Below are 57,671 nucleotides of genomic sequence, written 5' to 3' on the forward strand. Positions count from 1 at the left end.
TCGTGCTGCGCGGCGATGCGGGCGAGCGCGCCGGGCACGGCGATCCGGGCGACACCCTGGTGTCTCCGCAGGGCGGCGGATCGCCCGTGCCGCTGGCTTCGGTAGCCACCGTCGTGAGCGGCACCGAGCCGTCCGCCATCGTGCGCCGCAACCTGAGCCGTGCCATCACCGTGACCGGCCAGAACCCCGGCCTGACGGCCACCGAGATCGTCAGCCGCCTTGCCGGCCCCGTGGCGGCGATCCGGTTGCCGCCCGGCTACCGCATCGAGCTGGGGGGCGAGATCGAGGACTCGCGGGAAGCCAACGGCGCCTTGCTGCAGTATTTTCCGCACGCGCTGGGTGCCATCCTGCTGTTGTTCGTCTGGCAGTTCAACTCGTTTCGCAAGCTGTTCATCGTGATGGCGAGCGTGCCGTTCGTGTTGATCGGCGCAGCGCTGGCGCTGCTCGTCACGGGGTATCCCTTCGGCTTCATGGCGACGTTCGGGCTGCTGGCGCTGGCGGGCATCATCGTCAACAACGCGGTGCTGCTGCTCGAGCGCATCGAGGAAGAGCTGAGCGAGGGCCTGGAGCGCCGCGAAGCGGTGGTGGCCGCGGCCATCAAGCGGCTGCGGCCGATCGTGATGACCAAGCTCACCTGCATCGTCGGGCTGGTTCCGCTGATGCTGTTCGCCGGCCCTTTGTGGACGGGCATGGCCATCACCATGATCGGCGGCCTGGCGCTGGGCACGCTGGTGACGCTGGGGCTGATTCCCGTTCTCTACGATCTGCTCTTTTCCTTGCGCATCGGCCGCGATGGTGGCGGTTCATCGCGTGGGCCGGGAGCCGCTTCGTGAGGGCCGAGCGTGCGGGTGTGCCCGGCCGTCCTGCCGGTCAGCCGCGTGCGGAAAGAATGGCCTGCCACGCGTCCACCGCGGCCAGCACGGCGGCTTTTTGCACGCCGTGCGCGAAGCGGAAGGCATCGCCCGACACCGTCTCGTCCGGGAACTCGGTGATGAGCGTGACCGGCGCACCGCGCGGGTTCTCGGACTGCGTGCAGGCCGTGCCATGGATCACCTCGAACGGCAACGCGCCCGCGTGGCGTTCGTACAGCGCCATCTGGCGGGCGTTGTACTCGGGCAGGCCGGGGACGCCCTGCAGCGCGGCGGCCACCCGCTCCAGCAGCGCGCGGCCTTCGGCCTGCCAGCCCGGGTGGTGGCGCAGGATCAGAAAGAACCCCTTGGGCACCGTCCACAGGCCGAAGCCGCGCGGCACATAGCCGGAAAGGGGCCGGGTCCACTCGTGCGCGGGGTAGCCGTGCAGGTTGATGTGCAATTGCGCGCCGGAAAGGGCCAGGGCCTGTTCGCGGGCCTCCCGCTCGTACAGCGGCGCGGTCTCGCGGTATTCGATGTCGTCGCCCAGCGCGCTGTAGCGCGCGGCATGCTGCATGTGGTGGGCGTGGTGCGCACCCAGTTCGCGGTGCAGCGCGTAGCCGTCGGGGTTCTCCAGCGCGATGAGGGCGAAGTGCGCGCCGGGCCGCTCATGCAGCGCCTCGGCCGCGCGCAGGGCCCCCACGACGCCGGAGGTCTCGTTGGCGTGCTGGCCGCCGCTCAGCAGGATCGGGGCCTCGGTGCCGGTGCGGTACACGCCCAGCACCTCGCGCCCCTGGCGGCTGCGGGCGGAAAAGCGCTGGCCGCCCAGTTGCTCCATGGCTTGCGCGATGCGCTCGGGCGGCGGGGCCTGGCCCATGTCGTCCAGGGCCTACCCGGCCGTGGTGTCCGCCCAGGCGCCGGCGTCCTGTGCGGCCACGTCGAAAGCGCGCAGCGCGATGCGCAGGCGCGGCGGGCCGTCGTGTTGGCGGATGTCGGGCACGATCTGCCCGGGCTGCAGCCGGCGGTCGCCCGCCGGGCGGCCGGAGTGCTGCTGAAAGAACTCGAGCAGCGAAAAATACAGGTCTTCGTGCAGGGCCTCGTGCAGGCTCATGCATTCGTGCGGCGTGGACAGCGGCTGCTCGAAGCCCGGCAGGTCGACGCGGATGTCCAGCCGTTCGAAGTAGGGCTCCTGCGCGGGCCAGGGGTGCTTCCGCAGCGTGTGCATGGCGTGCGCGAAAAGGTCTTCGAAATCGGTGGATTCGGCCGCCTCCTGGTTGCCGCCTGGCGCGCCGGACGCGTCCACGCGCAGCCAGCCCGTGGGCGACAGCAGCGGGTCCGGGCCGGTGGGGTCTTCGTGCACCCGGTTCGGCGCGAAGACCCGATCGACCGTTTCGCGGCCATCGCGAAAGCGCAGCGCCACGCTGTAGTGCAGGTCGTCGGCCCCGGGTTCGAACCGCAGGTCGCACCCGGCCAGCAGGTCGGCCAGCGGATAGGCCTCCAGCAGAAAACGCCCGGGCGAGCCCGTGGCCGGCACCGGGTAGCGCACCGTGACGGCGGCCAGCTGGGCGGCATCGACCTCTTCCAGAAAGTAGTGCACCAGCGGCTTGTAGGCACTGCGAAAGCGCGCCACCACGCCCACCGCCGCCAAGCGCTGCTCGGCCGCGCGCCGCGCGGCCACGCCCTCGAACAGCCAGCCTTCGATGCGGGCGCCGCGAAACACGGGTTGGCCGAAACGCTCCACCCAGGCGGACAGGGTGCGTGGAAAGGTCTGGTCCAGCAAGGGACGGTGGGGGGCGAAAGAGGCCATGCGATTCGGTACCTGCGGCGCCCCGGCGATGGGGCTAAAGGAAAAGACCGCCCATTGTCATCGGGGTGCAGCCGCCGCGGTGTACAGGCCGGACGCCGCACGGGGCGGATGCACGACGATGTTGCTGTACCCGCGGTAGGTGCCGTTCTTGAGCTCGTCCGTCACCCAGACGATCCATTCGGGCTGGCGGCCCTTGCCGTGATCGATGGTGCCCACGACCTCCAGGCGGAAGAACTGCTCCGGGGTTTCCACCTGGACGGCGGTGCCTTCGGACTGTGGCGTGCCGGGCAGCAGCGCTTGGAGCGTGTGCTTCTTGCCATCGGCGCGATTGCGCAGCGACGAGGGGAACGACCGCAGGTCCAGTTTTTCGTACAGGGTTTTGCCCTGCTTGCCGGAGGCGGCGGCCTTCTGCGCGACGAAAGGCTTGCCGGCGATCACGCGGATGCTGTCGCACAGCCGGTATTCGCTGCGGATCTCGAAGTTGCGGGTCGACTCGACCGGTTGGCTCTTTGACAGCAGGTCTGAATATTCGAGGCAGTTCTTGGCCGACGCGCCGTTGTCGAACGCGAGCGGCGTGCGCTCCGCCGTGAGCGAGGCCTTGAGGTTCTGCAGCGCCGAGAGCAGTTCCGGGTTGGTGACATGCACCACGCCGGTCGTGTTGTCGGCGGCAGGCGTGGCATTGGCGGCATGCAGGGCACCGGAAACCATCACGGCGGTGGCCAGGGCGATCCATTGTTTCATTTGACTTTCTCCAGCAGGGCGGCTTCCTTGCCGCGGCGGGTGGGGTACACGTCCCCGAAGTTCTTGAGAAGTTTGACCGCTTCGGTCCAGTCCTGTTCGGTGACGGCCTTCCAGAACTTCGGCGTGGCCGCATCCAGGTTGACGCCGTACTGGAACGACACCGACGCGATGACGGTCTGCGCTTCCGCAGGCAAGTCGATGAAGTTCTTCTTGGCGGCCGTGGCCGAGTCGTACTTCAGCTTCACGCTGGCGATGTGGCTGGCCTTGGTGGCCTTGTCGATGGATTCGGCCTCGGCGGCGGTGATCGTCAGCGGGGTCTTCTCGATCAGCGTCTTGGCGTCGGCGCCCTTGGTGCCGAGGTAGGGTTTGAGCTTGGTGACCAGGCCGCTGGCCAGGCCCAGGTTCTTCAGATCGCTCTCGGAGCGTTGGCCCAGGTCGAACCCGGTTGCGATGGTCACGCCGCTCTTGCTCACGTTGGCCGCCGGCACGTAGCCGGTGGTCAGCGAGCCGCCCTCCAGGGCGCTCAGGAAGGCATAGTCGATTTGTTCTGGCATGTCTGGTGGATGAAGGGGATCGGTGGCTGCCGCACTCGTTGGAATGGGCCGGGGGCGGGGCGCCGAAAATCGCCCACGCAATGAATGCAAGCGGGCCGCAGCGTCGTGCCGCGGGCCGAAGATATCATCGAAAAAGGTCGGCAAATCGTGGATGTTCTCCTGGCTCGCAGGTGATGCCTGCGTCAATGTTGTCCAAACATTTCATTCGTAACAGGCTGAGGAAAACATCGACATGGCAACACAACTGTGGCAGTTCTGGGTGGACCGTGGCGGCACCTTCACCGACGTGGTGGGCCGCAGGCCCGACGGCACCCTGGTCACGCACAAGCTGCTGTCCGAAAACCCCGGGCACTATCGCGATGCCGCGGTGGCTGGCATCCGCCACCTGCTGGGCCTGGCGCCCGGCGCGCCCGTGTCGCCCAAGCAGGTGGAGTGCGTGAAGATGGGCACCACCGTGGCCACCAACGCGCTGCTGGAGCGCAAGGGCGAGCCCACGCTGCTGGTGACCACGAGGGGCTTTCGCGATGCGCTGCGCATCGCCTACCAGAACCGCCCCCGCCTGTTCGACCGCCGCATCGTGCTGCCCGAGCTGCTGTACAGCCGCGTGATCGAGGCGCAGGAGCGCGTGGGTGCCCATGGCGAGGTCGAGCAGGCGCTGGACGAGGCCCACCTGCGCGAGCGCCTGTGGGCCGCCCACGACGCGGGCCTGCGCAGCGTGGCCATCGTGTTCATGCATGGCTACCGCTACACCGCGCACGAGCAGGCGGCGGCCCGCCTTGCGTGCGAGGCGGGCTTCACGCAGGTGAGCACCTCGCACGGCACCAGCCCGCTGATGAAGTTCGTGAGCCGGGGCGACACCACGGTGGTCGATGCCTACCTGTCGCCCATCCTGCGCCGCTACGTGGAGCAGGTGGCGGCCGAGATGCCGGGCGTGCCGCTGTACTTCATGCAGTCGTCGGGCGGGCTCACCGATGCGCACCGTTTCCAGGGCAAGGACGCGATCCTCTCCGGCCCGGCCGGCGGGATCGTGGGGATGGCGCGCACGGCGGAGCTGGCCTTCGCGGGCCAGGCGCACGGTGCCGGCGGGGCCGCGGGCCCAGGCGATTCGGTGCGCGTGATCGGCTTCGACATGGGCGGCACCTCCACCGACGTGAGCCACTACGCGGGCGAGTTCGAGCGCGAGTTCGAAACCCAGGTGGCGGGCGTGCGCATGCGCGCGCCGATGATGAGCATCCACACCGTGGCCGCAGGCGGCGGCTCGCTGCTGGAATACGACGGTGCGCGCTTTCGCGTGGGCCCGCAGAGCGCGGGCGCCAACCCGGGGCCGGCCAGCTACCGCCGGGGCGGGCCGCTGGCCGTGACCGATGCGAACGTGATGGTGGGCAAGATCCAGCCCGCGCACTTTCCGCACGTGTTCGGCCATGGTGGCGACGAGCCGCTCGATGCGGCCGTGGTGCAGGCCCGCTTCGACGACCTTGGGGCGCAGGCCGGCCGTCCCGCGCACGACGTGGCGCACGGCTTCATCCAAATCGCGGTGCAGCAGATGGCCAATGCCATCAAGAAGATCTCGGTCGCACGGGGTTACGACGTGACGCGCTACACCCTGCAGTGTTTCGGCGGCGCGGGCGGGCAGCATGCCTGCCTGGTGGCCGATGCGCTGGGCATGCAGCGCGTGTTCGTGCACCCGCTGGCCGGCGTGCTGTCGGCCTACGGCATGGGCCTGGCCGACCAGAACCTGATCCGCGAGCAGGCAGTGGAGGCGCGCCTGTCGCCCGAGGCCCTGGGCGGCATCGCCCACACGCTGGATGCGCTGGCCGAGGCGGCCCGGGCCGAGATGGCACAGCAGCAGCAAGGCGGTGCGCCGGTGTCGGTGCGCCGCCGGGTGCATGTGCGGTACGAGGGCTCGGATGCGGCGCTGGTCGTGCCCGTCGGCGACGTGCCGGAGGTGCCGGCCATCACGGCGGGTTTCGAGGCGGCGTACCGCCAGCGCTTCGCCTTTCTCATGCGGGGCCGGGCGCTGATCGTGGAGGCGGTCTCGGTCGAGGCGGTGGTGGCCGGCGACGCGCCGGTCGAGCCGATGCAGGCCCTGCACCCGCCGCGCGAGGCGCCGCGCCGTGGCACCGTGCGCATGTACACCGTGGGCGTGGACGGCGTGCCCGCGTGGCACGACGCGGCCCTGGTGGTGCGCGAGGACCTGCGCCCCGGCGACGTGATCGCCGGCCCGGCCATCATTGCCGAGAAGAACGCCACCACCGTGGTGGAGCCGGGCTGGCAGGCCGCGCTGACGGCCCTCGACCACCTGGTGATCGACCGCACCACCGCGCGCAGCGTACGGCATGCGCTGGGCACCACGGTGGACCCGGTGCTGCTGGAGGTGTTCAACAACCTCTTCATGAACATCGCAGAACAGATGGGCCTGCAGTTGCAGAACACCGCGCACTCGGTGAACATCAAGGAGCGCCTCGACTTCAGCTGCGCGCTGTTCGACGCCCAGGGCCACCTGATCGCCAACGCGCCGCACATGCCGGTGCACCTGGGCTCGATGGGCGAGAGCATCAAGGCGGTCATCCACCGCAATGCCGGCCGCATGCAGCCGGGCGACGTGTACGTGCTGAACGACCCGTACCACGGCGGCACGCACCTGCCGGACATCACCGTCATCACGCCCGTGTACCTGGCCGAAGAGGCCGAACCCACGTTCTACGTCGGCAGCCGCGGCCACCATGCCGACGTGGGCGGCATCACCCCCGGCTCGATGCCGCCGTTTTCCACGCGCATCGAGGAAGAGGGCGTGCAGATCGACAACATCAAGCTGGTGGAGCGCGGCGTGTTGCGCGAGGCCGAAATGGTGGCCCTGCTGCAAAGCGGCGAATACCCCAGCCGCAACCCGCAGCAGAACCTGGCCGACCTGAAGGCGCAGATCGCCGCCAACGAAAAGGGCGTGCAGGAGCTGCGGCGGATGGTGCAGCAGTTCGGCCTGCCCGTGGTGCAGGCCTACATGGGCCATGTGCAGGACAACGCCGAGGAGTCGGTGCGCCGGGCCATCACCCGCCTGGCCGCCCGGCTCCAGGACGGCGCCTTCACCCTGCCGCTGGACAACGGCGCGCAGATCCAGGTCGCGGTGCGCGTGGACGCCGCCGCCCGCAGCGCGGTGATCGACTTCACCGGCACCTCGGCGCAGCAGGCGAACAACTTCAACGCGCCCACGGCGGTGTGCATGGCCGCGGTGCTGTACGTGTTCCGCTCGCTGGTGGACGACGACATTCCGCTGAACGCCGGCTGCCTCAAGCCGCTGCAGGTCATCATCCCGCCCGGCTCCATGCTCAACCCGTTGCCGCCGGCGTCCGTGGTGGCGGGCAACGTGGAAACCTCCACCTGCATCACCAATGCGCTGCTGGGCGCGTTGGGCGTGTCGGCGGGCAGCCAGTGCACGATGAACAATTTCACCTTCGGCAACGACCGCCACCAGTACTACGAGACCATCTCGGGCGGCAGCGGCGCCGGTGGGGTGTTCGGCGACGACGGGGACTGCGTGGACGGTTTCGACGGCACGAACGTGGTGCAGACGCACATGACCAACTCGCGCCTGACCGATCCGGAGATCCTGGAGTTCCGCTTTCCGGTGCGGCTGGAGAGCTATGCCATCCGCGCCGATTCGGGTGGAGCAGGGCTCTGGAAGGGCGGCAACGGCGGTGTGCGCCGGGTGCGGTTTCTCGAACCCATGACGGCCGGCATCCTCTCGAACGGGCGCCGCCACGGCGCGTTCGGCATGGCGGGCGGCCAGCCGGGGCAGCCGGGCATCAACCGCGTGGTGCGTGCGGACGGCCGGGTGGAGGTGCTGGAGCACATCGGCCAGGCGCAGATGGAGCCGGGCGATGTGTTCGAGGTGCACACGCCGGGTGGCGGCGGCTTCGGCGGGGCGGGTTCTTGATTCGAGCGGAAAAGGCCGCCAGCGCAGATTCCACTAGGGCATCACGCTATTGAATTGGTAGCGTTCGGCTGTGTCCAGCCACCGATGCCGCTCGTCCGGTACGGACCGTTCGGCATGTGGTCAAACAGGCCGTGGCGGCATATTCTTCTAGGGCATATTGCTATAAATTTGGTAGCAAATGCGTCAAAGAAGGCGCCGAGAAACACGCCGAGAAGATGCGCCGACGATCGCCTCAGGAGTCTCGGTCGGTGCTCTCGTGCAGGCGGCTCAGGCTGGGCGGCACGTTCTGGCCGGCCCGGCGCGCGCGGAACAGGGCGGCGCGCATCAGGAAGATGTTGGTCACCGGCACGGTGACCGCCACGAACAGGCCGATGAGCAGCGCGTGCAGCGCCAGCCCGGCGCCCTGGACCGAAAAGTACAGCAGCGTGGCCAGCACGATGCACCAGCACCCGAGGGTGGCGATCACGGACGGCGCGTGAACCCGCTCGAAGTAGGTCGGCAGGCGCAGCAGCCCGAGCGACCCCAGCAGGGCGATGCCGCACCCGGCCAGCACCAGGGCCGCGATGGCGATCTCGGCCCACAGGGGCAGGGTGGTGGCGGTCATTCGATCACCTCGCCGCGCAGCAGGAACTTGGCCATCGCCGTGGAGCTGGCAAAGCCCAGCAGCGCGATCAGCAGCGCCGCCTCGAAGTAGTTCGTGCTGCCGTAGTAGATGCCCAGCACCAGCATGCACAGCATGCCGTTCAGGTACATGCAGTCCAGGGCCAGCACCCGGTCCTGCGCCGACGGGCCCTTGAGCATGCGCACCAGGGCGCAGGACATCGCCAGCACCAGCAGGAAGACGGCGACCGGCAGTGCGAGGGACAGGATGGAACCGTTGGTCATGATTCGAAAATCTCCATCAGGGGGCGCTCGTAGCGCGTTTTGACGTGATCGATGGCGGCCTGCTTGTCGTCCAGCTCCAGCACGTGCAGCATCAGCACCGAACGGTCCAGCGACAGTTCGGCCCACGACGTGCCGGGGGTGATGCACACGATCATCGCCAGCACCGCCAGGGCGTTTGGGTCGCGCATCTCCAGTGGAATCTGCACGAAGCCCGGCGGGTGCGGCCGATGGCCCGATGGCGTCACCAGAAAGCGCAGCAGCCGCAGGTTGGAGACCACGCTGTCGGCGATGACGGACGCCACCAGCCGCAGCACGGTACCGGGCCGGCGGATGCGCACCGGCAGGGGCCGCAGGCCACGCGTGAGCACCGGGATGGCGATGGCCACGCACGCCGCCAGCACGAGCTGCCCGGCACTCACCGAGCGGTTGAGCATCAGCCACATCACGAACAGCGCCACGGACAGCAGCGGGGCCGGGAACAGGCGCTTCATGGCGTTTCCTTCGCGGGCGGCTGCGCCGGCGTGACCGGCCCGGGCACGGGCCGCGCCGACATCACCGCGCGGATATAGCTGGACGGGGTGTGCAGCGCGTTGGCGGTGGCCTGCGTGAACCGCATCACCGCGCCGGCGTACAGCGTGAGGCCGATGCACCCGGCCAGCAGCAGCGCGATCGGCAGGCCTTCCAGCACGCGCAGCTGGGGCGGGCGGCGGTCGTGCGTGGTCCAGAAATAGCGGATGCCGGTGCGGGTGAGGGCGATCAGCGCGAACAGGCCAGTGACGATCATCAGCGCCAGCAGCACCCATCCCGGCGTGCCGGGCTGGTAGCCGGACGACGAACCCAGGCCCAGCGGGTTGAGCAGCGCCGTCAGCATGGCGAACTTGCCCACGAAGCCCGACAGCGGCGGCAGCCCGGCGATCACCAGCGTGCACAGCAGGTAGGCCAGGCCCAGGAAGGCGGCGGCGGCGGGAATGACCCGGCCGATCAGCACGGTCTCGTCCTCGTCGAGGTTCAGGCCCGCGGCGGGCACCAGCTCGGCCGTGAGGAAGGGCGCGTCGTCGTGCCGCTCGTGCGGCGCGAGCGTGGCGCCGTCGTTGCGCCAGCGGTCGATCAGGTCGCCCAGCAGGAACATCGCGCTGATCGCCAGCGTGGAGCTGGGCAGGTAGTACAGCAGCCCGGCGGTCAGCACGTTCTGCCCGAAGCCGGCCGCCGCCAGCAGCGTGCCGGACGAAAGAATGGCCGCATAGCCCGCCAGGTGCGTGAGCCGCTGCGACCCCAGCATGCCGATGCCGCCGAAGGCCATGGTGATCATGCCGCCGCCGATCAGCCACAGGCTGCCGAACAGCGCGGAGGCGCCGGCCTCGCTGCTGAACATGAGCGTCCACAGCCGCAGGATGGTGTACACGCCCACCTTGGTCATCAGCGCGAACAGCGCGCCGGCCGGCGCGGTGGCGGCGCTGTAGGCCGGCACCAGCCAGAAGTTGAGCGGCCACATCGCGGCCTTGATGAGGAAGGCCGTGGCCAGGATGGCCGCCGCCGCGTGCAGCAGGCCCCGGTCCGCCGCCGCCACCTTCGGGATGCTCTGCGCCAGATCGGCCATGTTCAGCGTGCCGGTGATGCCGTACAGCATCGACACGCCGATGAGGAACAGCGACGAGGCCGCCAGGTTGATGGCGATGTAGTGCAGCCCGGCCTGTACCCGAGTGCGTCCGGAGCCGTGCAGCAGCAGCCCGTAGGAGGCGGCCAGCATGATCTCGAAGAACACGAACAGGTTGAACAGGTCAGCGGTGAGGAACGCGCCCGCCAGCCCCATCAGCTGGAACTGGAACAGCGGGTGGTAGTGCACCCCGGCGCGGTGCCAGCGCGCGGCCGCGAAGACGATGGAGCACAGGGCGACGGCACTGGTCAGCACCAGCATCATGGCCGAGAGCCGGTCCAGCGCCAGCACGATGCCGAATGGCGCGGGCCAGTTGCCCGGCAGATACACGCCCATGGTGGTGGGCACGGTGGCCTGGGCCGTCCACAGCAGCAGCGCCGTGGCCACCACCAGGCCGAGGAAGGTGGATGCGATGTTCAGGCCCAGCTTGAGCCGCTGGCGCTCTTCGCGCAGCAGCAGCATCAGCGCGGCGGTGAGCAGCGGCAGCACGATGGGCACCAGCATCAGGTGCGGCATCCATGCGGAAAGGGCGTGCGCGAGGGCCGGGGTCACGGCATCTCCTGCACGTCGTGCGAGCGCGTGCCGTCCACATGGTCGGTGCCCGACATGCCGCGCGATGCCAGCAGCACCACGAGGAACAGCGCCGTCATGGCGAAGCCGATCACGATGGCAGTCAGCACCAGCGCCTGCGGCATGGGGTCGGCATAGTGCAGCAGGTCCTTCGGAACACCTTCCACCAGCACGGGCTCCTTGTTGATGGCCAGGCCCAGGCGGCCCATGCTGAAGATGAACAGGTTGACCGCATACGACAGCAGGGCCAGGCCCATGATGACCTGGAAGGTCCGCGGGCGCAGCAGCAGCCACACGCCGGAGCCGGTGAGCACGCCGATGGCAATGGCGAGAACGATTTCCATCAGCGGGCTCCTCCTTCGGGGGCGGTGGCGTCGGGGCTGGCCGCCAGTTCGGCCTCGCGCTCCTCGGCCAGGCGCGCGTGGTAGCGGTGGCCCCGCACCGATTGGTGAGCGATGGCGGTGAGGATCAGCAGCGTCGAGCCGACGACCAGGGTGAAGACGCCGATGTCGAAGAACAGCGCGCTGGCGATGTGGATCTCGCCGATCACCGGCAGGTGCAGGTGCGCGGTGTGGCTGGTCAGGAACGGGTAGCCCAGCGCGATGGCGCCCAGCCCGGTGCCCAGGGCGAACAGCAACCCCGTGCCGATCCAGCGGCGCGGGTACAGCGGCAGATGCGCCTCGACCCAGTGCGTGCCCGAGATGATGTATTGCAGCAGCAGCCCCACCGACAGCACCAGCCCGGCCACGAAGCCGCCGCCCGGCTCGTTGTGGCCGCGCATGAACATGTAGAACGACACCAGGGCCGTGAACGGCAGCAGCAGCCGCACCAGCACGGCGGGCACCATCAGGTAGCCGATGGCGGTGTCGGTCGCATTGCGCGGATTGAGCAGGTCGGTCTGCAGGTCGGCCGGCATGTTGCGCTGCTGCTCGGGCAGGTCCATGGTCTCGCGCGCGGGGCGGAAGCGGCGCAGCAGCGCATACACCGTCAGGGCGACGATGCCCAGCACCACGATCTCGCCGAAGGTGTCGAAGCCGCGGAAGTCCACCAGCATCACGTTGACCACGTTGGTGCCGCCGCCCTCGGTCTGCGCGCGCTCCAGGAAGAAGGTGGAGGTGCTCTCGGGGAACGGCCGGCTCATCATGGTGAAGGCCAGCCACGCCATGCCGCCGCCGGCGGCCAGCGCCACCGCCATGTCGCGCAGCCGCCGTGCCCGCACGATGCCCGGGTGGGTGGTGTCCACGCCGCGCAGCCGCTCGTCGCGCCGGGGCAGCCAGCGCAGGCCCAGCAGCACGAGCACGGTGGTGACGATCTCCACCACGATCTGCGTGAGCGCCAGGTCGGGCGCCGAGAACCACAAAAAGGTGATGCAGGTGCACAGGCCCGCGCCGCCCATGAGCGTCAGCGCCGCCAGCCGGTGGTACTTGGCCTGCCACGCGGCGGCCACCGCGCAGATCGAGCCCAGCGTCCACAGCACCACGAAGGCCGGCGACAGGGGCAGGGTGCCGCGGTCGCCGAGTTGCAGGCCCTGCGTCCACAGCGGCAGGGCCGCGCCGGCCAGCGCCGCCAGCACCAGCCACAGCATCTGCCACTGCAGCCGCGGCGTGGCCATCAGCCGCCGCCCGTTGTGCCCGCACAGCGTGAGCCAGGTGAGGGCGATCTCGAACAGGCGCCGTCCGCTCACGCGGTAGATGAGCGGGGGCGCATCCACCTTGCCGGCGGCGCGCTGGCGGCGCAGCAGAAGGTAGAGCGCGGTGCCGCCGCCCAGGGCGACCAGGCTCATCACGAAGGGGGTATTGAAGCCGTGCCAGATGGCCAGGCTGAACTCGGGCAACGGGCCGCCGACCACCGGCCGCGCCGCCGCGTCCAGGTACCGGCCCACCGACCACGCGGGAAAGATGCCGACCACCAGGCAGGCCAGCACTAGCAGTTCCACCGGCACGCGCATCCAGTGCGGCGGCTCGTGCGGCTGGCGCGGCAGGTCTTGCGCGCGCGGGCCCCAGAACACGTCCACGATGAACCGCAGCGAATAGGCCACGCTGAACACGCCGGCCAGCGTGGCGGCGACGGGCAGCACGGTCGCCACCAGCGGCGAGGCGTCGAGGAACACCGTCTCGGCGAAGAACATTTCCTTGGACAGAAAGCCGTTGAGCAGCGGCACGCCCGCCATGGAGGCGCTGGCCACCATCGCCAGGGTGGCCGTCACCGGCATCATGGTGCGCAGCCCGGACAGGCGCCGGATGTCGCGCGTACCGCTTTCATGGTCCACGATGCCTGCCGCCATGAAGAGCGAGGCCTTGAAGGTGGCGTGGTTCATGATGTGGAACACCGCCGCCACCGCCGCCAGCGGGCTGTTCAGCCCCAGCAGCAGCGTGATCAGGCCCAGGTGCGAGATCGTGGAATACGCCAGCAGCCCCTTGAGGTCGTTCTGGAACATGGCCGCATAGCCGCCCACCAGCAGCGTGCACACGCCCGCGCCGCCCACCAGCCAGAACCAGGGCTCGGTGCCGCCCATCACGGGCCACATGCGCGCCAGCAGGAAGACGCCGGCCTTCACCATCGTGGCCGAGTGCAGGTAGGCCGACACGGGCGTCGGCGCGGCCATGGCGTTGGGCAGCCAGAAGTGGAAGGGAAACTGCGCGCTCTTGGTCAGCGCACCCAGCAGCACCAGCACCAGGGCCGTCAGGTACCACGGGTGGTTGCGGATCTGCTCGCCGGCGGCCAGCACATGGTCGAGGTCGTAGCTGCCCACGATGTGCCCGATCACCAGCATGCCGGCCAGCATGCACAGCCCGCCCGTGCCCGTCACCGTGAGCGCCATGCGAGCGCCTCGGCGTGCGTCCTGGCGGTGGTACCAGTAGCCGATCAGCAGGAAGGAGAACAGGCTGGTGAGTTCCCAGAAGAAGGCCAGCTGGATGATGTTGCCCGACAGCACCACGCCGGCCATCGCCCCCATGAACGCCAGGAAGAACGAGAAGAAGCGCGGCACCGGATCGGCCGGCGACATGTAGTAGCGCGCATACAGCACCACCAGCGAGCCGATGCCCAGGATCAGCATGCAGAACATCCAGGCGAATCCGTCCATGCGGATCACCAGGTTCAGCCCCAGCGCGGGCAGCCAGGGGATTTCCTGGCGCAGCACCCCGCCCGCGGCGATCTCCGGAAAATACAGCGCGGCCTGCACCGCACAGAACAGCGCGATCGCACCGGCGAGCGTGGATTCGGTGTTGCGCGCGTTCGACGGCAGCACCGCCGCCAGCAGGCTGCCGATGAAGGGGAGGAGGACGAGGAGGATCAGGGGCATGCCCGGACGATTCTACGGGCATGCCTTGCCGGACATGCTATGAATACCCTAGCAGAGCCCGGAGATTGGGCGTGCTGCGGGCTCGCAATCCGTTGGGTGTCTAACGCGACGCGCCCGCCATGGGCGGCGATGGGACGGCTGCGGCCGGCGCGCCGCCGAGCGAGGCACCGTTCACCGTGAGGCCTTCGCTGGACAGGCGCGCGGCGGAGGCCTTGCCCAGGCCCGGGACGCGGCCGACGAGGTCCGGCCAGTTCTGGAACGGACCTTTCTCCCGGGCCTGGAGAATCCTGGCCGACAGTGCCGGGCCGATGCCTTTGACCCCGTCGAGGTCGGCGACGGACGCCGTGTTGACCTCCACCGCCGCCATGGCGGCGGCGCAGTGAACGGCTGCGGCCATGGCCATGGCGATCAGCAGGGCCTTGGTACCCCTCAGCCTCATAGCTCTTCCACCCGCCGGGCGGGGTAGCTGTCCCAGGTCTGGCAGCCAGGGCACTGCCAAAAATGCTGCCGCGCCTCGAAGCCGCAGGCCGCGCAGCGGTAGCGGGTGAGCGGCTTGGTCGCCTGATCCAGCGCCTTTTGCACCTGGGGATGGAACTGCTCGTGCTCCAGTGTTTCCTGCGCCAGCCACTTCGCGGCCGCCACCAGCGAGGGCTCCTTGTCCAGATGGCGCACGTACCACTGCGGCCCGGGCCGGGACGCGTCGCCCGAGGCGGCGTCCATCGACACGATGGCCTCCAGCATGTCCAGCGACGGCGCCCGCTCGTAATGGCCCAGCAGCAACTGGTAGGTTTCCTCGGCGCGCTGGGTGGCTGCGCCCACCTCGACCAGCAACGGGGCGGCCAGGGGCAGGGCGCCGGGCGATTCGCGCGACAGTTCCAGCAGCGTGGAAAACGCCTGTTCCGGCCGGCCGCAGCGGTGGTGCAGGCGGGCCAGTTCGATGCGCGGGCGGGGCGCGTGGGGCGCGGCGGCCACGGCCTCTTCGAACTGCGCCTGCGCGGCTTCCTGGTCGCCTTGCGCGGCCCGCGCGATGGCCTGCTCGCACAGGTAGTGGGCCTGCCGCGTGCTGAAGTCGCCCTGGTGCGATCCGTGCATCTTGCGGGCGATGGCCGCCGCCTGCGGCCAGTCACGCGAGCGTTCGTAGATGGCCAGCAGGGCCAGGCGCGACTGGCTCTCGAACGGCGTGTTCTCCAGTCGCCGCAGGGCATCCTCGGCGCGGTCGAGCAGGCCGGCCTTGAGGAAGTCCAGGGCCAGCGCATGCTGTGCCCGGTCGCGGTCGGTACGGCTCAGGTCGCCGCGTGACAGCAAGTGCTCGTGCACGCGGACCGCGCGGTTGTACTCGCCCCGGCGGCGAAAGAGGTTACCCAGCGCGAAATGCAGCTCGGACGTGTCCGGATCGTTCTGCACCGCCTCGATGAACGCATCGATCGCTTGGTCCTGCTGCTCGTTGAGCAGGAAGTTCAGGCCTTTGAAATAGGCCTTGGGCGCGCGGCGGTTCTCCTCGCGCAGTTGGCGCAGGTCGAAGCGGGAGGCGAACCACCCCAGCACGAACGCCAGCGGCAGGCCCAGCAGCAGCCAGCTGAAATCAAATTCCATGGATGGAGGGCGGTTGTTGTTGCAGGTCCGGCACGGCTGGGGCCGCGACCGGTGCGGGGGCCGGGGCTTCAGCCGGCAACGCGGCCTGTGCGCGCCGGGCGGCGCTGCGGTGCTTCCACCAGCGGGGCACCATGCCCAGCACGCCCACGACGACCCCGGCCGCGAAGGCCGTCAGCACGACGAGCACCAGGGGGGCGCTCCAGTGCGTGCCGAAAAAGAAGTGCACGGTGGCGTCTTGCTGGTTGTTCAGTGCAAAAGCGAACAGGGTAAAAAAAATGGCTGCCTTGAGCAGCCACAGGAGGTATTTCATGCGTCTCCCCGGTGGTGTGGGGGCATTCTACGGGCACGCCGTGGCGCGCCTGCCATCTGCGCCGATACCCGTGCCATGGGCTCCTGGCGCTTGACAGCCAAGCGCAGGCAGCTATCAATTTTGATGTTTTTGCGCCGGTGCATCGACGATGCCCATTTCGACCGTGCGCTGGTCTACGGCTTCGCGCAGGGCCTTGCCGGGCTTGAAGTGGGGCACGCGCTTTTCCGGGATCGCCACGGCTTCGCCGCTGCGGGGATTGCGGCCCATGCGGGGTGGGCGGCGGTTGACCGAAAAGCTGCCAAAACCCCGGATCTCGATGCGGTGGCCGCGCACCAATGCGTCGCCCACGGCGTCCAGAATGGTCTTGACGGCGTATTCGGCATCGCGCTGGGTGAGCTGGCTGAACCGTGCTGCCAGTTCTTCAACGAGGTCTGATCGGGTCATGGAATCCTAGTCTTTGCAACCTGGGAAACAGAACAAAAAGAAGCGGGCGCACGAGGCGCCCGCCATTCACAACCGCCGAAGCGGTCGTTGCCTGACTCTCGGATTACTTGTCCGAGTTGTCCAGCTTGGCGCGCAGCAGGGCGCCCAGGCTGGTCGTGCCGGCGCTTTCGCGGCTCGATTGCTGGCTCAGGTTGGCCATGGCGCCTTGCTCGTCGGCCATGTCCTTTTGCTTGATCGACAGCTGGATGTTGCGGGTCTTGCGATCCACGTTCACCACCACGGCCGTGACTTCATCACCTTCCTTGAGCACATTGCGGGCATCTTCCACGCGGTCGCGGGAGATTTCTGAAGCGCGCAGGTAGCCGATGATGTCTTCGCCGAGGTCGATTTCAGCGCCACGGGCGTCCACGGTCTTGACCTTGCCGGTCACCGTCTGGCCCTTGTCGTTCACCGTCACGAAGGTGGTGAATGGGTCGCCGTCGAGCTGCTTGATGCCCAGCGAAATGCGTTCGCGGTCCACGTCCACGGCCAGCACGATCGCTTCGACTTCCTGGCCCTTCTTGTAGTTGCGAACGGCGGCTTCGCCGGTTTCGTTCCACGACAGGTCGGACAAGTGCACCAAGCCGTCGATGCCGGCAGCCAGGCCCACGAACACGCCGAAGTCGGTGATCGACTTGATCGGGCCCTTGACGCGGTCGCCGCGCTTGGTGTTCTGCGCGAACTCTTGCCATGGGTTGGCCTTGCACTGCTTCATGCCCAGGCTGATGCGGCGCTTGTCTTCGTCGATCTCGAGGACCATGACTTCGACTTCGTCACCCAGCGACACGAGCTTGGAAGGAGCGATGTTCTTGTTGGTCCAGTCCATTTCGGAGACGTGCACCAGGCCTTCGATGCCGGGTTCCAGTTCCACGAATGCGCCGTAGTCGGCAATGTTCGTGACCTTGCCGAACAGGCGGGTGCCCGAAGGATAGCGGCGCGAAACGCCCATCCATGGATCGTCGCCCATTTGCTTGAGGCCCAGGGACACGCGGTTCTTTTCGGTGTCGAACTTGAGGATCTTGGCCGTGATTTCCTGACCGGCCGTGACCACTTCCGAAGGATGGCGAACGCGGCGCCATGCCATGTCGGTGATGTGCAGCAGGCCGTCGATGCCGCCCAGGTCCACGAACGCACCGTATTCGGTGATGTTCTTGACCACGCCCTGAACGATGGAGCCTTCCTTGAGGGTTTCCATCAGCTTGGCGCGCTCTTCGCCCATGGAGGCTTCCACCACCGCGCGGCGCGACAGCACCACGTTGTTGCGCTTGCGGTCGAGCTTGATGACCTTGAATTCCAGGGTCTTGTTTTCGTAAGGCGTCAGGTCCTTGATCGGACGCGTGTCGATCAGCGAACCTGGCAGGAAGGCGCGGATGCCGTTGACCAGCACCGTGAGGCCACCCTTGACCTTGCCGCTGGTCGTGCCGGTGACGAATTCGCCGGATTCCAGGGCCTTTTCCAGCGCCAGCCAGGAGGCCAGGCGCTTGGCGGTGTCACGCGACAGGATGGTGTCGCCGTAACCGTTTTCGATCGAGCCGATGGCCACGGAGACGAAATCGCCCACTTGGACTTCGACTTCGCCCTTATCGTTCTTGAACTCTTCCAGGGGCACGTAGGCTTCGGACTTGAGGCCGGCGTTCACCACGACGAAGTTGTGTTCCACGCGCACGACTTCGGCGGTGATCACTTCGCCCGGACGCATTTCGGTGCGTGTCAAGGACTCTTCGAAAAGGGCGGCAAAAGATTCAGACATGTATTTCCTAAAGCCGCAAACAGGGTTCCGACAGCACCATCGCCATCGTTTTTAGAGCTGCCTGCGGAGGTTTTTTGCGGCAAAACCGCGGTTAGGTTGGAGAACCGCACGGTCTGGGCACTGGGTGCCTGTGGGGCCGGGCGGGCCTGTCCGGGGCGTGAGCCTCGGGTTGCAACCCCGTGCCTAGGTGGCGAAGGGCTGTCGTTCCTGCCACCAGGCAAGTACCTGCTCGACAGCCGCATCGACCGTGAGCGAGGAGTTGTCCAGAACCAGGGCATCCTGCGCCGGCTTCAAGGGCGCAACGCTGCGGGAACTGTCCCGGGCGTCGCGCGCCTCCAAATCGGCGCGAAGGTCTGCGATGCTAGCCGAAATCCCCTTTGAAATCAACTGTTTATGCCGGCGTTCGGCCCGGCATGCCGCGCTGGCGGTCAAGTAGACCTTCAATGCGGCCTGGGGAAAGATCACGGTGCCCATGTCGCGCCCGTCCGCCACCAGCCCCGGAAGCCGCCGGAAGCTGTGCTGCAGGGCCACCAGGGCCTCGCGCACGGCGGGCAGTGCGGAGACGCGGGACGCATTCATGCCCGCTTCTTCGGTGCGGATGGTATCGGTCACATCGTCGGCGCCGAGCCAGATCCGCCCGCCTTCGAAACGCACGGGCAGCCCGCGTGCGAGCGTGGCGATGCGCGGCTCGTGCGCCGCATCGATCTGCAGACCCGCCCGCAGGGCCGCCAACGCCGCGATGCGGTACATGGCGCCCGAGTCCAGAAACCGGTAGCCCAGCCGCTGCGCCACGGCGGCCGCCACGGTGCCCTTGCCGGATGCGGTGGGGCCGTCGATGCAGATCACCGGAATGCGTTCCGTGGGGGTGTACGTGACGGAAAACAGCGCCTCGAAATAATCCGGAAACGTCTTGGCCACGCACTTGGGGTCTTGGATGCGAACGGGCAACGCCGCCGGATTGAAGGCCGCCAGTGAAAAGCACATGGCCACGCGGTGGTCGTCGTAGGTGTGGATGCTGGCGGCCCGCCAGCCGTCAGGCGCAGCCGGGGGCGTGATGCGCAGGAAGTCCGTGCCTTCTTCCACCGAGGCGCCGAGCTTGCGCAGCTCGGTCGCCATGGCGGTGAGTCGGTCGGTTTCCTTGACGCGCCAACTGGCGATGTTGCGCAGAGTGGTCGTGCCTTCGGCATACAGGGCCATGACGGCCAGCGTCATGGCGGCGTCGGGAATGTGGTTGCAGTCCAGGTCGATGGCCTTGAGCGGCCACGCGCCGCGGCGGATCTTCAGCCAGTTGGGCCCACCCGTGACCTGTGCGCCCATGGCCTGCGCGGCCTCGATGAAGCGGATGTCCCCCTGGATGGAGTCTTGCCCCACGCCCAGGATCTGCACGCCGTCGTCTTGCTCGGCAACGCCGGCAATGGCGCCCAGCGCAATGAAATAGCTGGCCGAAGACGCGTCGGCCTCGACGTGGATGCTCCCGGGCGAACGGTATCGACTGCCGGCCGGAATGGTGAACCGCTGCCACTGGTCATGCCGCACATCGATGCCGAACCGCGCCAGCAACTGCAGCGTGATGTGGATGTAGGGCCGGGAGATCAGCTCGCCCACCACCTCGATCACCACGTCTTGCTGGACGGCGACCAGCGGCAGGGCCATCAGCAGGGCGGTGAGGAACTGGCTCGACACGTCCCCGCGCACGGGAATGGGCTTGGACAGCGACAGCGGCGGCACGCCTTGGGCGTGTGCGATGCGAAGGGGCGGAAACCCTTCGTTGCCAAGGTAGTCGATGCGGCAGCCGAGCTGGCGCAGCGCATCCACCAGGTCACCGATGGGCCGCTCGTGCATGCGCGGCACGCCGGACAGTTGGAACTCGCCGCCCAGCAGTGCCAGCGCGGCCGTCAGCGGGCGCATCGCCGTGCCGGCATTGCCCAGGAAGAGTGCGGCTGGGGCGCTCGCGGATTGTGTGCCCAGCCCCGTGATGCGCACGCTGGCGCCTTGCTCGTCCACCGTGCAACCCAGTTGCCGCAGTGCATCGAGCATGACCCGGGTGTCATCGGATGCCAGCAGGTCGTGGATTTCCGTGGTGCCTTCGCTCAGTGCTGCCAGCAGCAAAACACGGTTGGAAATGCTTTTGGAGCCGGGAAGCTGGATGGCTCCACCCGCCGTGGTCAGGGGCGGGAGGTCGAGAAACTCGGTGCTGAACATCAGGAATTTTGGGTGGGTGTGCGCTGTGCGCCCATGCGCCAGTGCGCACGGGTTTCGCTGGCCAGGGTGATCAGGTCTTCCAGCGCCTGGGAGTTGCCCTGCTGCATGGTCTGCTCCAGCTGCTGCAACGCCTGCTGGAAGAGCCGCGATTGCGCCAGCAGCTCTTCGCGGTTGGACAGCAGAATGTCGCGCCACACCTTGGGGTCGCTGGCCGCGATGCGGGTGAAATCGCGAAAGCCCGGTCCTGCCAGGGAAAGGAACAGGTCGCCATGGTCTTGCGCCGTGATGCTGTTCATCATGGCGAAGGCCAGCAGATGCGGCAGGTGGCTGACGGACGCGAAGGCGGCGTCGTGCGACTCTGGCGACATGCTTTGCACCCGGCAACCCAGCGTGCGCCACACTTCTTCGGCCTTTTGCAGATGGGCGGTCAAGGTGCGCTCGGTCGGCGTGAGGATGACCTGGCGACCGCTGTACAGCTCGGCTTCCGCATATTCCACGCCGGACACCTCGCGCCCGGTGATCGGGTGGGCCGGAACGAAGGAGCCGACCTGGTCGCGGAGGGCGCGGCGTGCGGCCTGCACCACATCGGCCTTGGTCGAGCCCACGTCCATGATCAGCATCTGCGGTGTGACGAGGTGCTTGATGGCCTTGAGCGTGGCCTCGGTCGCGGCCACGGGGACGGCCACGAGCACGATGTCGGCGCCCGCCACGGCGAGCAACGCGGACGGTGCCTCGACATCGATCACGCCCATCTGGCGGGCGCGGTCGGTGGTGGACGGCGACTTGCTGTACCCGACTACGCGCTTGACGAGGCCGGCCTTCTTCATGGCCAGGGCGAACGACCCGCCCATCAGGCCGCAGCCGATCAACCCCAGTTGTTCAAACATGGCGGGCCCGCTCATGGCGCGACCGGGTAGGTGCCCAGCACCTTGTAGAACGCGCACAGCGCACGCAGTTCTTCGAGGGCCCGTGCCACATGGGGCAGGGACGGGTGGCCGTCGAGGTCGATGTAGAAGTAGTACTCCCACTGGCCCGTGCGGGCCGGCCGGGATTCGAATCGGGTCATCGACACGCCATGGGTCTTGAGCGGCACCAGCAGGTCGTGGACCGCGCCGGGACGGTTGGGCACCGAGATGACCAGGCTGGTGCAGTCCTTGCTCGACGGCGGTGGCGTCTGCAGCGTGTGCGGCAGGCAGATGATGGCGAACCGGGTGCGGTTGTAGGCATCGTCCTGAATGGCATGCGCGACCAGGTGCAGGCCGAATTGCGTGGCGGCACGTTCGCTCGCAATGCCCGCCCACGCCGGATTGGTGGCGGCCAGCCGGGCCCCTTCCGCATTGCTGGACACCGGGCGGCGTTCCGCGTGGGGCAGGTGCTTGGAGAGCCATCCCTGGCATTGCGCCAGCGCCTGCGGGTGTGCCAGCACCGCTTCGATGCCTTCGAGCGAGTCGGACTGCCGCATCAGGTTGTGGCGCACCAGCAGGCTCACTTCGCCGACCACGTGGCAAGGCGTGTGCAGGAACAGATCGAGCGACCGGGTCACCACGCCCTCGACCGAATTTTCCACGCCGACCACGCCGTACTGCGCGCTGCCCGCCGCCGTGGCGTGGAACACTTCGTCGAAATTGGCGCAGTACATGAGGTCGGCTGCGCCACCGAAGAACTCCACGGCCGCCTGCTCGCAGAAGGTGCCGGCCGGGCCGAGCACGGCCACCCGCTGCGGGGACTCGAGTGCCAGGCAGGCGGACATGATCTCGCGCCAGATGGCCGCGACATGCGGCCCTTTCAATGGGCCGGGATTGGCGGTCTGGATCTTCTCGATGACCTGGGCCACCCGGTCGGGACGAAAGAAGGGCGTGCCTTCGCGCTTCTTGATCTCGCCCACCCGTTCGGCGACCAGGGCGCGCTGGTTCAGCAGTGTGAGCAGCTGCTGGTCGATGTTGTCGATTTGGACGCGCAGGCTGGCGAGGTCCGGAGAGGCTTGCGGGATGGTCATGAAAGGTGTGGGGGCGTTTTCTCTGGACGGTCAGTGCTTCAGGCGTGTTTGCGCTCAAATTCTCGCATGTAGGCCACCAGGGCCTCGACGCCCGACAGGGGCATGGCGTTGTACAGGCTGGCGCGCATGCCGCCCACCGATTTGTGCCCCTTGAGCTGCAGCAGGCCGCGTTCCTTGGCGCCTGCCAGGAAGGCATCGTTGCGCGATTCGTCGCGCAGGAAGAACGGAATGTTCATGCGGGACCGGGCGTTCTCCGACACCTTGTTCACATAGAACTGCGACTGGTCGATGGTGTCGTACAGCAGCCGGGCCTTTGCGATGTTCCGCTGCTCCAGCGCCGCAATGCCCGTCAGTTCGCCCTCGCACTGGCGCTTGAGCCACTGGAACGTCAGGCCGGCCACGTAGATGCCCCAGGTGGGCGGGGTGTTGAACATGGACTGGTTGTCCGCCACGATCTTGTAGTCGAAGGCGCTGGGGCAGGCGGGCAGGGCGTGGCCCAGCAGATCCTCCCGCACCACCACCAGCGTGAGGCCGGCGGGGCCCAGGTTCTTCTGCGCTCCACCGAATGCCAGGCCCACGCGCGACCAATCGACGGCGCGCGATGCCACGTGGGAAGAAAAATCGATGACCAGGGGCGCATCGCTGCCCAGCGCCTTCAGGTCGGGCAGTTCGTGGAATTCAATGCCGTGGATGGTCTCGTTGCTGCACAGGTGCAGGTAGCTGGCGCCACGGCTCAACTCCCAGCTGGCTGGCTCGGGCAGCGTCGTGAATTGGCTGGGCTCGCCAGATGCGGCCAAGTGCACTTCCGCGGCATATTTGCGGGCTTCCTTCACCGACTTCTGACTCCAGCTGCCGGTGACGACCATGTCCACCGTCGCTGCGCGCGAGAGGTTCAGCGGCACGATGGCGTTCTCAGCCAGACCGCCACCCTGCATGAACAGGATCTTGAACTGCGAAGGCACCGCCAGCAACTCACGCAGGTCGGCTTCGGCCTGTTCGTAGATCGACAAGAACTCCTTGCCGCGGTGGCTCATCTCCATGACGCCCATGCCGCTTCCGTGCCAGTCCAGCATTTCGGCAGCCGCTTGCTGCAGGACTTCGGCGGGAATGGCGGCCGGGCCGGCGGAGAAGTTGTACGGGCGATTCATGGTTTCAAGTGAAAGAGGGCTTCAGCGCATATGGATCTAGGGCTGATTGCTATGGTTGTGATAGCAAAGCGTCCTTCGGAGCGCTTTGCTTGGGGCATGGATCAGGCTTCTGCGGGCGGCGTGCCACCTTCTTCATCGGCGTCGATGTCCGGCACATTGGCGTCGTTTTCCACGATGCGTTGCAGGCCGCTCAACTGCGAGCCTTCGTCCAGCGCGATCAGCGTCACGCCTTGGGTGGCGCGGCCCAGCTCGCGGATCTCCGACACGCGGGTGCGAACCAGCACACCCTTGTCGGTGATCAGCATGATCTCGTCATCGGCGTGGACCAGCGTGGCCGCCACGACCTTGCCGTTGCGCTCGCTCTGCTGGATGGCGATCATTCCCTTGGTGCCCCGGCCATGGCGCGTGTATTCGACGATGCTGGTGCGCTTGCCGTAGCCGTTCGCAGTGGCGGTGAGCACGCTTTGGGTCTCGTCTTCGGCCACCAGCATGGCGATCACGCTCTGCCCGTCTTCCAGCATCATGCCGCGCACGCCGCGGGCCTGGCGGCCCAGGGGACGCACGTCGTTTTCGTCGAAACGCACCGCCTTGCCGCCATCGCTGAACAGCATGACGTCGTGCGCACCGTCGGTGAGCGCCGCGCCGATCAGGTAGTCGCCATCATCCAGGTTGACGGCGATGATGCCGCCCTTGCGGGGGTTGCTGAATTCATCGAGCGCCGTCTTCTTCACGGTGCCCATGCTCGTGGCCATGAACACGTAGCGATCGGCCGGGAACGTCCGCATGTCGCCGGTCAGCGGCAGAACCACATTGATCTTTTCGCCTTCTTGCAACGGGAACATGTTGACGATCGGGCGGCCGCGCGAGCCGCGGGAGCCGGCCGGCACTTCCCAGACCTTGAGCCAGTAGAGGCGACCGCGGTTGGAAAAGCACAGGATGTAGTCGTGCGTGTTGGCGATGAAGAGCTGGTCGATCCAGTCGTCTTCCTTGGTCGCCGTAGCCTGCTTGCCCCGCCCGCCGCGTTTTTGCGCCCGGTATTCGGACAGCGGCTGGCTCTTGATGTAGCCCGTGTGGCTGAGCGTGACCACCATGTCGGTGGGCGTGATCAGGTCTTCGGTGGACAGGTCTTGGGCGCTGTATTCGACCACGCTGCGCCGCGCCCCGAGCTTGTGCTGGCCGAACTCCTGCTTGATGGACGTCAGCTCTTCGCCAATGATGACGGAGACGCGTTCTGGCTTGGACAGAATGTCCAGCAGGTCTTCGATCACGGCCATCACGTCCCGGTATTCGGAAACGATCTTGTCCTGCTCCAGGCCGGTCAGGCGCTGCAGACGCATCTGCAGAATTTCCTGCGCCTGGGTGTCGGACAGCCGGTACAGGCCGTCCTGGCCCATTCCGTATTCACGCTCCAGCCCTTCCGGCCGGTAGTCGTCCGCATTCACGATGCCGCCGTCGGCCCGGGTGCGCGTCAGCATCTCGCGCACCAGTTTGCTGTCCCACGAGCGGGTCATCAGTTCCGCCTTGGCCACGGGGGGCGTCGGCGACTCGCGAATGATCCGGATGAAGTCGTCGATGTTGGCCAGCGCCACCGCCAGGCCTTCCAGCACATGGCCGCGTTCGCGTGCCTTGCGCAGTTCGAAGACCGTGCGGCGCGTCACCACTTCGCGGCGGTGCTGCAGGAAGACGCTGACCAGTTCCTTCAGATTGCAAAGGCGCGGCTGCCCGTTCACCAGGGCCACCATGTTCATGCCGAACGTGTCCTGCAGCTGCGTTTGCTTGTAAAGGTTGTTCAGGACCACCTCGGGCACTTCGCCGCGCTTGAGTTCGACCACCAAGCGCATGCCCGACTTGTCGGATTCGTCCTGGATGTGGCTGATGCCTTCGATCTTCTTTTCGTGCACCAGCTCGGCCATCCGCTCCTGCAGCGTCTTTTTGTTGACCTGGTAAGGCAGCTCGTCCACGATGATGGCCTGGCGCTGGCCGCGGTCGATGTCCTCGAAGTGGCAGCGCGCACGCATGACCACCTTGCCGCGGCCCGTGCGGTAGCCGTCCTTCACCCCGTTGATGCCGTAGATGATGCCGGCCGTGGGGAAATCGGGCGCCGGAATGATCTCCATCAGATCGTCGATGGATGCATCGGGGTGGTGCAGCAGGTGCAGGCAACCGTCCACCACTTCATTGAGGTTGTGCGGGGGGATGTTGGTGGCCATGCCCACGGCGATACCGCCGGAGCCGTTGACCAGCAGATTGGGCAGCTTGCTGGGAAGAACCAGCGGCTCTCTCTCGCTTCCGTCGTAATTGGGGCCGAAGTCGACGGTTTCCTTGTCGATGTCCGCCAGCATTTCATGGGCGATCTTCGCCAAGCGGATTTCGGTGTACCGCATGGCGGCCGCGTTGTCGCCGTCCACCGAGCCGAAGTTACCCTGGCCATCGACGAGCAGATGGCGCATGGAGAAATCTTGCGCCATGCGCACAATCGTGTCGTATACCGATTGATCGCCGTGCGGGTGGTATTTACCGATCACGTCGCCCACGATACGGGCGGACTTCTTGTAAGGCCGGTTCCAATCGTTGTTGAGTTCGTGCATGGCAAACAGCACGCGCCGGTGTACCGGCTTGAGGCCGTCGCGCGCATCGGGCAGCGCGCGACCCACAATTACGCTCATCGCGTAATCGAGATAACTTCGCCGCATTTCCTCTTCAAGGCTGATGGGCAGGGTTTCTTTGGCGAACTGTGTCATGGAGAACTGCGTGGACGGCGGAGGAGGGCCATTCTAGGCGGAACGTCTTGTCGCAAGTGCGCAACACATCAGGGGTAAAGCGCTTTTGTCCTACCGTGCGCGCCCCGTCTGCAACCACTTTGCGTTGTTACGTATGGCACAATCATTTCAACGTTTTTAGTGATGGTCACTGATGACGTCCATATTCGCAGCGCGGCTGCGGCTTTTTCCCCAAGAGGAGAACCATGAAGAAACTGAACAAAGTGGCGATGTTGTTGGCCTCTGCTGTGCTTGCTACCTCGGCTGGCGCTCAAGTCAAAGCAGCCGACGGCGGCAAGGTTGTTGACAACTGGCAGAACGGTACCGGCGAACTGGTGTGGAAGAACGGCACGAACGAACTGTGCTGGCGCGATGCCAACTGGACCCCTGCTACCGCTGCTGTCGGTTGTGATGGTGCTCTGGTTGCTCAGGCTCCTGCTTCTACCCCTGCCGCTGCTGCTCCTGCACCTGCTGCAACGCCTGCTCCTGCAGCGCCTCCTGCTCCCGCAGTGGCCAGCAAGGTGACGTACGCTGCCGATGCGTTCTTCGACTTTGACAAGTCCGTGCTCAAGCCAGAAGGCAAGGCCAAGCTGGATGACTTGGTCTCCAAGGTCAAGAGCGTGAACCTGGAAGTCATTATCGCCGTGGGTCACACCGACTCCGTCGGTACCGATGCCTACAACCAGAAGCTGTCGGTTCGCCGCGCTGAAGCTGTGAAGGCTTATCTGGTGTCCAAGGGCATCGAAAAGAACCGCGTTTACACTGAAGGCAAGGGCGAGAAGCAACCTGTCGCCGACAACAAGACCAAGGAAGGCCGTGCGAAGAACCGTCGCGTGGAAATCGAAGTGGTCGGTACCCGCGCTTCTAACTGATTTCCGAATCAGTCACGAAAAAGCCCCGGAAACGGGGCTTTTTTTATGGGCCATCTCTTTTGGAGCACCTACCCACATGAGCGATCACATTAATGCCGATCCAGCAGAGCTGGCCAAATTTTCCGCACTCGCCCACCGCTGGTGGGATCCGGAAAGTGAATTTCGCCCATTGCATCAGATTAATCCGTTGCGCCTGGAATGGATCAATGGCATATCGCCTTTGGAAGGGCAGCAGGTGCTGGATGTGGGATGTGGTGGCGGCATCCTCTCGGATTCGATGGCCAGAAAAGGCGCACAGGTAACGGGTATCGATCTGGCCAGCAAATCATTGCGCATCGCGCAACTGCATGCCTTGGAAACCGGGACACCCCATGTGCAATACCGTGAAGTCAGCGTGGAGGACTTGGCTGCGGAAGTGCCTGGCACGTTCGATACCGTCACATGCATGGAAATGCTGGAACACGTGCCTGACCCCGCCTCGGTGATTCAAGCGTGTGCGCGTCTGGTCAAGCCCGGCGGCTGGGTCTTTTTCTCCACCATCAATCGCAATGCCAAGGCGTTCATGCTGGCAGTCGTCGGCGCCGAATACATTTTGGGCATGCTGCCCAAAGGCACGCACGAGTATGCGAAATTCATCAAGCCCAGCGAATTGGCCTCCGCCAGTCGGCTGGCGGGCCTCGATATCGTTCACAGCCGGGGACTGGAGTACAACCCGCTGACCAAACGCTATTGGCTGAGTGCCGACACTTCGGTCAACTACATGCTCGCTGCACGCCGCGCCGCCGTATGAGTTCACCTGTCTTTACCCATGTTCGTGCCATCTTGTTCGACCTCGACGGCACATTGATCGATAGTGCTCCTGACCTGGGTGCTGCCGCCGACAAATTGCGAACGGACCGTGGCTTGCCGTCTCTGCCTGCCGAGCGGTATCGGCCCATGGCAGGGGCCGGAGCCAGGGGCATGTTGTCCGTGGCATTCGATATGGACACGGCCCATCCCGACTTTCCTGCATTCCGGGAAGAGTTCTTCGTCAACTACGAGGCCTGCATTCAGCAGCGCACGAAAGTGTTCAATGGCGTGGAGGCATTGATTGCCGAGTTGACCCGGCGTGGCATGCCCTGGGGCATCGTCACCAACAAGGCAGCACGATTCACGGACGTCTTGGTGGCGGCCACGCCGCTGTTCAGCAGCGCTGGTGCGGTGATCAGTGGCGACACCACCGCGCACAGCAAGCCGCACCCCGAGCCCCTGCTCGAGGCTGCCAGACGCCTGGGCATCGAGCCAGCGCATTGCATTTACGTCGGCGACGATGAGCGCGACATCGTCGCGGGCCTTGCGGCTGGCATGCACACGGTGGCCGCTTTATACGGCTACCTCGGTACGCAAACCGCGGCGCACAAGTGGGGCGCGCAGGCTGCAATTAAATCTCCGCTCGAGGTCTTGCAATTGATCTCTGCGCCTTAAAATACGAGGCTTGGGGCTGCCCTGGTTTCGACGTGGGTTCGGAATCGGTGTGGTGCATGTCGAGCTTGAGTGGCGCTCGTAAATCTGCATTCAAAAAACTAACTGCAAACGACGAACGTTTCGCACTCGCACTCGCCGCTTAAAAACCGGTGATCGAGCCTTGCAACAGCATGCCAGCGGGCTGGGCAAGGGGGTCGCAAGACCTCCCGGCTGCAAGGTTATTCACGCTGGCTGGTTCCGTGCCGGGTACCTTGGCATGGAGCGAGATCCAAGGGTACTGGTGACCCACGTAGCGTGCGACTGCGCGACGTGGGCCATGAGAATCAAAACAGACCGCTAAACATGTAGATCTGCCCGAAGAAGGCTTGCGGACGCGGGTTCAATTCCCGCCAGCTCCACCACTCAAGACACCGCCACACTCTGACAACGTCAGGCTGTGGCGGTTTTTTCTTGCCTTAGCGCTTCGCGGAGTGTTGCGCCCGTCGCGCCGAAATCGCCCTCGAGTCGCACCTGCCGATTCCTGCCGTTGCTTGGCACTTCATCATTGAGTGTGGCGGTGGCCACCATGGCCCGCATCGACTCCACGGCCTTGCATCTAAAACCGTTTTTTCCTCGGCATCATGGCCTGTGGCGCTACTGCGGCATGAGCGCTGCAGTCCTACACCTGCGCCGAACGGGGGTTCGCAAACTGATTCCTCCTTGGAAAGGAAATTCATGCAAACCACCAGACCAGCCGGTATTTCAAACACCGCCAAAGCGGCACCTGCCATGACGCGCATTGCCACAGGAACGCAGTCCTGCCAAGTGGCATTTATCGACATGTCGGAGGTGTAGCCATGGTGAACCAGGTCGATTCCCCGGACGGCAAGCCGCGCAAGGACCCCGATCGTCCCAGCCCGGCATTGGTCGAAACAGATCCCGCAATGCAGCGCATGCCGCAGAAACGGCCTGTACCGCAAAACGAGGCGGAAAAGGGCGATGTTGCCGCGGACTCCGGCAAGCCGTCAAACCCCCTTCGAAACGACTAGCCGGACGGGCTTCCGTGCGTCGCCTTCCCTTCATTCATCCGCCGTGGTCTCTGGAAGGAAATCTCTCATGAACACCCGCAGCCCTGATGCCTTTCCCTTCCCGACGTCTGAAAGCCATCCTTCTCCTGCGCCCGAAGGCACTGCTCCGGCGTTGAGAGCGACAGCCGATCCGGCACACACGGAGCCGGCTCTCGACCATGGGATCGAGGAGTCGTTTCCTGCCAGCGATCCGTTGTCGATCGCTGTGACCCAGGTTCACGTTCTACCGCCATTGGATTTGCAATCCCTGCCGCATGCTCAGAAAAGGCAGGAGACAACGGCACGCTCCGTGATGAGCGTGGGGCTGATGGCAGGGACTTTGGCCAGCTTCGCATCGACAGTGGTGCTCGCATGGTGGGGGCGCCATGAGGTGGGCACTACCGGCACGGTGGGTCGTTGGGTCGAACCGCCCGATGGCACTCCACGCCTTGACGATGACCGCTCCCAGCGGTCCATGGCAACGATCTGTGCGACTTTCGCGGCGGGTCTTGCCGTGGGCTGTGCCGTGGCGCGCCGAGGTCAACGCAGCCGTCGAGAAAACGCATAGATGGTGATCGGAGCCCCTGCGCGGGGATGACCGCCACCGTGCACCATCACGCTAACTTGATGATCGGCGCGATGGCTTTTGCGCCGCAGGATTCTGCTCACTGCTCACTGCTCACTGCTCACTGCGCATGCGAACCAAAAGCCACCTTAGGGCCCGTCCCCGGGCTGCGGAAAATACCTCATCGGGACTTCATCACGGCCGTGGGAACGCGTCCAGGCGCATCAGTCTTCGAGCGTTTTCGGTAGCCTGCGCAAACCGCCCGCATCACCCACAGGTTCCAGATCTTCTCCCATGCCCAGTTCGGCACCCGTGGTGGGATCGATGTCGGGCTGCGATGCCGTGCGTTCAGCCATCTGCTCCACGGCGGGCGCTTCTAGCTCGTTCAGGGTCACGGTCGCCAGGCCATCTCCGCCATCCACCGCTTCCGCGCCCTGGGGCAGGGGAACGACGTTCCAGCGGTCCCCTTCGTTCCATGCGCCCCGCACTTCGGGCTCGCCCTGCGAGGTGCGAAAGTACACGCTGGTGAAGCGCGGATCGCCTGGCAGCTTGCCGGGAGGGAAGTTCGGTTCGATGGCATAGAGCGCTTTTTCAAACGACTTCTGGTGGGCGAGCTCACGCGTCATGAGGAAAGTCAGCGCGTCCTTCACGCCTGGGTCGTCCGTGAGATTGATGAGGCGTTCGTACACGATCTTCGCGCGGGATTCGGCGGCGATGTTCGACCGCAGGTCGGCGGTGGGCTCGCCGATGGTGTCGATGTAGGCAGCGGTCCAGGGCACGCCTGCCGAATTGATCAACGCCGGGCCACCACCGTACAGCACCTGGGTGAGGTGGCTGTCGTTCCCCGCGCCGGTGATGGAGCGGTAGAGGTCGCCTTCCTTTTCAACGCCTTCCGCCAGCCGGCCCTTGGCGCCCTTGTTGAGCATGCCCACGATGGTGCCGATGATCTCCAGATGGCTCAGTTCCTCGGTGGCGATGTCGAAGAGCATGTCCTTGCGGCCGGGGTCGTCCTCGCCCAGTGCCTGGGTGAAATAGCGGCAGGCTGCGGCGAGTTCACCCTGGGGTCCGCCGAACTGCTCCAGCAGCAGGTTGGCGAGGCCGGGATTGGTTTCGCTGATTCGTACGGTGTATTGCAGCCGCTTGTTATGAGAAAACATGAATGCTCCTTGTGGGGTTGAGCCAGCGGGTTCACCGACAGGCGACGCCATGCGGCGTCGATGGGGTCAGTGCAAGCGGTGTGCCGCAGGAGCGGGCCCGGGCCGATGGCATTGCAGAGCGGTGGTGTGGGCGAGCAGATCCCCTGCATCTGCGCTGTCCCGCGTTGCTGGTGGAGGCTCAGCGGAACACGCCATGCACCCTGTGAGGCCCATGGCTCGAGCCACCCGCGCCAGTGCCGGTGACGCTTGGCAGTGCATTCAGCCATCGCCACCGGCAGGCTCTGTGGCAGGAGAGCAATTGCTTGCGAGATGCCGCGCGGTAACTTTTGCAGCGGTTTTTTCTGTTCCCTCGGTAGCGAACGGCCGCTGTCTAGGGAAGTAAAGCCTGTCTAGAGCCCAGGCCGAGCGATGGGCGGCGCCACGGCAGCGTGGCGCTTGTGGGCGCTGGCGAGGTAGGTTTTCACGATGATCCGCTCAGCTTCGCGGTCGATGGGCAGGCCTTCCAGAAAATCGTCGATGGCTTCGTAGCTCACCCCGAATGCGTCTTCGTCGGGCCGCTGCGGTGCCAGCGTTTCCAGATCGGCCGTGGGCACTTTCATCACCAGATCGCGGGGCGCGCCCAACGCGAAGCCCACCGCGCGCACGCGGCGCTTGTTCAGGCCCGCCAGCGGGAGCACGTCGGCCGCTCCATCGCCATGCTTGGTGAAAAATCCCATCAGCGCTTCGGCGGCGTGATCGGTGCCGATGACCAGCCCGGCCGTGGCGCCGGCCACCGCGTATTGCGCCACCATGCGGGCCCGCGCCTTGATGTTGCCGACCAGGAAGTCTTGCGACGCGGTATCGCCCAGGTCCACGCCGGCAGCGATCAGCGCCTGCTGCATGGCATCGACCGATGCGCGGATGTCGGCGGTGCGCACCTCATCGGGCGCGATGAAGTCGAGGCACCTGGCGGCCTCGGCCTCGTCCCGCTGCTGGCCATACGGCAGCCGCATGGCGATGAAACGGGCGCTTTCTCCGGAGGCTCGCCGGCGGGCCACGGCCCGCTGCGCCAGGCAGCCGGCAACGAGCGAATCCACGCCGCCGCTGATCCCGAGCACGTAGGCCTGGCGTCCGGTGCGAACAAGGTACTGGGCCAGGAAATCGACACGGCGCTCCAGTTCGGACTCCACATCGAACTCGCGCACCACCGACAGGGATTCCAGAATCTGTGATTGGCTGGGTCTTTCGCTCATGTGCATTCGCTCCTCAAGGATGGGTGGTGGTTGGGCGGAGGCGGCGCGGCGCGGACGTCGCCAGTCCGCAAAAGGACCATTGGGCGGCCACACGGCCGGGCGCGGGTGTCGGAGGGTGCCGGCATGCCGGTGCGCGTTGCCCGACAGGGGATGGGAGCGCACGAGGGAGGCACGGTCCGGCAGAGCGGCCCACCCCCATCCATTTCGGATGCCACCGAGGCACCATGGGTCAAAAAGGCCTCCGCCGCAATAAGTACTAGGGCATTGTGCTATAAAAAATATAGCAAATGATTGTGAGCTTAGTGCGATGCCTTGCCTCGCTGCCGTGTCTCGATGAGCGCCACTAGTTTCTGGACCTCCACGGGCTTGACCATGTGCGCGTCGAAACCCGCCTCGGCGGCGGCGTTGCGGTCCGCCTCCTGGCCCCAGCCGGTCAGCGCGATCAGTTGCACGTCCTCACCGCCCGGCAGGGCGCGCATCTGGCGTGCCACCTCGTGCCCGCTCATGCCGGGCATGCCGATGTCGAGCACGGCCACGTCCGGCATGGCCTGGCGGGCAGCCTCGAGCGCCGCGGGGCCGTCGGAACAGGTGCTCACCTCGCAGCCGGAGATCTTCAGCAGGGTGGCAATGCTCCAGGCCGCATCGGCGTTGTCGTCGGCCACCAGCACCTTGGGCGCCGTGGTGGACAGTTTGCGCAGCGGGGCGGGCGGCTCGGGCTCCGGCAGCGGGGCGAGGGGCTCGGCCTGAGCCAGCGGCAGACGCACGGTGAAGGTGCTGCCCTGGCCGGGGCCCGAACTGCTGCCCTCCACCAGGCCGCCGTGCAGTTCCACGATGCTGCGCACGAGCGCCAGCCCGATGCCCAGGCCCCGTGCGCCGGGCAGGTCGGAAGTTTCCTGCACGAACATGCCGAACATGCTGTGGATGTTGCCCGCTTCCATGCCGATGCCGTTGTCCGTCACGGCGATCACGGCGGTGCGCTGGTCCACGTGGGCCCGTATCCCGATGTGCCCGCCCTGCGGGGTGTATTTGGCGGCATTGGCCAGCAGGTTGGACAGCACCTGGCTGAGCCGAACCGGGTCCGCATCGAGCACCACCGGCGTGTGCGGCAGCACCACCTCCAGCCGGTGCGCGCCGGCTTCGATGGCGGGCTTCGTGGTTTCGATGGCCATGTCCACCACCTCGGACAGCAGGATGCGGCGGCGGTGCAGGGTCAGGCGTCCCAGCCGCAGGCGAGAAACGTCCAGCAGGTCGTCCAGCAGCGTCTTCATGGCGGCGGATTGCCGGTCCAGGATGTTGGACGACTGGGCCCGCTCCCGGTCGTTCAACTGCCCCGACTGCAGCGCTTCGGCGGCATTGCGGATGGAGGCGAGGGGGTTGCGCAGCTCGTGCGACAGCACGGCCAGGAACCGGTCCTTGGCGGCGTCGGCGGCTTCCAGCGCCGAGTGCGCGGCTTCTTTCTGCCGCAGGGCCTCGACCAGTTCGGCCCGGCTGGTCTCCAGGTCTTCCTGGGCCTGGCGGGCACGGCTCTGGTCGCGCAGGATCTTGACGAAGCCGACCACGGCGCCATCGTCGAGCATCGGCATCAACACCCCGCTGGCCCAGAAGGTGGTGCCATCCTTGCGGCGGTGCAGGCGGTCGTCCATGGCGCGGCCATCGGTCAGCGCCTGGCGCACCTCGATCTGCGGCGCGCCCAGGGCACGGTCTTCGTCGGTGAAGATGATGTCGGCGGGCTGTCCGAGCACCTCGGCCTCGGGGTAGCCGAGCAGGCGCTCGGCGCCCACGTTCCAGCGGGTCACGCGCATCTGCGGATCGGTGGAGAAGATGGCGAACTCGACCGCGTTCTCCACGATGAGCCGCAACTGCTCCTCGCTGCGGCTGAGGGCTTCTTCCGCCCGTTTGCGCTCCGTCACGTCGGTGCACATCACCAGCGCGGCGTCGGCTCGGCCTTGCACGTTCGACAGTCGGCTCACGTTGTTGAAGGTCCAGATCACCGAGCCGTCCTTGCGCAGGCAGCGCTTTTCGACCTGGAAGGGCTCGCCGTGGCGGGCGAGCTTGTCGAACAGCCGCGCGCTCTCGGCCCGGTCGTCGGGGTGGACGAGATCGAGCATCGACATGCCCACGATTTCGGCCTCGGAGTAGCCCAGCAGCTCGCGGTAGCTGCGGTTGGTGAATTCGATGCGCCCGTCCAGCGACACTTCCATCACCCCGGCCGTCGCCTGGCTGACGATGAGGCTGAATCGGTCCTGCGAGACACGCAAGGCCTCCTGGCTGTGTTTGCGCTCGGTGATGTCCACGAAGGTGAGCACCACCCCGGCAATGCGGTCGTCCAGCGTGCGGTAGGGCAGGGCCCTGACCAGGAACCACTGGCCGCCGCCCTTGCCGACCTCGCGCTCCATCGGCACCAGCCGCTCCAGCACGCGGCGGGCATCGGAGGTCATTTCCGGGTAGTCGAGGTGGGTCGCCAGGTCGGACAGCGGGCGTCCGATGTCGGTGGGAATCAGCTTGAACAGCGTGATCGCCGAGGGTGTGAAGCGGGTGATGCACAGATCGCGGTCCAGGAACACCGTCGCGATCGCGGTGGCGTCCATCAGGTTGTGCATGTCGCTGTTGGAGTGGCCGAGTTCATCGACCTTGCTCTTGAGCTCGTGGTTGACGGTGGTCAGCTCTTCGTTGATCGACTGCAGTTCTTCGCGGCTGGTTTCGAGTTCCTCGGTGGCCGAGCGCAGCTCTTCGTTCATGGCCTGCAGCTCTTCGTTGCTGGCCTTGAGTTCTTCGGTGGAGACCTCGTACTGCTCGACCGTGTCGCGCAGGTGCAGTTTCATGCGCTCAAGCTCTTGCTCCAGGTGCTGCGCCAGGGGCTCGGAGACCGCCATGGGGCGCACCGGCATGGGCAGCAGCGGTTGCGGCGCCGACGCGGGCTGAATGATCACCAGATGAAAACCCGGCGCCTCGTGGAACGGGACGATGCGGACCACCAGCACCATTTCGCCGCCGGCATGGGTGAAGGCCAAAGGCGGGGTCTCCACGGCCATCTTGCGCTGCGCTGCCTGGTAGAGCGCCGCGCGCACCTCGATGCGCAGGTCCTCGTGGATGGCGCGCAGCAGGTTGCGGCTGGGCTCGCCGCCCTGAAAGCGCAGGAACTCGCCGGCATTGGGCGACAGGTGCACGATGTCGTGGCCGGCATCGATCAGCACGGAGGGCGGCGCGATCTTCTCCAGCAGCCGGAAATGCAGCTCGCCCCAGTTGTGGCTGCGGCCCTCGAGAGGCGGCAGATCGCGCGAGGCCGGGGGCGTCGAGGTAAAGGCCGGGCCGGCCAGCACCGGGCCGGACCGCGCGGCATGCTGCGCCTCCATGGCGAGCGAGACGGTGCCGGGCGCGGAATGCCCTGGCATGCCCGAGCGCGAGGCGGGGCGGTGGCTGTAGATGCGGTGCTTCTTGTCGAGTACGGCAAACAGGGGACTGTTGTCTTCGACGGATTCCGACGAGCCCAGAAACATCAGCCCGCGCGGCTTGAGCGAGAAATGGAAGGTGTCGAACACGCGGTGCTGGGCGTTGCGGTTCAGGTAGATCAGCAGGTTGCGGCAGGTGACGAGGTCGAGCCGCGAGAACGGCGAATCCTTGAGCACGTCATGCACCGCGAACAGCACCATTTCGCGAATTTCGCGGCGAAGCCGATAGCCGCGGTGCTCCTTCACGAAATACCGGCGCAGCCGCTCTTCCGACACATCGGCCTCGATGGTCGTGGGATAGAGCCCCTCGCGGGCGATGCCGATGGCCTCGTCATCCAGGTCGCTGGCGAAGACCTGAATCACCGGCGCCGCATCCACCTTGCGGGCGTATTCGCTGAGCAAGATGGCGATGGAGTAGGCCTCCTCGCCCGTGGCGCAGGCCGCTACCCAAACGCGCAGCGAATCCCCTGGCCCCTTGCCGGCAAACAGCGCCCCGATGTGCGCCTCCAGCACACTGAAGCATTCGCCGTCGCGAAAGAAGTTGGTCACGCTGATGAGTAGATCCTGCAGCAGCGCTCCGGCTTCGCCGGGCCGCGTGCGCAGGCAATCCAGATAGCCCGGCAGCTCGGCGATGCCGTTGACCTGCATGCGACGGCCGATGCGCCGCAGGATGGTGGCCCGCTTGTAGTAGGCGAAGTCCCGTCCGGTCCGCGTCCGCAGGAAGATCAGCACGTCGCGCAGGGCTGCTTCCGTGGCCATGCCATGGGGAATCGGGTTTTCCATGGGCGGGGGTCCCTTCTCCGAAGGCAGCTTCAGGCGGTGCTCGAGCCGGTAGTACTCCAGCAGCCGGCCGGGCATGGCCGCCGCGGGCAGCGTCCAGTCCACCATGCCGGTGGCCAGCGCCGAGCGGGGCATGCTGCTGTGCTCCGCCTCGTCCGGGTCCTGGGCGATGGTGAGGCCGCCGCGCTCCTTGATACGCTTGATGCCGATGGCACCGTCGCCATCCATGCCCGACAGCACGATGGCCGTGGCATGCGGCCCATGGGTGTCTGCCAGCATGCGAAAGAACAGGTCCACGGTCACTTGGCCATGGCGCGGGCTCGGCAGATCGGCCAACTGCAGAAAGCCGTCATAGGTGCGCAAGACCTTGCCCGGCGGGATGACGTAGACGGTGTTGACCTGGACCTTGCAGGTCTCGCGCACCTGCAGCACCCGCAGGGAGGTGGAGCGCTGCAGGATATCGGCCAGCTCGCTGTCGTGGTCGGGCGACAGGTGCAGGATCACGACGAAAGCCAGCCCGGGGTCTTCGGGCATGGACTGCAGAAAGGTCTGCAGGGCCGGGATGCTGCCCGCCGAACCACCCAGGCCGATCAGCGGCAGCATGTGATAGGCCCGTGCCGGCGCCACGCTGTCCAGCGCCTCTCCCACATGCTCTTCGGCTTCGTCGGGGGTGGTCAGCGAGTCATCCATGTTGGCGTCTTTCTAATGAATACCGATTATTGATCGTGGGCCTTGGCGGTCGAAGGCGTGGTCTGGCAGGCGATGGCGGAAAGCATGCATGGGGCCCGGTCGGAGCCGTGTCCGGGTGGGGCGTTTCCGGCGATGGGACGGGAGGCGTGCGCTGGGGGACGAGAGCGGACTGCCGGAGCGGGCAATGGCGTGCACACCCAGTGTGCCTGGCACGTAGCGGGTTCAGGATTCAGGGCCTTGGCAACGAACCGCGTCGGCGCACCTCCGCAGGCCCGGGGCCCGCGTGAAGGGCCGTGCCTGCGATTGCACGGGGCCGCGACAGCGCCACTGTGCGCTTGGTCAAGCGCTGGCGCCGTATTCCTTCAGCCGGTTGTACAGCGTCTTCATGCTGATGCCCAGCATGGCGGCAGTCTGCTCGCGCCGTTGCCCGCAGTGGGCGAAGGTGGCCAGGATCAGCGCCCGCTCTACTTCCGCCAGGGAACTGCCCAGCGGCAGGCGCAGTTCGGTGGGGGTGGCAGCGCCGTTGGCCGGCGCTGCCACCTCCGGCTGCTGCGGCGCAAGCGGCTGGATTGGAAGCTGCGGCTGCGGCTGCGACGGCACGAGGTCGCGGGGCAGCCAGCGCTCGGTGACCGGCCCTTCCTGCGTCATCACGAAGGCGCGCTGCAGCACGTTGCGCAATTCGCGCACATTGCCCGGCCATCGGTACTCCGCCAAGCGATCCAGGGCGGCAGTGGTCAGCGTTTTGCGCCCGCCCTCGCGCGCAGCGATGTCGTCCAGAAAGTGCTGGGCCAGAAGGGGCAGGTCTTCCAGCCGGTCCCGCAGGGGCGGTAGGTGAAGAGGGAACACGTTGAGGCGGTAAAGCAGGTCTTCCCGCAACGCGCCGTCGACCACGGCCTGGGCCAGCTCGCGATTGCTGGCGGCCACGATGCGCACATCGGTGTGCCGCGCTTCGGTGGACCCGACGCGCATGAAGGTGCCGGTCTCCAGCACCCGCAAGAGCTTGACCTGCAGCTCCAGCGGCATCTCGGTGATTTCGTCCAGGAAGAGGGTGCCGCCATTGGCGCGTTCGAAAAACCCCAGGTGTTGCCGGTCCGCCCCCGTGAAACTGCCCCGCTCGTGGCCAAAGACTTCGCTCTCGATCAGCTGGGGGGAGATCGCGCCGCAGTTCACCGCCAGAAAAGGCCCGTCGCGCCGCCGGCTGAGGTCATGGAGGGAGCGGGCAACCAATTCCTTGCCGGAGCCGCTCTCTCCTGTCACGAACACCGAAACCGACGTGCCGGCCACGCAGGCGATCTGCTCGTACACCTCGCGCATGATGGACGACCGTCCCAGCAGGTGGCCGAAGCGGCCGGTCGATTCCCACTGCAGGCGCATGTCCTGGATCTCGGCCAGCAGGGTGGAGGGAGAGCGTGCACGGGACAGCACGGCATTGAGCCGCCGCGTGTCCACCGGCTTGATGAGGTAGTCCGCGGCGCCCAGGCGAAGGGCCTGGATCGAGGTGTCCAGGCTGGCGTGGCCGGTGATCAGCACCACTTCCGAATAGGAGAGCAACTCGACCTCCTCGCACAGTGAAAGGCCATTGCCGTCTGGCAACTGCAGGTCGAGCAGCACGATGTCGGGGCGCTGCAGGGCGATCTGGCGGCGCGCATCCCGGAGCGAAGAGGCCGTGGCTGCCGTGAATCCGCCAGTGTGCAATAAGCTCGCCAGCATGCGCGCGGAGTCGGCATCGTCTTCAACTACCAGGGCATGGGCCATGCAAAGTCTCCCTGAGTAAGAATTTGAAAAAGAGGAATTATTTGCGGCGATTGTGGTTGCTGGTGTAAACGAACGTACAGCGGTCAGTCGCTTCGGGATTCCAACATATCCGTCACTACTTGGGGCCAGTCGGACCACGCTGCCCATGCGTCGAAACCTGCGCGCCGTGCGCCGGCTGTGTCCAGTGCCTCTTGCTCGGAGTGCATGGCGGGTGCCACGGCCACCATGCACCCGGCGTAGCCTGCTTCTCGGGCTGCGGTTGCGAGATGGCGTGCCGCTGCAGCCGGCTGGGCGCTTGCCAGCACCAGATCCGGCACGTTCTGCAGCAACAGGTCCAGCGCTGGCTGCATCGCTGTGCCTTCCAGCACGAGGTATCCCTGCCGCTCCAGGGTTTGCCCTGCCGCTTGGCGGTCTTGCCCGTCGTGCAGCGCGACCAGCACTTTCTGGCGCCGCAGTCTGGCAGGCGGTGGCGGCGCCTCTGCAAGGCAGGGCAGGGCAAGATAGCGACCCTCTTCGTCGGCCAACGGAGCGATGCGCCCCCCATGCAATTGAATGACGTGGTCGGCAAGAAGGTCTGCCAAAGTGGCGGGCGCACCGATGCGCACATGCAGATTCAGCGGGCATGCAGTTCCCGAGGGCCGCCCCATGTCGTCTCTGGGCAGGCCGTGAACTTCCACGCGCACCTCGCCCCCTTGCGTGGACACGGTCAGGTCCATGCGCATTCCCGGCGCTCCCGCTTTGCACGCCCGGCAAAGAAGCTGATCGATCGCCCGGCGCATCAGGCGGGGATCGGCCATGACCCGCAGGCCTGGAGCGATCTGCTGGGTGCAGTCATAGCCCCCGTTGGAGTTCACCAGTGCCTCCCAGGCCTGCCGCGCCAGCTCCGAGAAGTCCACTGCCACGCGCCGCAATTCCATACGACCTTCACGCGCTGCCAGCACGTCCTGCAGATCTTCCAGCAGCGATGACAGATGCCGCGTCTGCCGCGCGGCCACCGCGCATGCTTCGCTCTGGATGTGCATCGGGTGGGGGGTGAGCGCAATCACCTCCAGCGCTGCGGACAGGGCGCCCAGCGGGGTGCGCAATTCGTGCCCCACACCAGCCATGGAAAGCCACTGCGGCACCGCAGCAGGGGCTGCTGCAGGGGGAGGCTGCCCACCTGCGCCATGCCCGCCGGGGACTTCGGCGGATGGGTGAGGCGCTGTCGTCGGAATGGGGGTGTAGGTATTGTTCATGGTGAGGCAGGGGCGTTCCGCTCGTGATGGTGTTGCCGGGTGCCAAGTGCCGCAGCATGCCGCGTGCCAGTCAATGCCGGTAAGAACCGGGCCATGGAGCGAACCTCTGTCTGAAACCGGCAGGAATTGCGGCAATCTCTACCGGTTGAGCGACATGCCATGCATTGAAGGATAGCGCCGAGTGCTGGTTTTCAAGGCTGGGCAAGCGCTTTCAAGGCAAAAGGTTGCGTGGCATATGCCTTGCTTTGTTGCATGGGATGAGCCCACCATCAACGGACCTTCGATGAGCCAGCTTAGTCTGAACACTTCCGCCGCGCTTACCCAGAATGCTTCGCCCCGCTTGCAGCAAGCCGTGCGACTGCTGCAGATGTCCTCGCAGGATTTTGCGCGTGCGGTGCGGGAGGCTTTGGAGAGCAATCCGCTGCTGGAAGCCGACGAGGGGGATGCGCAGCAGGACACGCAAGACGCGCCGTTGAGCGATTGGAATCTGTCGTCCGGCAGCAGCCGGATCCAATCTTCCGACAGCGATGGGGACGGGGCTTGGGAGCAGTCGGCGGCCGCCATCACATTGCGCGCCCATTTGCATGGGCAACTGGACCTGCTTCGTCTGCCGGAGCGCGATCTTCTTTTGGCAAGGGCGGTCATCGAATCCCTGGACGACGATGGCTACCTGCGCGGCGGGGTCGAAGAGATCGAGCAGGCGGTGCGCACCATGGCCCTGTCTCCGAAGCCGGACGAGCAGGAAATCCGCATGGCGTGGCGCCGGGTCCAAGGACTGGACCCCGCAGGTGTCGCCGCAGTGGACCTTCAGCATTGCCTGTTATTGCAATTGCACACCATGGAGTGCGCCACCAGCCGGGATTTGGTGCGCCGTGCCATTGAAAGCCACCTGAAAGCCGTGGCCCTGCGCGATCCCACACGGCTGTCCGAAGCGCTGGGGGTGTCGCGCGAGGCGGCGGCAGCGGTTTGCGCGCAGATTCGCACGCTTGATCCCAGTCCTTGTCGAGCCTTCATGCAAGACGATCTGCCGTTCGCGGTGCCTGACATCGTTGCGGTGAAGGGCGGGCGAGGGTGGCAGATGGTGCTCAACGATGCCGTGATGCCCCGTCTTCGGGTGCATTCCTCCTATGCGCAGATGTTTCAGCAGCGCAAGCGCAATGGTGAAAGTGCGGCGTTGAGCGCCTGCCTGCAGGAAGCGCGTTGGCTGGTGGGCAATGTGGCGCAGCGCTTTGCCACCATCCTGGCGGTGGCGCGAGCCATCGGGCGGCATCAGCAGGCGTTTTTCGAGCACGGCCCGCTGGCGCTCAAGCCGCTGAAGCTGCGACAGATTGCGCAGGAGGTGGGGGTGCACGAATCCACCGTGTCCCGGGTCACCAACAACAAGTTCATGGCGACCCCGTTCGGCCTGCATGAGCTCAAGTATTTTTTCTCGCGCGGGCTGTCCACGCGCAATGGCACTACCTGTGCGCCTGCGGCCGTCAAGGAACTGGTTTCGGAGTTGATTGCGGCCGAGTCGCCCTCACATGCTTTGTCCGATGCGGCGATTGCCAGCCTGCTGGCGCAGCAAGGGTTTTCGGTCGCTCGGCGCACGGTCACCAAATACCGGCAGGCGCTTCGCGTTTCGGCAGCGCCGGAACGGCACAGGAACCTTTGAGCCAACCGCCTCCACCCGGCGGGCGGAGACCCCATTCACCAAAGATCAATCATGGCTTTCGCCTGGGCTTCCATCGACGGATTGACCTTGTTTTCCCGCACCTCGGCGGTAGAAGGCCATTGGTGTGGGCTGGTCGATGTGCTGCAGGGCATGCAACCCCAGATCACGACCGTGGCCTGCGCAGAGGTGCGGGCCAGTGCCGCACAAGCGGCTTCCGATGCGATCGACTTGATGCAGATGCTCTATGCGGGCATTGCCCGTCGCAGACATGCGCGGCAAGAGGCTGCGCGTTGGGTGGCGCGGGCGAGCCAGCCGGACACCGCGCGTTAGCCGCACAAGGACGTGCGTTCGCACTGGGCATGTCGATTGCCTCTGCCTTGGCAAGTCCGGTTTCATGGCCGGGCCTGGGCCGTTCCCCTCCACGGGAGCACATTGAAGGAGTATCGAAATGGCCAACCAAGGCAATCCATCCGGTAGCAATCGTGGCTTCGCAGCCATGGACGCGGCAAAGCAACGCGAAATTTCAAGCAAGGGTGGGCAGGCAGCGCATCAAAAGGGCACGGCGCATCAGTTCACCTCCGAAGAAGCCCGCGCAGCAGGCGCCAAGAGCCATAGCAGCCGCAGTTCTGCCGTTGCCAAGGCGGTTGAGGCAGCCAGTTCCGAGGGCGGTGCGTCGGGCAGCGCTCCCAAAGCAAAACCCAAGACGGGAACCGGTCAGCAGCAGGTGGCCGGTGGCGATCCAAATCCCCAAAGCCGTTGATTCCAGCGCCTGAACGGGCGTACGCGCAATGTGTCCGTTGCACGCCGCGCGTAGAGCGCATGACAGTGTCCGTTCAGGCCTCCCCCTTTCGCAAATCAAGAAAGCAGCGGTGCGAGCGAGATGCGCCTCTCAGTGGGTGCATTGACGCGGACAGTGCTGGCACGTCGATTGCCATAGTGAGTGGTACGGGTGACCTTCCTCCTGCACAGCCTCGGCATTCGTTCCGGTGGCTGATCCAGGATGGGCTGGCGCACCAGAACCCATTCCATGAGGCAATCCATGAGCACCAATTACCCCACTCGGGCCCAACGCCATCGCGGACTCTTTCAGCAGTTTTCTCCGCTCAATCTCGCGCCTGCCTGGGAGCAATACAGCGTTGTCAAAGCACGGGGAGTGCGCACCATCGCCCTTGGCGGGCATGCACCCTACAGCGCCTCGGGATGGGTGGTGGAGCAGGCGGTGGGTTGTATTGAACTGATCGGCGCCAAAGTGGCGGGGCTGGGGCAGATGCTTCTGATCGGCTTCACCCTCAGCGAGCAGCCAGCATCCGCTGGCTTTGAAGTCACGGCCACAGACGCCATTGGCACATTGATCTTGCCGGCCCATTGCTTTGCGGCCTATGTGGCGATTGCGGCCGGGCAGAACACGCACTTTCGCATCGGAGGGAACGGGCAGTTGAATGCCATCGGAAGCGACCCTTCATCGCTGCAAGCGCCGGCGACCGTATGAATTTTTGCGGTCCACCGCCAGCGTGGGAGGGGCCGCTTTACCGGTTCAGGCTGCCCAGCCTTCGCTGATGAAGAGCCGGGTGGCGAACAACCCCGTCGAAGTCCAATGGGTCGCAGGAGACAGCGCGGCACTGAGGAACTGCCGGCGTTGCTCTCCTTCCAGGGGCTGCAGCTGCTCTTTGAACTGATGCAGTTCGGGGTCCAATGCAGGCTCCGCACTGCCGATGGGGTTGGCATTAGAGCGGTGACGTGCCAAGGCCCTGAACGAGGGCAGCCTGCGCGTTTGGTTGGCGGAGGCGGGCTGGGCATGGTCCTGTCCGTCGCGACTGTCTTCGCCGCGGATCCAATCGTGGATCACCTGCAATTCATATCCCGTGAAAACACCGAACATCTCCGCGCGTTCCCCTTGAAGCAGGTTCCAGAACCGGCTTTGAGACACCGGCGCTCCCAACTGGATCCAACCATTGTCCACCAGCGCGTCCAGCATGGCATCGATGTCGCCCTGGGGTCCCAGCCAATCGTTGACGGTGCGACCGCCAATGCGGCAATAGTCGGAATGCATGCCCGCGCCGGCCAGTGCCTTCCGTTGGAAGATTTTCACCACTTCGGTCCTGGCGTCGAACGATGCGATGACCTCCTGGGTGCCGCGCCCGGCATCCGCCAGCTTGCTTCCAGCGCGCACACGCTGCCAGAATTGATCGCGGTCTTGCTGCACTTCCAGCATTTGAAGTACGGCCTCGCAGGCCTGCCAGGCATGGCCGCTGTCTCCGTTGTCGACCGTGACGTGAAGCGTGAAATAGTAGGGGTCGATCCCGAGCTCATTGAGTTCGTATGCCGTGATCAGCAGGTGCAGGGGGAGCTGTTCATAACCCAGGTTGAAGCCGATGACCTCCGGCAGGAACTGCTCGGCATTCCATCCCAATGCCAGCTGCACCGCGCCCTGCAGATAGTTCGCATCGTCCAGTTGCAGGTCTTGCTGAAGGCCGTGCCGCCGCATCAATTGGCGATAGAGCGTGACGTGGTTTTTGTGGGCCACGCCGTCTCCGAGTTCTTCCAGGTAGGTCTGGAGCAAGGGCCGCAGCCGTTCGGTCGATGTATGTTGTGCCAAGCCGTACAGCCAGGATCCATCCACCAGCTTGGTCGGCGCCACCGATGCCAAAAAGTTCAGCGCATAGGCGCGGTTGCGAAAGTAATGGCGCTCGCCGCCTGCACGCCGCCCGTCCAGGTAGGTTTGATAACGCTGCGCCACGGCCTGTGCGTTTTCGCGGGCCCACGCATGCAGGTCCTCGGGTGCTTCGCACAATTCGCTGGGGACGTCTTCGCTTTCGTCCATCAGCCGCTGCAGCCATTGGGCGGCCTGCTGCCGGGCTCGTGGCGTGGGAGAGGGGGTCAGCAGCGCCTCGTACAGGCGGCGATAGGGGCCGACTGCATTCGGGCGTTGCGCATCTGAAGCGCGAGGCGTTGGGCTGCCATGCAGATCGACGGACGGATGAATTTTTTGTGCGAGCATCGTTGGCGATGTACTGTAGGAATGGCTTCATGCTGCGGTGCTGCAACCGGGGGCAGAAGCCACCAGATGGCGCGAACCCCGGTCGGCAAGGTCCTACGCCGCCTATGGTCTCGCTTGCAGCCAGCCCCACGAGCGCAACTGCTGCAGCTCGCCCCCGTCTAGCCGCTCGCCGATGTCGTTGCGATACCGCAGATTGGGCACGATCACGTGGCGAACGCAATCCAGGGCGGCCAGGTGGGCGGCGCGCACCGTTGCGCCCACGCCGGTAGCAACGCCCAGGTAGCCGCACGAGCCACTTGCCACGAGCTGCCCTTGGTGCAGCGCCACCTCTGAAAAATGCAGGCTGTCGCGCTGCGACTGCGTCATGGAGGGATTCAAGAAAACCGGCAACCCCTTGGAGAGTTCTTCATACCCGTGCCGGTAGGGGAACGGTGGCACGGTGAGAACCACGCCGCAGGCAAAACCGCTTTTCGTGCCGAAGTCCGACGTGTCGCGGTACAGCATTCTGCGAAAGATGGTTTCCCATGGATCGTTGTGAAGGGCTTCGCAGATCGCGAACCCCGGATAGCCGAACCGGCAGGTGAACTCGAGAGGCCACAGCCCGCTTTCGTTGGCGATGAGGTTCACGTTGATGTAACCGCAATAGCCGCCATCACGCAGCAGGGGCGTGAGGGGGCGCAGGACGGTGTCGTACAGGCAGGCGCTTTCCCGGTAGCTGACGATGGTGCCCATCTCTCCGGTGAGTTCGCCCAAGTCGCCCGGGAAAAACCGCTTGTGCTCGAAATCGACACACACGGGCGACAGAAAGTCATGGCCGTTGAAGTATCCGCCGACCCCGATCTCGATCCCATGGATGAACTCCATCAAGATGAAGTCCGGTGCGTCGGCTTGGTCCGCGCGGGCCTTGCCCGCGTGCATGCTCAACAGGGCGCGCACGTCGGCGCCGTCGCCGGACTGGCCGACGTAGTTGCGTGTGCGCTCGCTGGAGGCCCCGTTGAACTTGAGTACATACCTTGCGGGATGGTCATCGAGGAAGGCCATCGCTTCGCCATAGCCAGTGAAACGGTGGCAGCCCGCTACCTGCAGTCCTGCGGCCTGCAAAGCGCTCTGCCCGAATGCGCGGTCCGCCTCCAGGCGATCGCCGAGGGCACTGCCGCCGATAACATGAAAGCCTTCGGCGCGTAGCGCATCCTGCAGGTTGCCCTGTGTCGCGGATTCGAAGAGGATCACGCCTTCGTTTCCAGCCGCCTTGATCCATCCCAGTTCGCTTTCCCATCCTTCGACGCGCTGCAGGATGCCCTGGAAGACGTCGTGGCACGCAGGGTCTTCAATCACGACCCGCACCTCGTGGCCGCGGCGCTGGAGGCCGCCGTACATGGCCGCCAGGTCGTTGGTCTGCCCAATGCCCAAAAATCTCATGCAGCCCGCCTTTGCGCCACCACGCCGACGGCCGCGATCCGATCCGCCTCGGCGTAGGCCTGCCCCTGCAGCTCCTCTCCGAAGACATCGGGGTCCAGTTCTTCATAGTGAACTGCGAAGTCGTGGGCGGTGGCGTAGGCCATGACGGAGTCTCGGAAAGCGTCGCGTCCTTCGACGATGGTGGAGCCGGTGTAGAGCAGCAGGCGGCCGCCGGGCGTCAAGCGGTCGAGGCTCTCTTTCATGATGCGCTCGGACAGGGCCTCTCCGAACTGGCCACCCCCATGTCGGTAGACGCGGCTCGCGTCGTCCATCAGGTAGGGCGGGTTGGCGACGATGAGATCGAACCTGCCGGCCACATTGGAAAAGAGGTCGCTTTGAACGCACTGCACGTTGCGGTAGCCAGCGACGGCCACATTGGCTGTGGCATGCAAAAGCGCGCGGGGATTGATGTCCGCCAGCACGATTTCGCATCCGTTGGGCTGCGCTTGCCAGGCCCTCGCGGCAACAAGGCCTCCCGGCCCGGCGCCGCACCCCATGTCGGCAATGCGTGGGGATCGAGGCAGAGGCTGCATCCTCAACTGATGGCGAATGAAACTGGCAAACCGGTAGGTGTCCGGCCCGAAGAACACGGCATCTTCTTGTGCCGTCGGGAAGGGGGAGTGCGCGAAGAGCAGTCCGTCGAGCGAACTGAACCGGACATTGCTCTGCAAAAGGCCGGTTGCTGTGGACTGCAGCCAGCCATCGTTCAGCAGGCATGGGGTGAGATCGGCAGGAAGCCGGTCTTTCGAAAACAGCCGGTTCCATCCGAATGCATCGCGCAGGTGCGACCTTTCAGGGTCGTGCGGCCTCGCGAGCACCCGTTGGTGCGTGAGCGGCGTTACCGTGACGAACCGGTAGCCAGCAGCCACAAGCCACTGCCCGAGCCGTTGAAGGCTTTGTTCGACAGACCGCGTTGTGGATGCTTTCATCGGGTTTGGCAAGAGGCCGTGCAAACAGGAAGGAGGGGAGCAGGCGGTGAGGGGGCACGCGCGCTGCGGGATGCCAATCGCCGTGATCTTTCAGGAGGCGTTGGCTGCCGCGGTGTAGGACAAAAGAGACTGCTTGGCTCACGATCTTTGGCATTGAGGGACCTGGTTGGCATGGGCTGAATGGGCCGCGGAAGTCGGCAGGCTCTTTCAGTGAGGCTACAATTGGAGGCTTTCCCGCAAAACGTCGCCCGGCAGCAACCAAAGCAATCCCCCAACAAGCAGCAGTCTTCAGGAATTTCTTCCTGCGGACTCCGGGCGACCCGTAACCATTCGGAGAACCCAGTGCTTTTGTCTCTACAGGGATCCTTCCCGCCCGCCATCCTGGCGCTCGCAGACGGCACGGTCTTTATCGGCAATTCGATTGGTGCCACCGGCACCACGGTCGGCGAAGTGGTGTTCAACACCGCGATCACCGGCTACCAGGAAATCCTCACCGACCCGAGCTACTGCCAGCAGATCGTCACCCTGACGTATCCGCACATCGGCAACTACGGTGTCAATACGGAGGATATCGAAGCCGACAAGGTCCATGCCGCAGGCTTGATCATCAAAGACCTGCCGTTGCTGGCCAGCAATTTCCGTAGCACCGAAACTCTCTCGCAGTACCTCGTGCGCGAGAAGACCGTTGCCATCGCCAACATCGACACCCGCAAGCTCACGCGCATCTTGCGCACCCACGGAGCGCAGAACGGCGCCATCGTCGGGCTTGCGGCCGGCGAAGCGGTGACCCAGGCGCGCATCGACGAAGCCCTGGCCGCCGCCAAAGCGGCGCCCAGCATGAAGGGCCTGGATCTGGCCCAGGTGGTGAGCACCTCCGCGGCCTATCCGTGGGACCAGACCGAGTGGAAGCTCGGTTCGGGTTACGGCACCCTTGCCGCGCCGCGCTTTCACGTGGTGGCCTACGACTACGGCGTGAAAAAGAACATTCTGCGCATGCTGGCCGAGCGCGGCTGCCGCCTCACGGTGGTTCCGGCCAAGACCCCGGCAGCCGAGGTGCTGGCCATGAAGCCCGATGGCGTGTTCCTGTCCAACGGCCCTGGCGATCCGGCGCCGTGCGATTACGCCATCGAAGCCACGCGCCAGATCATCGATGCCGGCGTACCTACCTTCGGCATCTGCCTGGGCCACCAGATCATGGCCCTGGCCAGCGGTGCGAAGACCTTCAAGATGGACAACAGCCACCATGGCGCGAACCATCCCGTGAAGGACCTGGACAACGGCCGTGTCAGCATCACCAGCCAGAACCATGGGTTTGCCGTGGAGATGGAGTCGCTGCCGGCAACCCTGCGCCCCACGCACATCAGCCTGTTCGACGGCACGCTGCAAGGCCTGGAGCGCACGGACAAACCTGCGTTCTGTTTCCAGGGCCACCCCGAGGCCTCGCCCGGCCCGCACGACATCGCCTACCTGTTTGACCGCTTCACCGCGCTGATGGAGAAGAAATAATGCCGAAGCGCACAGACCTCAAATCGATCCTCATCATCGGCGCCGGCCCCATCATCATCGGACAGGCCTGCGAATTCGACTATTCCGGCGTGCAGGCCTGCAAGGCACTGCGCGAGGAAGGCTACAAAGTCATCCTGATCAACAGCAATCCTGCGACGATCATGACCGACCCGGCCACCGCCGATGTGACCTACATCGAGCCCATCACGTGGCAGACCGTCGAGAAGATCATCGCGAAGGAACGCCCTGATGCGATCCTGCCTACGATGGGCGGGCAGACGGCGCTCAATTGCGCCCTTGACCTGTGGCGCAATGGTGTGCTGCACAAGTACAAGGTGGAGCTGATCGGCGCCACGCCTGAGGCGATCGACAAGGCGGAAGACCGCCTCAAGTTCAAGGATGCGATGACCCGCATCGGCCTGGGCTCGGCCCGCTCGGGCATCGCCCACAGCATGGACGAAGCGTGGACGGTGCAAAAGACCGTGGGCTTTCCCACGGTGATCCGTCCCAGCTTCACGCTGGGCGGAACCGGAGGCGGCATTGCCTACAACCCTGAAGAGTTCGAGACCATCTGCAAGCGCGGCCTGGAGGCTTCGCCCACCAACGAACTGCTGATCGAAGAATCGCTGCTCGGCTGGAAAGAGTACGAGATGGAAGTGGTTCGCGACAAGGCGGACAACTGCATCATCATCTGCTCGATCGAGAACCTCGATCCGATGGGTGTGCACACGGGCGACTCGATCACGGTGGCGCCTGCGCAAACGCTGACCGACAAGGAATACCAGATCATGCGCAACGCGTCCCTCGCGGTGCTGCGCGAGATCGGCGTGGATACCGGTGGTTCCAACGTGCAGTTCTCGGTGAACCCGAAAGACGGTCGCATGATCGTCATCGAGATGAATCCGCGCGTATCGCGTTCGTCGGCCCTGGCATCGAAGGCCACGGGCTTTCCGATCGCCAAGGTCGCGGCGAAGCTCGCGGTGGGCTACACGCTCGACGAGCTGAAGAACGAGATCACGGGCGGCGCCACGCCCGCATCGTTTGAGCCCTCGATCGACTACGTGGTCACCAAGATTCCGCGTTTTGCTTTCGAGAAGTTCCCCACGGCCGACAGCCGCCTGACCACGCAGATGAAGTCGGTGGGCGAGGTCATGGCCATGGGCCGCACGTTCCAGGAGTCTTTCCAGAAGGCGCTGCGCGGCCTGGAAGTCGGCGTGGACGGCATGAATGAAAAGACGCAGGACCGCGAACTGCTGGAAAAGGAACTGGGCGAACCCGGTCCCGAGCGCATCTGGTATGTGGGCGATGCCTTCGCCATGGGCCTGTCGGTCGACGAGGTGCATGACCTCACCAAGATCGACAAATGGTTCCTGGTGCAGATCGAAGAGATCGTGAAGATCGAACTGGATCTGGACAAACTGACCGATGAAAAGGGGGATGGCGCGCTGGCTGCCATCGACGCCGATACGCTGCGAGCGCTCAAGAAGAAGGGTTTTTCTGATCGCCGTCTGGCCAAACTTCTGCGGACGCAGGAAAAGGCCGTGCGGGAGGCGCGCCGGGCGCTCAACGTGCGCCCTGTCTACAAGCGGGTGGACACCTGTGCCGCCGAGTTCGCCACCAACACGGCTTACATGTACTCGACCTACGAGGACGAGTGCGAAGCCGCGCCCACCACCAACAAGAAGATCATGGTGCTGGGTGGTGGCCCCAACCGCATCGGCCAAGGCATCGAGTTCGACTACTGCTGCGTTCACGCCGCACTCGCCATGCGCGAGGACGGCTATGAAACCATCATGGTCAATTGCAACCCGGAAACGGTTTCGACCGACTACGACACGTCGGACCGGCTGTATTTCGAGCCGCTCACGCTGGAAGACGTGCTGGAAATCGTCGACAAGGAAAAGCCCACGGGCGTGATCGTGCAGTACGGTGGTCAGACGCCCCTGAAGCTGGCGCTCGGTCTGGAGGCCGAGGGCGTGCCGATCATCGGCACCAGCCCGGACATGATCGATGCTGCGGAAGATCGCGAGCGCTTCCAGAAACTGCTCAACGACCTGGGGCTGCGCCAGCCACCCAACGCCACGGCCCGCACCGAGCCGGAGGCCCTGGAGAAGGCGGCTGCGTTGGGCTATCCACTGGTCGTGCGCCCCAGCTATGTGCTGGGTGGCCGTGCCATGGAAATCGTCCACGAACAGCGGGATCTGGAACGCTACATGCGCGAAGCCGTCAAGGTGAGCAACGACTCGCCCGTGCTGCTGGACCGTTTCCTGAACGATGCGATCGAGTGCGATGTGGATTGCCTGCGCGACCCCGAGGGCAAGGTTTTCATCGGGGGCGTGATGGAGCACATCGAGCAAGCCGGCGTGCACAGCGGCGACTCGGCCTGTTCGTTGCCGCCTTACTACCTGAGCAAGGCCACGGTGGATGAACTCAAGCGCCAGACCGCAGCCATGGCCGAGGGCCTGAGCGTGGTGGGCTTGATGAATGTGCAGTTCGCCATTCAGGAAAAGGATGGCAAGGACGTGATCTACGTGCTCGAAGTGAATCCGCGCGCATCCCGCACGGTGCCCTTCGTCAGCAAGGCCACGGGCATCCAGTTGGCCAAGGTGGCGGCCCGCTGCATGGCGGGGCAGTCGCTGGCGAGCCAGGGCATCACGCGGGAAGTCACGCCGCCATATTTCAGCGTGAAAGAGGCTGTGTTCCCCTTCGTCAAGTTCCCGGGTGTGGACACGATCCTCGGCCCGGAGATGAAGTCCACCGGCGAAGTGATGGGGGTGGGCAAGACGTTCGGTGAGGCTTTCGTGAAGAGCCAGCTGGGGGCTGGCACGAAACTGCCGACGTCCGGCAAGGTGTTCCTCACCGTGAAGAACAGCGACAAGCCGCGTGCGGTGGAAATCGGCCGGCAACTGGTCGCCCTGGGCTTCGACCTGGTAGCTACCAAGGGCACGGCTGCCGCGATCTCGGAGGCCGGCGTGCCGGTGACCTTGGTGAACAAGGTGACCGAAGGCCGCCCGCACATCGTGGACATGATCAAGAACGACGAAATCGTCATGGTCATCAATACGGTGGAAGAGCGGCGCAATGCGATTGCCGACTCCCGCGCGATCCGCACGAGTTCGCTGCAGGCCCGGGTCACCACCTTCACGACCATCTTCGGCGCCGAGGCGGCCGTGGAAGGCATGAAGCATCTGGACCATCTGGACGTTTATTCCGTGCAGGAACTGCACGCGCAATTGACGGCCTGAACGGCACAGTCAGGTTAAGCGTCCGGCCGCCTCAAACGCGGCATAATCGCCACTGACCAGAGACCGCCGCGCGGCAACGCGCGGCGGTTTCCTTTTGGGGCGTCCGTTTGTGCATCCACGGGTGTGCAAGACGCCAGGAGGGCCGCGCGTTGCGCGGCGTCGAATTGAACGTGGAGACTGATTCAATGGCCACCATTCCCATTACCAAGCGCGGCGCTGAAAAGCTCAAGGAAGAGCTGCACCGTCTGAAGACCGTCGAACGCCCTGCGGTGATCAATGCCATCGCCGAGGCGCGTGCCCAGGGCGATTTGAGCGAAAACGCCGAGTACGAGGCCGCCAAAGACCGGCAGGGTTTCATCGAAGGCCGCATCCAGGAAGTCGAGAGCAAGTTGTCCGCTGCGCAGATCATCGACCCCACCGCGCTGGACGCGGGCGGCAAAGTGGTGTTCGGTGCCACCGTGAAGCTGGAAGACGAAGAAAGCGGCGATGCCGTTACTTACCAGATCGTGGGCGAGGACGAGGCCGACCTGAAGCTGGGCCTCATCAATGTGTCCAGCCCCATCGCTCGCGCGCTGATCGGCAAGGAAGAGGGCGACACGGCCGAGGTCCAGGCCCCTGGCGGCCTGCGCCGCTATGAAGTGGTGGGCGTGAGCTACATCTGATCGAAAGACGCTGCCATGTATGACCGCGTGCCCGTTCTGGCGGCCGCATTGTGGTGGGGGAGTTTGTCGGCCATCGGGTTCCTGGCCGTACCGCTCCTGTTCGTGCATTTGCCCACACCGGCGCTGGCAGGCAACATGGCCGCACGCCTTTTCGAGGCGCAAACCTTCGTCTCGATCGCTTGCTGCGTGTGCCTTCTCCTGTTGTCCAAACGACGGCATGCGGAGACGCAGGAGGACTGGGCCCAGGCCGCGCTGGTCTTCGTGATCGGTGGGCTTTTACTGGCGTTGCTGGTGCAGTACGGCGTATCGCCCCGCATCGTCGCTCGCCAGAATCTACGGCTGTGGCACAGCGTGGGCACCGTGATGTACGCGTTGCAGTGGGGATGCGCTTTGGCCGTCCTGTGGCGAACGTCCCGGCGCTGATTTCTCGGCGCAGGGGGCGGTCCTTTCACTGCCCGTTCACTCTTTCCAGTGCTCGGCCACCCAGGTGGCAGGCTGGATGTGGCGAAAGCGGCGATTGCGCCGGCCTGCCAGGGCATCCGGCGGGTTGCACTCACCGTGAAAGATCACGATGCGCGCGTCGGCCGGAACGATTGGCGGCTTCCAATAATTGGAAGGCCATGCAGGGATGCAGTGGTACTTGAAGCTGGGGCACCAGCCTGCGGGCCAGTAGCTCAGCTTGCCCTGCTGATGCAGGAAGTCCGAAAGGTAGGCCTGCTCGTTGCGAAACTTCCGGCGGATGGCATCGAAGTGCCCGCGAAAGTATTCGAGTACGTCGGGGTGTGAACCGATCTCGAACCGATACACCGATGAATTGCCTGTGATGCGCCATGGCCGTTTGTAGTCATGGATGATCAGGAACTCGCCCGGCGCTTCGAAAAAGGCATCAAGACCGCCTGTGACGACGACATCCACGTCCAGGAACAGTGCGGTGCCTGACAGGCCATGCAGATCGGCGCTGAACGTGGCGAGCTTGGTCCAGCCGCGCTCCGGAATGCCGGCGGGCAGATCCAATGCGGGAATCGGAAGGCATTGCACTTCGGCCCGGATGCCCGTCGAATCATCCGTCAGGCAGACAAAGCGAAAATCGCCAGTGAGATGACGCCGGACCATGGCGTAAAGCCGGTTCACATATTCGGGGCCGTATTTGGTGCCCCATTTCATGCAGATCACGTGGCGCGTTCGCGCCGTGCTTGAGCCCATCAATCGGCCTGGCGCTTCTTGACGGATTTCTGCTTGGGCTTCTTGGCCCGCTTGATCTGGCCGCCGGGCGTCAATCGCTGGTTGCCAAGGACGCGCAACTGCTTGATCTCGGGCCGCTGGCCGCCGCGCTTGCTGAACTTGAGCACTTTCACATCGCGCGGGCCGGGCAAGCGGTCTTCGTCGACGGTGCGCTCCTTGGGAGGCTGCGGGCGCCAGAGCACCAGCAACTTGCCGATGTGTTGGATCGGCGCAGCGTTGAGTTCTGCCGCCAATGTCTGGTAAATCTGTTCGCGCGATGTCCGGTCGTCGCTGAAGACGCGGACTTTGATCAATCCGTGGGCATTGAGGGCAGCGTTGATTTCTTTTTGGACAGCGGGGGTCAACCCATCGCCGCCGATCAGGACGACGGGGTCCAGATGGTGGGCATTGGCGCGGTGTTCCCGGCGCTCTGCGGGAGTCAATTGAATTTGGGGCATGGCCGTATTATCGAGGCAGGATGAAAACAAACACGAAAAGCAAGAAGGTGAACAAGGCGTGGCTCCACGACCATGTCAACGACACCTACGTCAAGCTCGCCCAGAAAGAGGGCTACCGCGCCCGTGCCGCTTACAAGCTCAAGGAGATTGACGAGCAACTGGGGCTGATCAAGTCAGGGCATGTCGTGGTGGACCTGGGGTCCTCGCCCGGTGCCTGGAGCCAGTACCTGCGGCGGCGCATGTCGCCAGGAGGCGCGGCAGTCGGCCAACTCAACGGCACCATCATCGCCCTGGATCTACTGCCCATGGAGCCGATCGAGGGGGTCGCCTTTCTTCAGGGCGATTTCCGGGAGGACGACGTTCTTGCGCAGTTGCAGGAAGCCGTCCAGGGGCGGGCTGTCGACGTGGTGGTTTCCGACATGGCCCCCAATCTGTCCGGAATCGAGTCCGCCGACGCGGCGCGCATTTCCCACCTGATCGAGCTGGCCGTCGAATTCGCCGTGCAGCACCTCAAACCCGAAGGGGCGCTCGTGGTCAAGCTGTTCCATGGAAGTGGGTATGCGCAGCTGGTGCAGTTGTTCAAGGAAACATTCAAGGTGGTCAAGCCCATCAAGCCCAAAGCCTCGCGGGACAAATCTTCCGAGACTTTTTTGGTGGGAATCGGCTTGAAAAATCAGGCTTGAGCAGTATGAATGCGGTTCGTCAGCGGTTCCGACCCATGCCAATGCATTCTTCCTATGGGTTGACCATGGCCTCTGCTGGGGTAAATCACACCGCCTTCCACCTTGAAACGCCTAAAATGCGCCCTAAATGCGCTAGGACGTCTCCATGACACGTTCGTGGCGTTATCCCCTTTGCTTCTGGAGCCCCGCTTGAACAATCAGTGGTTTTCAAAAATTGCCGTGTGGCTGGTCATCGCCATGGTGCTCTTTACGGTGTTCAAACAGTTCGACACCCGTTCAGGCGCCAGCGCGGGCTCCGTGGGGTACTCCGAATTCCTGGAGGAGGTCCGCAGCAACCGGATCAAGAGCGCGACCATCCAGGAAGGGCAGGGTGGCACGGAGATCGTCGCCACCACCACCGATGACCGCAAATTGCGCACTACCGCGACCTATCTTGACCGCGGATTGGTGGGCGATCTGATCAACAACAACGTCAAGTTCGACGTCAAGCCACGGGAAGAGGGCTCGCTTTTGATGACCCTGCTCGTCAGCTGGGGTCCCATGCTGCTGCTGATCGGCGTGTGGGTGTACTTCATGCGTCAGATGCAGGGTGGCGGCAAGGGCGGGGCTTTCAGCTTCGGCAAGAGCAAGGCCCGCATGCTGGACGAGAACAGCAATCAGGTGACCTTTGCTGACGTTGCAGGGTGCGATGAAGCCAAGGAAGAAGTCAAGGAGGTCGTCGACTTCCTGAAGGATCCGCAGAAATTCCAGAAACTCGGTGGCCGTATTCCGCGGGGCCTTCTGTTGGTCGGCCCCCCTGGCACGGGTAAAACGCTGCTGGCGAAGTCCATTGCTGGCGAAGCCAAGGTTCCGTTTTTCAGCATTTCCGGCTCCGACTTCGTGGAAATGTTCGTGGGCGTGGGCGCAGCCCGCGTGCGCGATATGTTCGAGAACGCCAAAAAGAATGCGCCTTGCATCATCTTCATCGATGAAATCGATGCGGTGGGCCGCCAGCGCGGCGCCGGCCTGGGTGGTGGCAATGACGAACGCGAACAGACCTTGAACCAGATGCTGGTCGAGATGGACGGCTTCGAGACCAATCTCGGGGTGATCGTGGTGGCCGCCACCAACCGCCCTGATATCCTGGATGCCGCCTTGCTGCGTCCGGGCCGATTCGACCGCCAGGTGTATGTGACGCTGCCCGACATCCGCGGCCGTGAGCAGATCCTGAACGTGCACATGCGAAAAGTACCCGTGGGCCAGGACGTGAACCCGAGTGTGATCGCACGCGGAACCCCTGGAATGTCGGGTGCGGACCTCGCCAATCTTTGCAACGAAGCGGCTTTGATGGCGGCCCGCCGCAATGCGCGCACCGTGGAGATGCAGGACTTCGAGAAGGCCAAGGACAAGATCATCATGGGCCCCGAGCGCAAGAGCATGGTCATGCCCGAGGAAGAGCGCCGCAATACGGCCTACCACGAGTCCGGCCACGCACTGATCGGCAAGCTGCTGCCCAAGTGCGATCCGGTTCACAAGGTCACCATCATCCCCCGTGGCCGTGCACTGGGCGTGACCATGAGCCTTCCTGAAAAGGACCGCTACAGCTACGACCGCGAGTACATGCTGAACCAGATCAGCATGCTGTTCGGCGGACGGATTGCCGAAGAGGTGTTCATGAACCAGATGACCACCGGCGCCAGCAATGATTTCGAACGTGCCACATCGATCGCCCGCGACATGGTGACGCGCTACGGCATGACGGAGGCCCTGGGCCCGATGGTCTATGCCGAGAACGAGGGCGAGGTTTTCCTCGGCCGCTCGGTGACCAAGACCAACAACATGAGCGAGCAGACGATGGAAAAGGTCGATGGCGAGGTTCGCCGCATCATCGACGAGCAATACGCGCTGGCACGCAAGCTGATCGAAGACAACAGCGACAAGATGCATGCCATGGCCAAGGCGCTGTTGGAGTGGGAAACGATCGACACCGAGCAGCTCGACGACATCATGGCAGGCAAGCCTCCGCGCCCTCCCAAGGACTGGACGCCTCGCACGCCATCGTCGGGTGGGGATAACTCGGGCGGCGGCACGCCGGCCG

The 57,671-nt window shown here is 65.2% G+C and carries 45 protein-coding genes, 1 other RNA gene and 1 pseudogene (2 of these 47 cut by a window edge); 18 read left to right on the forward strand and 29 right to left on the reverse strand.

All coding sequences use genetic code 11. From position 1 onward, the window contains the following. Nucleotides 1-833, forward strand: partial view of an efflux RND transporter permease subunit gene (locus AVKW3434_RS01290; RefSeq protein WP_284403728.1) — the end only. The gene continues 2,260 nt to the left of window position 1, outside the view; 833 of the gene's 3,093 nt are visible here — the last part of the coding sequence; its start codon lies off the left edge, out of view; its stop codon occupies nt 831-833. A 37-nt stretch (nt 834-870) separates the two neighbouring features. Here the strand turns inward: AVKW3434_RS01290 and AVKW3434_RS01295 are convergent. From AVKW3434_RS01295 to AVKW3434_RS01305, 3 genes and pseudogenes are all read right to left on the reverse strand, one after another. Beyond that, nucleotides 871-2,655 (reverse strand): annotated as a pseudogene (locus AVKW3434_RS01295) (M14 family metallopeptidase). Between the two features lie 57 nt (nt 2,656-2,712). Then, the gene (locus AVKW3434_RS01300) at nt 2,713-3,396 is read right to left on the reverse strand and encodes a hypothetical protein (protein ID WP_284403730.1); all 684 of its coding nucleotides are present in this window, start codon (nt 3,394-3,396) and stop codon (nt 2,713-2,715) included. Continuing rightward, nucleotides 3,393-3,950 carry a pesticin C-terminus-like muramidase gene (locus AVKW3434_RS01305; protein ID WP_284403732.1) on the reverse strand — a complete coding sequence of 186 codons (558 nt, stop codon included), beginning with the start codon at nt 3,948-3,950 and terminating at the stop codon, nt 3,393-3,395. Before AVKW3434_RS01305 ends, AVKW3434_RS01300 begins: the two co-directional genes overlap by 4 nt. Nucleotides 3,951-4,182: 232 nt before the next feature. Between AVKW3434_RS01305 and AVKW3434_RS01310 the strand changes: the two genes are divergently transcribed. Next, a complete protein-coding gene (locus AVKW3434_RS01310; RefSeq protein WP_284403734.1) occupies nt 4,183-7,881 on the forward strand; it encodes a hydantoinase B/oxoprolinase family protein in 3,699 nt (1,232 codons plus the stop codon). A gap of 232 nt (nt 7,882-8,113) precedes the next feature. On the opposite strand, the gene mnhG is transcribed toward AVKW3434_RS01310, so the two are convergent. The 16 genes from mnhG to gyrA all read right to left on the reverse strand — a co-directional run bounded on the left by mnhG (nt 8,114) and on the right by gyrA (nt 26,517). Further along, complete coding sequence (mnhG, locus tag AVKW3434_RS01315; RefSeq protein WP_284401042.1) at nt 8,114-8,485, reverse strand: monovalent cation/H(+) antiporter subunit G; 372 nt, start codon at nt 8,483-8,485, stop codon at nt 8,114-8,116. Next, nucleotides 8,482-8,766, reverse strand: a complete 285-nt coding sequence (locus AVKW3434_RS01320) for a K+/H+ antiporter subunit F (protein ID WP_284403736.1) — start codon at nt 8,764-8,766, stop codon at nt 8,482-8,484. The genes mnhG and AVKW3434_RS01320 overlap by 4 nt, the downstream gene beginning before the upstream one ends. Further along, on the reverse strand, nt 8,763-9,257 hold the full coding sequence (locus AVKW3434_RS01325; RefSeq protein WP_284403739.1) for a Na+/H+ antiporter subunit E: 495 nt from the start codon (nt 9,255-9,257) through the stop codon (nt 8,763-8,765). The genes AVKW3434_RS01320 and AVKW3434_RS01325 overlap by 4 nt, the downstream gene beginning before the upstream one ends. Continuing rightward, nucleotides 9,254-10,936 (reverse strand): monovalent cation/H+ antiporter subunit D, encoded by a 1,683-nt coding sequence (locus AVKW3434_RS01330; RefSeq protein ID WP_284404575.1) that lies wholly within the window; start codon nt 10,934-10,936, stop codon nt 9,254-9,256. The genes AVKW3434_RS01325 and AVKW3434_RS01330 overlap by 4 nt, the downstream gene beginning before the upstream one ends. A gap of 32 nt (nt 10,937-10,968) precedes the next feature. Beyond that, entirely contained in the window at nt 10,969-11,334 is a 366-nt protein-coding gene (locus AVKW3434_RS01335) for a Na+/H+ antiporter subunit C (protein WP_272568874.1), read from the reverse strand. Then, the gene (locus AVKW3434_RS01340; RefSeq protein WP_284403740.1) at nt 11,334-14,294 is read right to left on the reverse strand and encodes a monovalent cation/H+ antiporter subunit A; all 2,961 of its coding nucleotides are present in this window, start codon (nt 14,292-14,294) and stop codon (nt 11,334-11,336) included. The genes AVKW3434_RS01335 and AVKW3434_RS01340 overlap by 1 nt, the downstream gene beginning before the upstream one ends. A gap of 100 nt (nt 14,295-14,394) precedes the next feature. Beyond that, a complete protein-coding gene (locus AVKW3434_RS01345) occupies nt 14,395-14,733 on the reverse strand; it encodes a ComEA family DNA-binding protein (RefSeq protein WP_284403743.1) in 339 nt (112 codons plus the stop codon). Further along, nucleotides 14,730-15,887: a lipopolysaccharide assembly protein LapB gene (gene lapB, locus AVKW3434_RS01350; protein ID WP_284401038.1), complete on the reverse strand. Its 1,158-nt coding sequence runs from the start codon at nt 15,885-15,887 to the stop codon at nt 14,730-14,732. Before lapB ends, AVKW3434_RS01345 begins: the two co-directional genes overlap by 4 nt. Then, nucleotides 15,877-16,197, reverse strand: a complete 321-nt coding sequence (locus AVKW3434_RS01355) for a LapA family protein (protein WP_272568882.1) — start codon at nt 16,195-16,197, stop codon at nt 15,877-15,879. The genes lapB and AVKW3434_RS01355 overlap by 11 nt, the downstream gene beginning before the upstream one ends. Before the next feature lie 114 nt (nt 16,198-16,311). Beyond that, a complete protein-coding gene (locus AVKW3434_RS01360) occupies nt 16,312-16,641 on the reverse strand; it encodes an integration host factor subunit beta (protein WP_284401037.1) in 330 nt (109 codons plus the stop codon). A 103-nt stretch (nt 16,642-16,744) separates the two neighbouring features. Continuing rightward, entirely contained in the window at nt 16,745-18,430 is a 1,686-nt protein-coding gene (rpsA, locus tag AVKW3434_RS01365; protein ID WP_092739611.1) for a 30S ribosomal protein S1, read from the reverse strand. A gap of 183 nt (nt 18,431-18,613) precedes the next feature. After that, nucleotides 18,614-20,632 (reverse strand): bifunctional 3-phosphoshikimate 1-carboxyvinyltransferase/cytidylate kinase, encoded by a 2,019-nt coding sequence (locus tag AVKW3434_RS01370; protein ID WP_284403744.1) that lies wholly within the window; start codon nt 20,630-20,632, stop codon nt 18,614-18,616. Then, nucleotides 20,632-21,519 (reverse strand): prephenate dehydrogenase, encoded by an 888-nt coding sequence (locus AVKW3434_RS01375; protein ID WP_284403746.1) that lies wholly within the window; start codon nt 21,517-21,519, stop codon nt 20,632-20,634. The genes AVKW3434_RS01370 and AVKW3434_RS01375 overlap by 1 nt, the downstream gene beginning before the upstream one ends. A gap of 11 nt (nt 21,520-21,530) precedes the next feature. After that, entirely contained in the window at nt 21,531-22,628 is a 1,098-nt protein-coding gene (gene pheA / locus AVKW3434_RS01380; RefSeq protein ID WP_272547924.1) for a prephenate dehydratase, read from the reverse strand. A 38-nt stretch (nt 22,629-22,666) separates the two neighbouring features. Continuing rightward, nucleotides 22,667-23,776, reverse strand: a complete 1,110-nt coding sequence (serC, locus tag AVKW3434_RS01385) for a 3-phosphoserine/phosphohydroxythreonine transaminase (RefSeq protein ID WP_284403748.1) — start codon at nt 23,774-23,776, stop codon at nt 22,667-22,669. 101 nt (nt 23,777-23,877) lie between these two features. Further along, nucleotides 23,878-26,517, reverse strand: coding sequence for a DNA gyrase subunit A (gene gyrA / locus AVKW3434_RS01390; RefSeq protein WP_284403751.1), 2,640 nt, complete (start codon nt 26,515-26,517; stop codon nt 23,878-23,880). A gap of 224 nt (nt 26,518-26,741) precedes the next feature. Between gyrA and ompA the strand changes: the two genes are divergently transcribed. From ompA to AVKW3434_RS01420, 6 genes are all read left to right on the forward strand, one after another. After that, nucleotides 26,742-27,407: an outer membrane protein OmpA gene (gene ompA / locus AVKW3434_RS01395; RefSeq protein ID WP_272568896.1), complete on the forward strand. Its 666-nt coding sequence runs from the start codon at nt 26,742-26,744 to the stop codon at nt 27,405-27,407. A 76-nt stretch (nt 27,408-27,483) separates the two neighbouring features. After that, nucleotides 27,484-28,197 carry a bifunctional 2-polyprenyl-6-hydroxyphenol methylase/3-demethylubiquinol 3-O-methyltransferase UbiG gene (ubiG, locus tag AVKW3434_RS01400; RefSeq protein ID WP_284403753.1) on the forward strand — a complete coding sequence of 238 codons (714 nt, stop codon included), beginning with the start codon at nt 27,484-27,486 and terminating at the stop codon, nt 28,195-28,197. Then, nucleotides 28,194-28,871: a phosphoglycolate phosphatase gene (gene gph, locus AVKW3434_RS01405; protein WP_284403755.1), complete on the forward strand. Its 678-nt coding sequence runs from the start codon at nt 28,194-28,196 to the stop codon at nt 28,869-28,871. The genes ubiG and gph overlap by 4 nt, the downstream gene beginning before the upstream one ends. Nucleotides 28,872-28,883: 12 nt before the next feature. After that, nucleotides 28,884-29,272: a transfer-messenger RNA gene (ssrA, locus tag AVKW3434_RS01410) on the forward strand. A 435-nt stretch (nt 29,273-29,707) separates the two neighbouring features. Continuing rightward, nucleotides 29,708-29,899: a hypothetical protein gene (locus AVKW3434_RS01415; protein WP_284403756.1), complete on the forward strand. Its 192-nt coding sequence runs from the start codon at nt 29,708-29,710 to the stop codon at nt 29,897-29,899. Nucleotides 29,900-29,966: 67 nt separating this feature from the next. Further along, the gene (locus tag AVKW3434_RS01420) at nt 29,967-30,485 is read left to right on the forward strand and encodes a hypothetical protein (protein WP_284403758.1); all 519 of its coding nucleotides are present in this window, start codon (nt 29,967-29,969) and stop codon (nt 30,483-30,485) included. A 221-nt stretch (nt 30,486-30,706) separates the two neighbouring features. On the opposite strand, the gene AVKW3434_RS01425 is transcribed toward AVKW3434_RS01420, so the two are convergent. The 5 genes from AVKW3434_RS01425 to AVKW3434_RS01445 form a co-directional block, all read right to left on the reverse strand. Next, nucleotides 30,707-31,639, reverse strand: a complete 933-nt coding sequence (locus AVKW3434_RS01425; protein WP_284403760.1) for a manganese catalase family protein — start codon at nt 31,637-31,639, stop codon at nt 30,707-30,709. A 389-nt stretch (nt 31,640-32,028) separates the two neighbouring features. Continuing rightward, nucleotides 32,029-32,877 carry an NAD(+) synthase gene (nadE, locus tag AVKW3434_RS01430; protein ID WP_284403762.1) on the reverse strand — a complete coding sequence of 283 codons (849 nt, stop codon included), beginning with the start codon at nt 32,875-32,877 and terminating at the stop codon, nt 32,029-32,031. 293 nt (nt 32,878-33,170) lie between these two features. Then, nucleotides 33,171-37,790: a PAS domain S-box protein gene (locus AVKW3434_RS01435; protein ID WP_284403764.1), complete on the reverse strand. Its 4,620-nt coding sequence runs from the start codon at nt 37,788-37,790 to the stop codon at nt 33,171-33,173. A gap of 339 nt (nt 37,791-38,129) precedes the next feature. Further along, entirely contained in the window at nt 38,130-39,545 is a 1,416-nt protein-coding gene (locus tag AVKW3434_RS01440; RefSeq protein WP_284403766.1) for a sigma-54-dependent transcriptional regulator, read from the reverse strand. An 83-nt stretch (nt 39,546-39,628) separates the two neighbouring features. Then, a complete protein-coding gene (locus AVKW3434_RS01445; RefSeq protein WP_284403768.1) occupies nt 39,629-40,669 on the reverse strand; it encodes a sensor histidine kinase in 1,041 nt (346 codons plus the stop codon). A 292-nt stretch (nt 40,670-40,961) separates the two neighbouring features. On the opposite strand from AVKW3434_RS01445, the gene rpoN reads away from it, so the two are divergent. The 4 genes from rpoN (at nt 40,962) to AVKW3434_RS01465 (ending at nt 43,923) form a co-directional block, all read left to right on the forward strand. Next, entirely contained in the window at nt 40,962-42,434 is a 1,473-nt protein-coding gene (rpoN, locus tag AVKW3434_RS01450) for an RNA polymerase factor sigma-54 (RefSeq protein WP_284403770.1), read from the forward strand. Nucleotides 42,435-42,485: 51 nt separating this feature from the next. Continuing rightward, nucleotides 42,486-42,764 (forward strand): hypothetical protein, encoded by a 279-nt coding sequence (locus AVKW3434_RS01455; RefSeq protein WP_284403772.1) that lies wholly within the window; start codon nt 42,486-42,488, stop codon nt 42,762-42,764. Between the two features lie 118 nt (nt 42,765-42,882). Continuing rightward, entirely contained in the window at nt 42,883-43,194 is a 312-nt protein-coding gene (locus tag AVKW3434_RS01460; RefSeq protein WP_284403773.1) for a KGG domain-containing protein, read from the forward strand. A gap of 279 nt (nt 43,195-43,473) precedes the next feature. Further along, nucleotides 43,474-43,923, forward strand: coding sequence for a hypothetical protein (locus AVKW3434_RS01465; RefSeq protein WP_284403775.1), 450 nt, complete (start codon nt 43,474-43,476; stop codon nt 43,921-43,923). A gap of 45 nt (nt 43,924-43,968) precedes the next feature. Here the strand turns inward: AVKW3434_RS01465 and AVKW3434_RS01470 are convergent, their stop codons facing one another. The 3 genes from AVKW3434_RS01470 to AVKW3434_RS01480 all read right to left on the reverse strand — a co-directional run bounded on the left by AVKW3434_RS01470 (nt 43,969) and on the right by AVKW3434_RS01480 (nt 47,819). Further along, nucleotides 43,969-45,432 carry an iron-containing redox enzyme family protein gene (locus AVKW3434_RS01470; protein WP_284403777.1) on the reverse strand — a complete coding sequence of 488 codons (1,464 nt, stop codon included), beginning with the start codon at nt 45,430-45,432 and terminating at the stop codon, nt 43,969-43,971. 102 nt (nt 45,433-45,534) lie between these two features. Further along, a complete protein-coding gene (locus AVKW3434_RS01475; RefSeq protein WP_284403779.1) occupies nt 45,535-46,809 on the reverse strand; it encodes a phosphoribosylamine--glycine ligase in 1,275 nt (424 codons plus the stop codon). A gap of 38 nt (nt 46,810-46,847) precedes the next feature. Further along, entirely contained in the window at nt 46,848-47,819 is a 972-nt protein-coding gene (locus AVKW3434_RS01480) for a methyltransferase (RefSeq protein ID WP_284403781.1), read from the reverse strand. Nucleotides 47,820-48,161: 342 nt separating this feature from the next. On the opposite strand from AVKW3434_RS01480, the gene carA reads away from it, so the two are divergent. From carA to AVKW3434_RS01500, 4 genes are all read left to right on the forward strand, one after another. Further along, complete coding sequence (gene carA / locus AVKW3434_RS01485; protein ID WP_284401007.1) at nt 48,162-49,325, forward strand: glutamine-hydrolyzing carbamoyl-phosphate synthase small subunit; 1,164 nt, start codon at nt 48,162-48,164, stop codon at nt 49,323-49,325. Next, nucleotides 49,325-52,570, forward strand: coding sequence for a carbamoyl-phosphate synthase large subunit (gene carB, locus AVKW3434_RS01490; protein WP_284403783.1), 3,246 nt, complete (start codon nt 49,325-49,327; stop codon nt 52,568-52,570). Before carA ends, carB begins: the two co-directional genes overlap by 1 nt. A gap of 185 nt (nt 52,571-52,755) precedes the next feature. Then, entirely contained in the window at nt 52,756-53,232 is a 477-nt protein-coding gene (gene greA / locus AVKW3434_RS01495) for a transcription elongation factor GreA (RefSeq protein ID WP_272568938.1), read from the forward strand. A 15-nt stretch (nt 53,233-53,247) separates the two neighbouring features. Continuing rightward, a complete protein-coding gene (locus tag AVKW3434_RS01500) occupies nt 53,248-53,655 on the forward strand; it encodes a DUF4149 domain-containing protein (protein WP_284403785.1) in 408 nt (135 codons plus the stop codon). A gap of 36 nt (nt 53,656-53,691) precedes the next feature. Here the strand turns inward: AVKW3434_RS01500 and AVKW3434_RS01505 are convergent, their stop codons facing one another. Together AVKW3434_RS01505 and AVKW3434_RS01510 are read right to left on the reverse strand one after the other, a co-directional pair. Beyond that, nucleotides 53,692-54,435 carry a glycosyltransferase gene (locus AVKW3434_RS01505; RefSeq protein ID WP_284403787.1) on the reverse strand — a complete coding sequence of 248 codons (744 nt, stop codon included), beginning with the start codon at nt 54,433-54,435 and terminating at the stop codon, nt 53,692-53,694. Beyond that, complete coding sequence (locus AVKW3434_RS01510) at nt 54,435-54,911, reverse strand: YhbY family RNA-binding protein (RefSeq protein WP_284403789.1); 477 nt, start codon at nt 54,909-54,911, stop codon at nt 54,435-54,437. Before AVKW3434_RS01510 ends, AVKW3434_RS01505 begins: the two co-directional genes overlap by 1 nt. Nucleotides 54,912-54,931: 20 nt before the next feature. On the opposite strand from AVKW3434_RS01510, the gene AVKW3434_RS01515 reads away from it, so the two are divergent. Both AVKW3434_RS01515 and ftsH read left to right on the forward strand, forming a co-directional pair. Next, entirely contained in the window at nt 54,932-55,594 is a 663-nt protein-coding gene (locus AVKW3434_RS01515) for an RlmE family RNA methyltransferase (RefSeq protein WP_284403791.1), read from the forward strand. 189 nt (nt 55,595-55,783) lie between these two features. Beyond that, nucleotides 55,784-57,671: the 5' portion of an ATP-dependent zinc metalloprotease FtsH gene (ftsH, locus tag AVKW3434_RS01520; RefSeq protein ID WP_272568943.1), read on the forward strand. Its footprint extends 32 nt past the window's final position; 1,888 of the gene's 1,920 nt are visible here — the first part of the coding sequence; the start codon lies at nt 55,784-55,786; its stop codon lies off the right edge, out of view.

The organism is Acidovorax sp. SUPP3434, assembly GCF_030159015.1.
Lineage (GTDB): Bacteria > Pseudomonadota > Gammaproteobacteria > Burkholderiales > Burkholderiaceae_C > Paracidovorax.

Excerpts from the sequence above, each read along its gene's own strand:
- rpsA (WP_092739611.1), bottom strand. The coding sequence starts at position 18,430 with ATGTCTGAATCTTTTGCCGCCCTTTTCGAAGAGTCCTTGACACGCACC.
- AVKW3434_RS01500 (WP_284403785.1), top strand. The coding sequence starts at position 53,248 with ATGTATGACCGCGTGCCCGTTCTGGCGGCCGCATTGTGGTGGGGGAGT.
- AVKW3434_RS01505 (WP_284403787.1), bottom strand. The coding sequence starts at position 54,435 with ATGGGCTCAAGCACGGCGCGAACGCGCCACGTGATCTGCATGAAATGG.
- AVKW3434_RS01340 (WP_284403740.1), bottom strand. The coding sequence starts at position 14,294 with ATGCCCCTGATCCTCCTCGTCCTCCTCCCCTTCATCGGCAGCCTGCTG.
- AVKW3434_RS01440 (WP_284403766.1), bottom strand. The coding sequence starts at position 39,545 with ATGGCCCATGCCCTGGTAGTTGAAGACGATGCCGACTCCGCGCGCATG.
- AVKW3434_RS01355 (WP_272568882.1), bottom strand. The coding sequence starts at position 16,197 with ATGAAATACCTCCTGTGGCTGCTCAAGGCAGCCATTTTTTTTACCCTG.
- AVKW3434_RS01305 (WP_284403732.1), bottom strand. The coding sequence starts at position 3,950 with ATGCCAGAACAAATCGACTATGCCTTCCTGAGCGCCCTGGAGGGCGGC.
- lapB (WP_284401038.1), bottom strand. The coding sequence starts at position 15,887 with ATGGAATTTGATTTCAGCTGGCTGCTGCTGGGCCTGCCGCTGGCGTTC.
- AVKW3434_RS01335 (WP_272568874.1), bottom strand. The coding sequence starts at position 11,334 with ATGGAAATCGTTCTCGCCATTGCCATCGGCGTGCTCACCGGCTCCGGC.
- ompA (WP_272568896.1), top strand. The coding sequence starts at position 26,742 with ATGAAGAAACTGAACAAAGTGGCGATGTTGTTGGCCTCTGCTGTGCTT.
- AVKW3434_RS01375 (WP_284403746.1), bottom strand. The coding sequence starts at position 21,519 with ATGTTTGAACAACTGGGGTTGATCGGCTGCGGCCTGATGGGCGGGTCG.
- AVKW3434_RS01310 (WP_284403734.1), top strand. The coding sequence starts at position 4,183 with ATGGCAACACAACTGTGGCAGTTCTGGGTGGACCGTGGCGGCACCTTC.
- AVKW3434_RS01320 (WP_284403736.1), bottom strand. The coding sequence starts at position 8,766 with ATGACCAACGGTTCCATCCTGTCCCTCGCACTGCCGGTCGCCGTCTTC.
- AVKW3434_RS01470 (WP_284403777.1), bottom strand. The coding sequence starts at position 45,432 with ATGCTCGCACAAAAAATTCATCCGTCCGTCGATCTGCATGGCAGCCCA.
- ubiG (WP_284403753.1), top strand. The coding sequence starts at position 27,484 with ATGAGCGATCACATTAATGCCGATCCAGCAGAGCTGGCCAAATTTTCC.
- mnhG (WP_284401042.1), bottom strand. The coding sequence starts at position 8,485 with ATGACCGCCACCACCCTGCCCCTGTGGGCCGAGATCGCCATCGCGGCC.
- AVKW3434_RS01480 (WP_284403781.1), bottom strand. The coding sequence starts at position 47,819 with ATGAAAGCATCCACAACGCGGTCTGTCGAACAAAGCCTTCAACGGCTC.
- AVKW3434_RS01370 (WP_284403744.1), bottom strand. The coding sequence starts at position 20,632 with ATGTTCAGCACCGAGTTTCTCGACCTCCCGCCCCTGACCACGGCGGGT.
- AVKW3434_RS01415 (WP_284403756.1), top strand. The coding sequence starts at position 29,708 with ATGGTGAACCAGGTCGATTCCCCGGACGGCAAGCCGCGCAAGGACCCC.
- AVKW3434_RS01330 (WP_284404575.1), bottom strand. The coding sequence starts at position 10,936 with ATGCCGCACCTGATGCTGGTGCCCATCGTGCTGCCGCTGCTCACCGCC.
- AVKW3434_RS01435 (WP_284403764.1), bottom strand. The coding sequence starts at position 37,790 with ATGGATGACTCGCTGACCACCCCCGACGAAGCCGAAGAGCATGTGGGA.
- AVKW3434_RS01300 (WP_284403730.1), bottom strand. The coding sequence starts at position 3,396 with ATGAAACAATGGATCGCCCTGGCCACCGCCGTGATGGTTTCCGGTGCC.
- AVKW3434_RS01465 (WP_284403775.1), top strand. The coding sequence starts at position 43,474 with ATGAGCACCAATTACCCCACTCGGGCCCAACGCCATCGCGGACTCTTT.
- AVKW3434_RS01420 (WP_284403758.1), top strand. The coding sequence starts at position 29,967 with ATGAACACCCGCAGCCCTGATGCCTTTCCCTTCCCGACGTCTGAAAGC.
- AVKW3434_RS01515 (WP_284403791.1), top strand. The coding sequence starts at position 54,932 with ATGAAAACAAACACGAAAAGCAAGAAGGTGAACAAGGCGTGGCTCCAC.
- gph (WP_284403755.1), top strand. The coding sequence starts at position 28,194 with ATGAGTTCACCTGTCTTTACCCATGTTCGTGCCATCTTGTTCGACCTC.
- AVKW3434_RS01425 (WP_284403760.1), bottom strand. The coding sequence starts at position 31,639 with ATGTTTTCTCATAACAAGCGGCTGCAATACACCGTACGAATCAGCGAA.
- greA (WP_272568938.1), top strand. The coding sequence starts at position 52,756 with ATGGCCACCATTCCCATTACCAAGCGCGGCGCTGAAAAGCTCAAGGAA.
- AVKW3434_RS01510 (WP_284403789.1), bottom strand. The coding sequence starts at position 54,911 with ATGCCCCAAATTCAATTGACTCCCGCAGAGCGCCGGGAACACCGCGCC.
- carB (WP_284403783.1), top strand. The coding sequence starts at position 49,325 with ATGCCGAAGCGCACAGACCTCAAATCGATCCTCATCATCGGCGCCGGC.
- serC (WP_284403748.1), bottom strand. The coding sequence starts at position 23,776 with ATGAATCGCCCGTACAACTTCTCCGCCGGCCCGGCCGCCATTCCCGCC.
- nadE (WP_284403762.1), bottom strand. The coding sequence starts at position 32,877 with ATGCACATGAGCGAAAGACCCAGCCAATCACAGATTCTGGAATCCCTG.
- gyrA (WP_284403751.1), bottom strand. The coding sequence starts at position 26,517 with ATGACACAGTTCGCCAAAGAAACCCTGCCCATCAGCCTTGAAGAGGAA.
- AVKW3434_RS01360 (WP_284401037.1), bottom strand. The coding sequence starts at position 16,641 with ATGACCCGATCAGACCTCGTTGAAGAACTGGCAGCACGGTTCAGCCAG.
- AVKW3434_RS01345 (WP_284403743.1), bottom strand. The coding sequence starts at position 14,733 with ATGAGGCTGAGGGGTACCAAGGCCCTGCTGATCGCCATGGCCATGGCC.
- AVKW3434_RS01475 (WP_284403779.1), bottom strand. The coding sequence starts at position 46,809 with ATGTACGGCGGCCTCCAGCGCCGCGGCCACGAGGTGCGGGTCGTGATT.
- AVKW3434_RS01455 (WP_284403772.1), top strand. The coding sequence starts at position 42,486 with ATGGCTTTCGCCTGGGCTTCCATCGACGGATTGACCTTGTTTTCCCGC.
- AVKW3434_RS01325 (WP_284403739.1), bottom strand. The coding sequence starts at position 9,257 with ATGAAGCGCCTGTTCCCGGCCCCGCTGCTGTCCGTGGCGCTGTTCGTG.
- pheA (WP_272547924.1), bottom strand. The coding sequence starts at position 22,628 with ATGACCATCCCGCAAGCCTCTCCGGACCTCGCCAGCCTGCGCGTCCAA.
- AVKW3434_RS01460 (WP_284403773.1), top strand. The coding sequence starts at position 42,883 with ATGGCCAACCAAGGCAATCCATCCGGTAGCAATCGTGGCTTCGCAGCC.